Source organism: Rhodovulum sp. PH10 (assembly GCF_000293785.1).
Lineage (GTDB): Bacteria > Pseudomonadota > Alphaproteobacteria > Rhizobiales > Xanthobacteraceae > Rhodoplanes.
The window spans coordinates 1-54544 of sequence record NZ_AKZI01000050.1; the positions used below are offsets into that span (position 1 = coordinate 1).

54 protein-coding genes and 1 tRNA gene (1 of these 55 cut by a window edge) are annotated in these 54544 nt (G+C 70.3%); 26 read left to right on the plus strand and 29 right to left on the minus strand.

The genetic code is table 11. From position 1 onward, the window contains the following. Positions 1–104 precede the first annotated feature (104 nt). Both A33M_RS09580 and A33M_RS09585 read right to left on the minus strand, forming a co-directional pair. On the minus strand, positions 105–1025 hold the full coding sequence (locus A33M_RS09580) for a 2-dehydropantoate 2-reductase (RefSeq protein WP_008386327.1): 921 nt from the start codon (positions 1023–1025) through the stop codon (positions 105–107). Further along, positions 1022–2341, minus strand: a complete 1320-nt coding sequence (locus A33M_RS09585; RefSeq protein WP_192814101.1) for an adenosylmethionine--8-amino-7-oxononanoate transaminase — start codon at positions 2339–2341, stop codon at positions 1022–1024. The genes A33M_RS09580 and A33M_RS09585 overlap by 4 nt, the downstream gene beginning before the upstream one ends. Positions 2342–2510: 169 nt before the next feature. Here A33M_RS09585 and A33M_RS09590 point away from each other — a divergent pair, with 169 nt between their 5' ends. Together A33M_RS09590 and bioD are read left to right on the plus strand one after the other, a co-directional pair. Next, positions 2511–3671: an aminotransferase class I/II-fold pyridoxal phosphate-dependent enzyme gene (locus A33M_RS09590; RefSeq protein WP_008386333.1), complete on the plus strand. Its 1161-nt coding sequence runs from the start codon at positions 2511–2513 to the stop codon at positions 3669–3671. Then, positions 3668–4348, plus strand: a complete 681-nt coding sequence (gene bioD, locus A33M_RS09595; RefSeq protein ID WP_008386334.1) for a dethiobiotin synthase — start codon at positions 3668–3670, stop codon at positions 4346–4348. Before A33M_RS09590 ends, bioD begins: the two co-directional genes overlap by 4 nt. 87 nt (positions 4349–4435) lie before the next feature. Here bioD and A33M_RS09600 read toward each other — a convergent pair whose 3' ends face one another. The 4 genes from A33M_RS09600 to A33M_RS09615 form a co-directional block, all read right to left on the minus strand. After that, the gene (locus A33M_RS09600; RefSeq protein WP_008386335.1) at positions 4436–5134 is read right to left on the minus strand and encodes a CPBP family intramembrane glutamic endopeptidase; all 699 of its coding nucleotides are present in this window, start codon (positions 5132–5134) and stop codon (positions 4436–4438) included. Between the two features lie 30 nt (positions 5135–5164). Continuing rightward, positions 5165–6142: a quinone oxidoreductase family protein gene (locus A33M_RS09605; RefSeq protein ID WP_008386336.1), complete on the minus strand. Its 978-nt coding sequence runs from the start codon at positions 6140–6142 to the stop codon at positions 5165–5167. Positions 6143–6319: 177 nt separating this feature from the next. Continuing rightward, complete coding sequence (locus A33M_RS09610) at positions 6320–7081, minus strand: TerC family protein (RefSeq protein WP_008386337.1); 762 nt, start codon at positions 7079–7081, stop codon at positions 6320–6322. Positions 7082–7184: 103 nt separating this feature from the next. Then, positions 7185–8117 (minus strand): DUF2182 domain-containing protein, encoded by a 933-nt coding sequence (locus A33M_RS09615; RefSeq protein ID WP_052026988.1) that lies wholly within the window; start codon positions 8115–8117, stop codon positions 7185–7187. Positions 8118–8277: 160 nt separating this feature from the next. Here A33M_RS09615 and A33M_RS09620 point away from each other — a divergent pair, with 160 nt between their 5' ends. After that, a complete protein-coding gene (locus A33M_RS09620) occupies positions 8278–9504 on the plus strand; it encodes a UbiH/UbiF family hydroxylase (protein ID WP_052026989.1) in 1227 nt (408 codons plus the stop codon). Between the two features lie 11 nt (positions 9505–9515). Here the strand turns inward: A33M_RS09620 and A33M_RS09625 are convergent, their stop codons facing one another. Next, complete coding sequence (locus tag A33M_RS09625; RefSeq protein ID WP_008386340.1) at positions 9516–10472, minus strand: AEC family transporter; 957 nt, start codon at positions 10470–10472, stop codon at positions 9516–9518. A gap of 231 nt (positions 10473–10703) precedes the next feature. Between A33M_RS09625 and A33M_RS09630 the strand changes: the two genes are divergently transcribed. Together A33M_RS09630 and hspQ are read left to right on the plus strand one after the other, a co-directional pair. Next, positions 10704–11747: an HpcH/HpaI aldolase/citrate lyase family protein gene (locus tag A33M_RS09630; RefSeq protein WP_008386341.1), complete on the plus strand. Its 1044-nt coding sequence runs from the start codon at positions 10704–10706 to the stop codon at positions 11745–11747. 204 nt (positions 11748–11951) lie between these two features. Next, positions 11952–12287 (plus strand): heat shock protein HspQ, encoded by a 336-nt coding sequence (hspQ, locus tag A33M_RS09635; protein WP_040619960.1) that lies wholly within the window; start codon positions 11952–11954, stop codon positions 12285–12287. Positions 12288–12405: 118 nt separating this feature from the next. Here the strand turns inward: hspQ and A33M_RS09640 are convergent, their stop codons facing one another. Together A33M_RS09640 and A33M_RS09645 are read right to left on the minus strand one after the other, a co-directional pair. Further along, on the minus strand, positions 12406–12978 hold the full coding sequence (locus A33M_RS09640) for a YbhB/YbcL family Raf kinase inhibitor-like protein (protein ID WP_008386344.1): 573 nt from the start codon (positions 12976–12978) through the stop codon (positions 12406–12408). A gap of 234 nt (positions 12979–13212) precedes the next feature. Then, positions 13213–13953 (minus strand): invasion associated locus B family protein, encoded by a 741-nt coding sequence (locus A33M_RS09645; RefSeq protein ID WP_083850395.1) that lies wholly within the window; start codon positions 13951–13953, stop codon positions 13213–13215. Positions 13954–14199: 246 nt separating this feature from the next. On the opposite strand from A33M_RS09645, the gene A33M_RS09650 reads away from it, so the two are divergent. From A33M_RS09650 to A33M_RS09670, 5 genes are all read left to right on the plus strand, one after another. After that, positions 14200–16041 carry an extracellular solute-binding protein gene (locus tag A33M_RS09650; protein WP_008386355.1) on the plus strand — a complete coding sequence of 614 codons (1842 nt, stop codon included), beginning with the start codon at positions 14200–14202 and terminating at the stop codon, positions 16039–16041. Positions 16042–16118: 77 nt separating this feature from the next. Beyond that, a complete protein-coding gene (locus tag A33M_RS09655) occupies positions 16119–17711 on the plus strand; it encodes an AMP-binding protein (RefSeq protein ID WP_008386357.1) in 1593 nt (530 codons plus the stop codon). Positions 17712–17723: 12 nt separating this feature from the next. Continuing rightward, positions 17724–18461: an MBL fold metallo-hydrolase gene (locus tag A33M_RS09660; protein WP_008386360.1), complete on the plus strand. Its 738-nt coding sequence runs from the start codon at positions 17724–17726 to the stop codon at positions 18459–18461. Between the two features lie 283 nt (positions 18462–18744). After that, positions 18745–20025, plus strand: a complete 1281-nt coding sequence (locus A33M_RS09665; RefSeq protein ID WP_008386362.1) for a GGDEF domain-containing protein — start codon at positions 18745–18747, stop codon at positions 20023–20025. A 101-nt stretch (positions 20026–20126) separates the two neighbouring features. Beyond that, complete coding sequence (locus A33M_RS09670; protein WP_008386363.1) at positions 20127–20882, plus strand: DsbA family oxidoreductase; 756 nt, start codon at positions 20127–20129, stop codon at positions 20880–20882. Between the two features lie 7 nt (positions 20883–20889). Here A33M_RS09670 and A33M_RS09675 read toward each other — a convergent pair whose 3' ends face one another. The 4 genes from A33M_RS09675 to A33M_RS22300 all read right to left on the minus strand — a co-directional run bounded on the left by A33M_RS09675 (position 20890) and on the right by A33M_RS22300 (position 23804). After that, on the minus strand, positions 20890–21723 hold the full coding sequence (locus A33M_RS09675) for a phytoene/squalene synthase family protein (RefSeq protein WP_040619963.1): 834 nt from the start codon (positions 21721–21723) through the stop codon (positions 20890–20892). Between the two features lie 290 nt (positions 21724–22013). After that, positions 22014–22451, minus strand: a complete 438-nt coding sequence (locus A33M_RS09680; RefSeq protein ID WP_157223405.1) for a hypothetical protein — start codon at positions 22449–22451, stop codon at positions 22014–22016. 199 nt (positions 22452–22650) lie between these two features. Continuing rightward, positions 22651–23124, minus strand: a complete 474-nt coding sequence (locus A33M_RS09685; RefSeq protein WP_008386368.1) for a MaoC family dehydratase — start codon at positions 23122–23124, stop codon at positions 22651–22653. Between the two features lie 188 nt (positions 23125–23312). Continuing rightward, on the minus strand, positions 23313–23804 hold the full coding sequence (locus A33M_RS22300) for a hypothetical protein (protein WP_008386370.1): 492 nt from the start codon (positions 23802–23804) through the stop codon (positions 23313–23315). Between the two features lie 377 nt (positions 23805–24181). Here A33M_RS22300 and trmFO point away from each other — a divergent pair, with 377 nt between their 5' ends. Further along, a complete protein-coding gene (gene trmFO / locus A33M_RS09700) occupies positions 24182–25639 on the plus strand; it encodes a methylenetetrahydrofolate--tRNA-(uracil(54)-C(5))-methyltransferase (FADH(2)-oxidizing) TrmFO (RefSeq protein ID WP_202801841.1) in 1458 nt (485 codons plus the stop codon). Positions 25640–25652: 13 nt separating this feature from the next. Here trmFO and A33M_RS09705 read toward each other — a convergent pair whose 3' ends face one another. The 3 genes from A33M_RS09705 to A33M_RS09715 form a co-directional block, all read right to left on the minus strand. Beyond that, positions 25653–26135: a YbaK/EbsC family protein gene (locus A33M_RS09705; protein ID WP_008386376.1), complete on the minus strand. Its 483-nt coding sequence runs from the start codon at positions 26133–26135 to the stop codon at positions 25653–25655. A gap of 67 nt (positions 26136–26202) precedes the next feature. After that, positions 26203–29739, minus strand: coding sequence for a transcription-repair coupling factor (gene mfd, locus A33M_RS09710; protein WP_040619967.1), 3537 nt, complete (start codon positions 29737–29739; stop codon positions 26203–26205). Between the two features lie 105 nt (positions 29740–29844). Continuing rightward, a complete protein-coding gene (locus A33M_RS09715) occupies positions 29845–30135 on the minus strand; it encodes an FAD assembly factor SdhE (RefSeq protein WP_008386379.1) in 291 nt (96 codons plus the stop codon). Positions 30136–30302: 167 nt separating this feature from the next. Between A33M_RS09715 and A33M_RS09720 the strand changes: the two genes are divergently transcribed. After that, positions 30303–30527: a hypothetical protein gene (locus tag A33M_RS09720; RefSeq protein ID WP_008386380.1), complete on the plus strand. Its 225-nt coding sequence runs from the start codon at positions 30303–30305 to the stop codon at positions 30525–30527. 156 nt (positions 30528–30683) lie between these two features. Here the strand turns inward: A33M_RS09720 and A33M_RS09725 are convergent, their stop codons facing one another. Beyond that, positions 30684–31247 carry a DUF2087 domain-containing protein gene (locus A33M_RS09725; RefSeq protein ID WP_040619968.1) on the minus strand — a complete coding sequence of 188 codons (564 nt, stop codon included), beginning with the start codon at positions 31245–31247 and terminating at the stop codon, positions 30684–30686. Positions 31248–31539: 292 nt separating this feature from the next. Here A33M_RS09725 and A33M_RS09730 point away from each other — a divergent pair, with 292 nt between their 5' ends. The 5 genes from A33M_RS09730 to A33M_RS09750 all read left to right on the plus strand — a co-directional run bounded on the left by A33M_RS09730 (position 31540) and on the right by A33M_RS09750 (position 35795). After that, positions 31540–32130 (plus strand): TetR/AcrR family transcriptional regulator, encoded by a 591-nt coding sequence (locus A33M_RS09730; protein WP_008386383.1) that lies wholly within the window; start codon positions 31540–31542, stop codon positions 32128–32130. Then, positions 32127–32987, plus strand: a complete 861-nt coding sequence (locus tag A33M_RS09735; RefSeq protein WP_008386384.1) for an SDR family NAD(P)-dependent oxidoreductase — start codon at positions 32127–32129, stop codon at positions 32985–32987. The genes A33M_RS09730 and A33M_RS09735 overlap by 4 nt, the downstream gene beginning before the upstream one ends. A 98-nt stretch (positions 32988–33085) precedes the next feature. After that, positions 33086–35188: an ATP-dependent DNA helicase RecG gene (gene recG / locus A33M_RS09740; RefSeq protein WP_008386386.1), complete on the plus strand. Its 2103-nt coding sequence runs from the start codon at positions 33086–33088 to the stop codon at positions 35186–35188. 68 nt (positions 35189–35256) lie between these two features. Further along, positions 35257–35568: a type II toxin-antitoxin system HigB family toxin gene (locus A33M_RS09745; protein ID WP_008386388.1), complete on the plus strand. Its 312-nt coding sequence runs from the start codon at positions 35257–35259 to the stop codon at positions 35566–35568. Continuing rightward, a complete protein-coding gene (locus A33M_RS09750) occupies positions 35553–35795 on the plus strand; it encodes a hypothetical protein (RefSeq protein WP_008386390.1) in 243 nt (80 codons plus the stop codon). Before A33M_RS09745 ends, A33M_RS09750 begins: the two co-directional genes overlap by 16 nt. A gap of 46 nt (positions 35796–35841) precedes the next feature. Here the strand turns inward: A33M_RS09750 and A33M_RS22305 are convergent, their stop codons facing one another. From A33M_RS22305 to glmU, 4 genes are all read right to left on the minus strand, one after another. Next, complete coding sequence (locus A33M_RS22305; protein WP_008386392.1) at positions 35842–36522, minus strand: hypothetical protein; 681 nt, start codon at positions 36520–36522, stop codon at positions 35842–35844. Between the two features lie 60 nt (positions 36523–36582). Next, on the minus strand, positions 36583–37509 hold the full coding sequence (locus tag A33M_RS09760) for a DUF502 domain-containing protein (protein WP_083850396.1): 927 nt from the start codon (positions 37507–37509) through the stop codon (positions 36583–36585). 157 nt (positions 37510–37666) lie between these two features. Beyond that, positions 37667–39490 carry a glutamine--fructose-6-phosphate transaminase (isomerizing) gene (glmS, locus tag A33M_RS09765; protein WP_040619971.1) on the minus strand — a complete coding sequence of 608 codons (1824 nt, stop codon included), beginning with the start codon at positions 39488–39490 and terminating at the stop codon, positions 37667–37669. 150 nt (positions 39491–39640) lie between these two features. Next, positions 39641–40993 (minus strand): bifunctional UDP-N-acetylglucosamine diphosphorylase/glucosamine-1-phosphate N-acetyltransferase GlmU, encoded by a 1353-nt coding sequence (gene glmU / locus A33M_RS09770; RefSeq protein ID WP_040619973.1) that lies wholly within the window; start codon positions 40991–40993, stop codon positions 39641–39643. Between the two features lie 168 nt (positions 40994–41161). Here glmU and A33M_RS09775 point away from each other — a divergent pair, with 168 nt between their 5' ends. Beyond that, on the plus strand, positions 41162–42202 hold the full coding sequence (locus A33M_RS09775) for an SPOR domain-containing protein (protein ID WP_008386411.1): 1041 nt from the start codon (positions 41162–41164) through the stop codon (positions 42200–42202). Positions 42203–42447: 245 nt separating this feature from the next. Further along, positions 42448–42825, plus strand: a complete 378-nt coding sequence (locus A33M_RS09780) for a hypothetical protein (RefSeq protein ID WP_008386413.1) — start codon at positions 42448–42450, stop codon at positions 42823–42825. Here A33M_RS09780 and A33M_RS09785 read toward each other — a convergent pair. Continuing rightward, positions 42791–44401, minus strand: a complete 1611-nt coding sequence (locus A33M_RS09785) for a glycoside hydrolase family 17 protein (RefSeq protein WP_008386414.1) — start codon at positions 44399–44401, stop codon at positions 42791–42793. The two genes, A33M_RS09780 and A33M_RS09785, sit on opposite strands and share 35 nt — an antisense overlap. 374 nt (positions 44402–44775) lie before the next feature. On the opposite strand from A33M_RS09785, the gene A33M_RS09790 reads away from it, so the two are divergent. Further along, entirely contained in the window at positions 44776–45324 is a 549-nt protein-coding gene (locus A33M_RS09790) for a hypothetical protein (RefSeq protein WP_052026992.1), read from the plus strand. Positions 45325–45627: 303 nt separating this feature from the next. Further along, a complete protein-coding gene (locus A33M_RS09795) occupies positions 45628–48195 on the plus strand; it encodes a glycosyltransferase family 2 protein (protein WP_202801842.1) in 2568 nt (855 codons plus the stop codon). A gap of 120 nt (positions 48196–48315) precedes the next feature. Here the strand turns inward: A33M_RS09795 and A33M_RS09800 are convergent, their stop codons facing one another. Beyond that, complete coding sequence (locus tag A33M_RS09800; RefSeq protein WP_040619976.1) at positions 48316–49509, minus strand: M20 aminoacylase family protein; 1194 nt, start codon at positions 49507–49509, stop codon at positions 48316–48318. A gap of 228 nt (positions 49510–49737) precedes the next feature. On the opposite strand from A33M_RS09800, the gene A33M_RS09805 reads away from it, so the two are divergent. Together A33M_RS09805 and A33M_RS09810 are read left to right on the plus strand one after the other, a co-directional pair. After that, positions 49738–49813: transfer RNA gene (locus tag A33M_RS09805), tRNA-Lys, on the plus strand. 124 nt (positions 49814–49937) lie between these two features. After that, positions 49938–50207 (plus strand): hypothetical protein, encoded by a 270-nt coding sequence (locus A33M_RS09810; protein ID WP_052026993.1) that lies wholly within the window; start codon positions 49938–49940, stop codon positions 50205–50207. Positions 50208–50215: 8 nt separating this feature from the next. Here the strand turns inward: A33M_RS09810 and A33M_RS09815 are convergent, their stop codons facing one another. From A33M_RS09815 to A33M_RS09830, 5 genes are all read right to left on the minus strand, one after another. Beyond that, positions 50216–50662: a PEGA domain-containing protein gene (locus tag A33M_RS09815; protein WP_040619977.1), complete on the minus strand. Its 447-nt coding sequence runs from the start codon at positions 50660–50662 to the stop codon at positions 50216–50218. A gap of 121 nt (positions 50663–50783) precedes the next feature. Beyond that, positions 50784–51008 (minus strand): hypothetical protein, encoded by a 225-nt coding sequence (locus A33M_RS09820; protein ID WP_008386419.1) that lies wholly within the window; start codon positions 51006–51008, stop codon positions 50784–50786. A gap of 23 nt (positions 51009–51031) precedes the next feature. Next, positions 51032–51157: a hypothetical protein gene (locus A33M_RS25235; RefSeq protein ID WP_008386420.1), complete on the minus strand. Its 126-nt coding sequence runs from the start codon at positions 51155–51157 to the stop codon at positions 51032–51034. Further along, positions 51150–51812, minus strand: coding sequence for a hypothetical protein (locus tag A33M_RS09825; protein WP_008386421.1), 663 nt, complete (start codon positions 51810–51812; stop codon positions 51150–51152). The genes A33M_RS25235 and A33M_RS09825 overlap by 8 nt, the downstream gene beginning before the upstream one ends. A gap of 110 nt (positions 51813–51922) precedes the next feature. Further along, complete coding sequence (locus tag A33M_RS09830) at positions 51923–52330, minus strand: hypothetical protein (RefSeq protein WP_008386422.1); 408 nt, start codon at positions 52328–52330, stop codon at positions 51923–51925. An 81-nt stretch (positions 52331–52411) separates the two neighbouring features. Between A33M_RS09830 and A33M_RS09835 the strand changes: the two genes are divergently transcribed. After that, positions 52412–52669: a hypothetical protein gene (locus A33M_RS09835; protein WP_008386423.1), complete on the plus strand. Its 258-nt coding sequence runs from the start codon at positions 52412–52414 to the stop codon at positions 52667–52669. Positions 52670–52783: 114 nt separating this feature from the next. Beyond that, positions 52784–53137, plus strand: coding sequence for a hypothetical protein (locus A33M_RS09840; RefSeq protein ID WP_008386424.1), 354 nt, complete (start codon positions 52784–52786; stop codon positions 53135–53137). Between the two features lie 557 nt (positions 53138–53694). Here A33M_RS09840 and A33M_RS09845 read toward each other — a convergent pair. Next, a complete protein-coding gene (locus A33M_RS09845; protein ID WP_008386425.1) occupies positions 53695–54066 on the minus strand; it encodes a hypothetical protein in 372 nt (123 codons plus the stop codon). 162 nt (positions 54067–54228) lie between these two features. On the opposite strand from A33M_RS09845, the gene A33M_RS09850 reads away from it, so the two are divergent. Beyond that, a protein-coding gene (locus A33M_RS09850; RefSeq protein WP_157223406.1) for a hypothetical protein crosses the window boundary here: on the plus strand, positions 54229–54544 show its 5' portion. It continues 86 nt past the right edge of the window; only the first 316 of its 402 coding nucleotides appear in the window; it begins with the start codon at positions 54229–54231; the stop codon falls past the right edge of the window.

Sequence of the window (54544 nt, forward strand, 5' to 3'; positions counted from 1 at the left end):
GAAGGATGAGGCCCGCACCGTGGCCTCGCCCTTCGAGACGCACTCCTGCAGAGTGCTCCTCAGGACGAGGTCGATCTCTGTCGCCGTTGGTATGAGCGGCGCCCCTACCGCTCGATCGTCCCGTCGCGGATGCCGTTGTCGACCGCGCGCAGAAGCGCGAGAAACGCCCGGTTGAGCGGCACCGCGATGTCGTGCTTTTCCGCCAGCCGGACGATCGTGCCGGTGATGTACTCGTGCTCCAGCCGGCGGCCGGCGAGCCGGTCGTACAGCATCGAGGTGCCGGTCTCGGGATTGTAGGAGAGATGCAGCGCGAGCGTCTTGTCGGCGTCGCTCTCGCCGATCTGCGCGCCTTCCGCCTGCCCGACCGCGACCGCCTCCATCATCAGCGCCTTGGCGAGCGCAAACGCGTCCGGCTCGCGAAACACGCCGACCCGCCGGCCGGTGAGGCAGGTCACCGGGTTGGCCGCGGTGTTGGTCAACACCTTGCGCCAGACCGCGGTGAGAAAGTCCGGATCGGGCGCGACCTCGATGCCGCTGCCCTGCATCAGCGCCGCGAATGTCTCCGCCGAGGCACCCGCCGGCACGGTGATGCGACCGGCGGTGTGCAGCCGGATGCGGCCGGGCGACACCCGCTCGACGCCTGAATAGATCAGCGCCGGCAGCACCGGCGCGCCACCGACGAACGGCGCGACCCGCTCCTCGTGGCCGACGCCGTTCTGCACCACCACCACCGTGGTGCCCGCCCCGACCAGTTTTTCCAGCCACGGCGCGGCGGAGGCGGTGTCCTGCGCTTTGGTCGTCACCAGCACCCACGGCACCGGCGAAAGGCCCTCCGGGCTCGCCAGCACCGCCGCATCGACCGTGTCGGTGCGCCCGTCCCGCTCGACCACCAGCCGGTCGAACGGCGTGCGCACGCAGATGGTCACGGTGTGCCCGGCCTCGGCGAGATGCGCGGCCACGAGGCCGCCGATCCCCCCGGCTCCGATCACGGCGACGCGGGTCGGGCTCGTGTTCTTCTCGGTCATCGCTGTCCCAAAACCTCGACGATCGCGCCGGTGAGGCGGGCGAGATCGTCCATGCCGATCGTGAAGGCCGGCGTCAGATAGACGATACGGCCGAACGGCCGGACATAGACACCCGCTTTCACGAACTGGTCCTTCAGGTCCGCGAGGTCGTCGATGCGGTCGAGCTCGACCACGCCGATCGCCCCCATCGTCCGCACGTCGACGACGCCCGGCAGCGCACGGCACGGCGCGAGCTGGTCCTTCAGCGCCGCCTCGATCGCTGCGACCTGCTCGAGCCGCGGCTCGCTCTCGAACAGATCGAGCGAGGCGTTCGCGGCGGCACAGGCGAGCGGATTGCCCATGAAGGTCGGCCCGTGCATCATCGCGTGCAGCGGATCGTCCGACCAGAACCGGCCATAGACCCGATCGGTCGCGACCACCGCGGCGAGCGTCATGGTGCCGCCGGTCAAGCCCTTGCCGAGCGTGACGATGTCCGGCACCACGCCGGCCGCTTCGCACGCGAACATCGTTCCGGTGCGGCCGAAGCCGGTGAAAATCTCGTCGAAGATCAGCAGCGCGTCGTGCCGGTCCGCGAGCTTTCTCAGGATGCGCAAAACCTCCGGGTCGTGCATCAGCATGCCGCCGGCGCCCTGCACCAACGGCTCGACGATGATGCCGGCGATCTCGTCGGCGCGCTCGGCGAGCAGACGGTCGAGCGCCTCGGCCTTCGCCTCGTCGGTCGGCAGGTCGGTGATGATCTGCTCGGGCAGAAGGCCCGCGAACATGCGGTGCATGCCCTCGTCCGGGTCGCACACCGCCATCGCGCCCGTCGTGTCGCCGTGATAGGCGCCGCGGAAGGCGACGAATTTTTTGCGCCCGCGGACCCCGCCATTGAGCTGGTACTGGACGGCCATCTTCAGCGCGATCTCGACCGCGATCGAGCCGGAGTCGGCGAGGAAGACGTGATCGAGATCGCCCGGCAGCATCGCCGCGAGCCGCGCCGACAGCCGCGCCGCCGGCTCGTGCAGGAGGCCGCCGAGCATCACGTGCGGCATCGTCTCGAGCTGGGCGGCAACCGCGGCACGGATGTGGGGATGATTGTAGCCGTGGCAGGCGGTCCACCACGAAGCGATACCATCGACCAATACCGTTCCGTCGGCGAGCACGATACGACTGCCGAAAGTCCGCGCCACCGGAAGCGGTGCCGGGGCCGTTTTCATCTGGGCGTAGGGAAGCCACACGTGAGGCCGCCCTTCGCGGTACCATGATGGAGCGGTCACCTCTCCGCCGGGATTAGCCTCGGGCCGAAAAAGTCGATCCTCATGCGGGCCATGCATGGCGTTTCCCCCACTATCGCCGGTTGCTCTCGGACGCGAGGGCGGTCACCCTGATGCGGTTGCGTCGGATCGAGAGACCGGACGGCGCAAGGCTGCAATATCCGATTGCCGGGGGAGGCGAAACCCTTTGGACGATCTGCGTTACCACCTTCCCGCAAGCTGAACCTCGATGCATTCCCTCGACGCCTACGCCTCCGCCAAGCTCGACACCCTCGCGCGTGCGAGGCTCAAGCGCGATCTGATCGACACGGCCCGCGCCCCCGGAGTGCTGGTCGAGCGGAACGGCCGCTCCTATCTCTCGTTCTCCTGCAACGACTATCTGAACTTTTCTCACCATCCGGCGGTGATCGCGGCGGCGCATGCGGCGCTCGACCGCTACGGCCTCGGCGCCGGCGCCTCGCGGCTGGTCACCGGAAACCATCCGCTGTACGGCGAGCTCGAAACGCGGCTCGCCCGCCTCAAGGGTGCCGAGGCGTGCTGCGTGTTCGGCTCCGGCTATCTCACCAACACCGGGGTGATCCCGGCGCTGGTCGGACCCGACGATCTGATCGTGATCGACGAGCTGGCGCACGCCTGCATTTTTGCCGGATCGCGGATGTCACGCGCGACCGTCGCGCCGTTCCGCCACAACGACGTCGATCACGCCCGTACGCTGCTCGCGGAGCACCGCGCCGCGCATCCGCACGCGCTCCTGCTCACCGACGGCGTTTTTTCCATGGACGGCGACCTCGCGCCGCTGCCGGCGCTCGGTCGGCTCGCCGAAGAGTTCGATGCTTGGCTGATGGCCGACGATGCGCACGGCATCGGCGTCCTCGGCCACGGCCGCGGCTCCACCCACGCGCATGCCGAGCCGGCGGCGGTGCCGCTGCAGATGGGCACGCTGTCGAAGGCGATCGGCGGCTATGGCGGCTATCTGTGCGCCTCGCGGCCGGTGGTCGAGCTGATGAAGAGCCGCGCCCGCACGCTGGTCTATTCCACCGGGCTGCCGCCGCCGGTGGTCGCCGCCGCGATCGCCGCGCTCGACCTGATCGAGGCCGAGCCGGACTACGCGGCGACGCCGGTGAAGAAGGCGCAACTGTTCACACGGCTGGTCGGCCTGCCGGACGCGCAGAGCCCGATCGTGCCGGTGGTGGTCGGCGAGACCGAGGCGACGCTCGCCGCCTCGCGCATGCTCGCCGAGGAAGGATTCCTGGTGGTGCCGATCCGGCCCCCGACAGTGCCGCCCGGCACCGCCCGGCTGCGCCTGTCGTTCACGCCGGCCCACCCGGATTCCGAGATCGAACGGTTGGCGGCGCTCGTCCGCCACCGTGTACTGGGGAAAGTGCCATGACTGTCGTATTCGTCACCGCCACCGGCACCGAAGTCGGCAAGACCTTCGTGTCGCGGGGCCTGATCCGGGCCCTGAAGGCGAAGGGCCGCACGGTCGAGCCGCTCAAGCCGGTACAGAGCGGGTACGATCCGCGCGAGATGGAGGGCAGCGACGCCGGCCTCCTGATCGCCGCGGCGGGCCAGGAGGTGGACGACCAGACGATCGCCAAGGTCGCGCCGTTCCGTTACGAGGCGCCGCTCGCGCCGCATCTCGCCGCCCGCCGCGAAGGCCGCCACATCGACGCCGAGGCGGTGATCGAGCTGTGCAAGAAGCGGATCGCCGAGACCGAGGACATCCTGGTGATCGAGGGCGTCGGCGGCATCATGGCCCCGCTCGACGAGACCCGCACGCTGCTCGACCTGATGGAGGCGGTGGGGGCGCCGCTGGTGCTGGTCACCGGCAGCTATCTCGGCACCATCAGCCACACCTTGACGGCGCTCGAGGTGTTGAAGCAGCGCGGGCTGACGATCGCCGCGGTGGTGATCAGCGCCACCCCCGGCAGCACCATCCCGCTCGGCGAGACCGCCGACACGCTGCGCGCCTTCGCGCCCGGCATCGACATCCACGTGCTGCCGCGCGTACCGCCGGACCAGGGCACCGACCATACGGTCTTCCAGGAGATCGCCGACAAGCTGTGAGGGCGGAACGCGGCCGGCGCCGCCGGTCGCCTCCGCCACCGACGGAGCGCGCTCCGGGCCGCTCGCCCGGCGCTCCGGGTGAAACGCTCACCAGGCGGTGAAGAGCGTCTCGGTCACCCCGGCGAGATTGAGCACCACGTGCAGGAGGATGGCGAGGGTCGTCGATCCGCTGATCCAGCGCATCCAGCCGAACAGGAGCCCGGCGAGCAGCACCAGCGCCATGCCGAACCAGTCGTACTGGACGTGCAGCGCCGCGAAGGCGATCGCCGCGGCGACGATGGTGATGCGGGCACCGATCTCCGAGCGGGCGCAGCCGCGAAAGAGGAAGCCGCGAAACAACAGCTCCTCGCCGACCGGCGCCACCAGCACCAGCGCCACGAGGAGCAGCGGCAGCACGCCCTCGGCCTGGGCGCTGCGCACCATCACGAGCTGCACCGGCGGCACGAGATCGCGCCCCGTGAGCCAGGTCGCGCCGTCGGCCAGCACGATCAGCGAGACGACGCAGGCGAGCCCGAACAGCACCATCCGCAGCGGCGGCCGGTCGAGGCCGAGATAGGCGGCGGCCGGGCCGCACACCCGCGCCGCCAGCACCAGCGTCACCACCACGACGGCATTGGCGACGACCGTCACCAGCGTGACGGCCGCCCCGGCATTGAGCCCCTGCCCCAGCGCCGACGGCCCCATGAGGAGCGACAGGCTCGCCGCCGCCGCCCCCTGCCCGAGCCCGAAGGCGAGCACGGCGATCGCGATCGTCGCGAAGACGCCCCAGGTTTTTTCGACCGCCACGGCGAGACCGAACTTTCCGTTCGCGGACGCTCAGGGCACCAAGATCGAGGCGCCGGTGGTCGCCCGCGATTCGAGGTCCTCGTGGGCCTTGCGGGCGTCCTTCAGGGCATAGGTCTGCTGGATCGGGATCGTCACCTGCCCGGCCTTCACCACCTCGAACAGCTCGCCCGCCAGCGCTTCGTAGTCGGCACGGCTCGCGGCATAGTGGTTGAGGGTCGGCCGGGTCGCGAACAGCGAGCCCTTGAACTGCAGGATGTTGATGTTGAAGGCGTCGATCTGGCCCGACGACGAGCCGAACGAGACGAACGTGCCGAGCGGGCGGATGCAGTCGAGCGACGCCGGGAAGGTCGTCTTGCCGACCCCGTCGTACACCACGTCGCACAGCTTGCCGTCGGTGATCTCCTTGACGCGGGTGACGAAATCCTCCTCGCGATAGAGGATCACGTGGTCGCAGCCATTGGCTTTCGCGAGCTCGCCCTTCTCGGCCGAGCCGACCGTGCCGATCACCGTCGCGCCGAGATGGCGCGCCCACTGGCAGGCGATCAGGCCGATGCCGCCCGCCGCCGCATGGATCAGGATGGTGTGCTCCGGCCCGACCTTGAAGGTCCGCCGCAGCAGGTAGCAGACCGTCATGCCCTTCAGCATCATGCCGCCCGCCTGTTTCGGGTCGATGCCGTCCGGGACCTTCAGCGCGCGCCCGACGGGCAGGATGCGCTCGGCCGCATAGCCGCCGAGGCCGGTCACATAGGCCACCGTGTCGCCGACCGCGACATCGGTCACGTCGGGGCCGACCGCCGTCACGGTGCCGGCGCCCTCGTTGCCGGCGACGAACGGCAGGCCGACCGGCGAGGGATAGGCGCCGGTGCGGAAATAGGTGTCGATGAAATTGATGCCGGCGGCCGCCTGCGCGATGCGGATCTCGCCCGGCCCCGGCGCCGGCACGTCGACCTCCTCGTAGGTCAGGACCTCGGGTCCGCCGACCCGGTGCACACGTACGGCCGCCACCATGGCACTCTCCTCGGGAGTTTTTTCCGCAGAGCGCGGACGCGCCTGCCGGGCATGCGGGAGATTTTTGGGACGAGCCCCCGCAAGGCCGAGGATTTTAGGAGGTATGCCGGGCGGCGCAAGCGGGCCGCGGCGCCAAATCCGGCAGAGAGAGCCCCGGCAGCCGGTGCCGCCGGGCGCTCAGTGCGGCTCGGGCGTTTGCGTCCCGGGCATCCGGCGCCGGCGGCGTTTCTTGCGCAGCGCCAGAATGTTGAAGGCCTCGACCGCGCCCGCGAAGGCCATCGCGAAATAGACGTAGCCGCGCGGGATGTGGACCTCGAAGCCGTCGGCGACCAGCGCGACGCCGATCAGCACCAGGAAGGCGAGCGCCAGCATCTTGGTGGTCGGGTGCGCCGCGACGAAGGCCGCGACCGGCCCGGAGGCCGCATACATCACCGCCACCGCGATGATCACCGCCGCGACCATGATGCGGATGTCCTGCGCCATGCCGATCGCGGTGACGATCGAGTCGATCGAGAAGACGAGGTCGATCACCACGATCTGGGCGATGATCAGCGCGAACGACGCCTTCACCGCCTCCCCGACGCCCGCCTCGGCGTCGTCGGTCGCCTCGATCTCGGCGTGCATCTCGTGGGTCGCCTTGGCGATCAGGAAGAGGCCGCCCGAAATCAGGATCACGTCGTGCCAGGAAAAGCCGTGGCCGAAGGCGGAAAACACCGGCTCGCGCAAACCCATCAGCCAGGTGAGCGTGAACAGGAGGGCGATGCGGAAGACCAGCGCGAGGGCGAGCCCGAGCTGGCGCGAGCGCTCCGCGACCTTGGGATCGAGCCTGGACACCAGGATCGAGATGAACACGACATTGTCGATGCCGAGCACGATCTCGAGCGCGCTCAGGGTCACCAGCGCGGCCCAGGCGTTGGGGTCGGTCAGAAGGTCGAGCATGGCGGGAGGCCCAATCGGGGAAATTACGGATGCCTAGTGATATCGGCCGCTCTCGCCGAGGCAAGCGGCACCGGCTGCGGCGCTTTCGCGCGGGCGTGGGCGGTCAGACCACTCGGCCCGGCCAGTGGGCGGCGACCGCGGTGCCGATCAGCACGGCGCCGATCGCCAGGAAGACGACGCCGATCGCCTTCGAGAAGCGGGTGGTGACGGCGATCTTCTCGAGCCCCATGATCAGGCCGAGCGCCGCCATCCAGACGACGTTCATCACGCCGACCGCGAACATCACCAGCATCATCGCCCAGCAGCAGCCGAGGCAGAAGAGCCCCTGGCGCAGGCCGAGCCGAAACACGCCGGCCGCGCGGGTCGTCCATTCGACCAGGAAGAACGGAAACGGCCGCTGGCAGCGGGTGACACAGGCGAATTTGAGGTCCGAGAACTGGTAGGCCCCGGCCCCGAGAAAGATCGCGCCGGAAAACAGCGGGCTCGCCGAGGCCATCGCCGGATCGATCAGCGCCGCGCGGGAAAGCCCCGCCTGCAGGAGCGCGCCGACGACCGCGAAGCCGAGCCAGACGCCGCCATAGCCGGCGATCAGCACGAGCGGCGAGACGGCCGCCTCCCCCCGCCTGCGGGCGCGCTCGGCCATCTCGGCATAGGTCACGATCATCGGGCCGGCGGTCGGCAGCATCATCGCCGCGGCCATCGCCACCCACATGGCGACCAGCAACGCGACCTCCCCGACCCCGGCCGCCGCGTCGTGGCCAAAGCTCGGGGAGCAGATGGCGGCGACCAGGGCCTTGGCAAATCCGTCCGGCAGCGCACCGCCGCCGAGGAGGTCGAAAACGGCCATGCCGGGGCCGAGCGCCGCCCCCTGCCCGCCGGCAGCCATCCCCGCCACCATCAGGCCGAGATAGACCCAGCCGAGCATCACCATCACGCCGAGGGCGGCGAGCGCCACCACGGTCGGGCGCGACAGCGCGCGGCTCGCACGCACGAGCGGCCCGCGGCGGAGGTCCGGATGCGACGAGGCGTCGGTCATGCGTTTCGGCGTCTCCATGCGTTACGGGGGGTGACCCGCACGAGCGAGACGGACCCGTGCGGCGTACCGGCCGAATTCCCGCGCCGCCCGGTTTGGGGTTTTCGCGCGAGTCTTGGCATAGTCGGCGGCGGAACATCCCATGCTTTGCCGGGGAACGGAAATGGAATCGGACGGGACGAGCGGCGCGGTGACGGGCGAGGTGTTGGTGGTCGGCGGCGGGCCGGCGGGCCTGACGGCGGCGGTGGCGCTCGCCTCCGGCGGGGTTCCGACCGTGCTCGTCGAAGGGTCGGCGCCCACCCGCGACAACCGCACGACGGCGCTGCTCGCCGGCTCGGTCGACGCGCTGACTGCGCTCGGCGTGTGGGAATCCTGCGAGGCGGACGCCGCGCCGCTGAAAAAGCTCCGGATCGTCGACGACACCGGCCGGCTGTGGCGTGCGCCCGAGGTGCGGTTCTCGGCGGACGAGATCGGGCTCGACGCGTTCGGCTGGAACATTGCCAATCGGACCTTGGTCGCCGCCCTCGAGGCGCGCGCCGATGCGCTGCCGGCCCTGCAGCGGATCGCCGAGGACGCGGTCGGGGTGGAGATCGCCGAGGACGGCGTGGCGGTGCGGCTGTCCAGCGGGCGGACGGTCTCGGCACGGCTCGCGGTCGCCGCCGACGGACGGCGCTCGCTGGTGCGCGAGGCGGCGGGGATCGGCACGACGCACCGCGCCTACCCCCAGACGGCGCTCACCTTCAACTTCAGCTGCTCACGGCAGCACCATGACACTTCGACGGAATTCCACTCCGCCGAGGGGCCGTTCACGATCGTGCCCCTGCCTGGCCGAAGGATGAGCGTGGTGTGCGTCGTGCTGCCCGACGAGGCCGAGCGGCTGCAGTCGCTCGCCCCCGAGGCGCTGAACCGCGAGGTCGAGGGCCGCACCCATTCGATCGTCGGGACGGTGGCGGTCGAGCCCGGCCGCGGCGTCTTCCCGCTCGCCGCCGAGACCGCCAAAAGCTTCGCCTCGGAGCGCGTGGTGCTGATCGGCGAGGCCGCCCACGTGATCCCGCCGATCGGCGCGCAGGGCCTCAATCTCGGCCTGCGCGATGCCGCGACCGTCGCCGAGCTCACGGTCGACGCGCTGCGCGCCGGCGACGATCCCGGCAAAGCGTCGGTCACCTGCCGCTACGACGCCGCCCGCCGGGCGGACGTGACGACCCGGACGCTCGCGGTCGACCTCCTCAACCGCAGCCTGTTGAGCGATTATCTGCCGATCCAGGCGACCCGCGGCGCCGGCCTGTGGATGCTGCAGAAGGTCGGTCCGCTGCGCCGCGCGGTGATGCGCGAGGGCGTCGCCCCGATGGTGGCGGCGCCTCGCCTGATGCGCGGCGAGCCGCTGGGGTGAAGACCGCCCCCTCAGAACAGCGCGAGCGGAAGCACCCGGCTCTTCACCAGCCACAGGAGCGTCGTCACGGTGACGACCGAGCAGGCGGTGCCGAACAGGATCGTGGTCGAGGCCTCGGCCACCCGCACGTCGTACTGGCGGGCGAGGATGAACACGATCACCGCGGGCGGCATGCCGGCGAGCAAAATCGCGGTGTAGACCCAGGTCTCGGAGAACGGCCCGAGCAGCGACAGCCACACCAGCACGATCACCGGGTGGAGCACGAGCTTCACCACCACCGCGACCGGCAGCGCGACGGTGGCGGCCTCCACCGGGCGGGCGGCGATGGTGACGCCGAGCGCGAACAGAGCGCTCGGGGCGGCGGCGCCCTGCAGCATCTCGAGCAGCCGGTCGATACCGGACGGCGGCTGCAGCCCGCTCACCGCCGAGCCGACGCCGAGCATGCTGGCGACGATGAAGGGATGCAGAAACACCCGCCGCAGCACCAGCCGGGCGGTGGCAAAAACCCCGCCGCCCTTGCCGGCGAGCGCCATCAGGATCGGCACGATCACGAAGATCAGCACCGCGTCGAAGCAGAACACCAGCGCGAGCGGCGCCGCCGCCCCCATGCCGAGCGCAGGGATCGCCAAGCCCGGCCCCATGAAGCCGACATTCCCACAGCCGCCCGCAACGCCGATGATGGTCGATTCGCGAAGCCGCCCCCGCTCGACCACCAGCGCCACCGCAAACGCCAGCAGAAACGCCGAGAAGGTCGCGAGCGTGGTGGCGGCGATGAACGACACCTGGGTCAGCTCGTGCGCCGGGGTCTTGGCCAGCATCCGGTAGAACAGCGCCGGCTGCGCCAGATAGATGACGAACACGTCCATCCAGGCGAGGCCGGTTTCCGGGATGCGCACGAACTTCCCGGCGGCGAGGCCGAGAAAGATCAGGGCGAACGGGGGGATCGCGAGATTGAGAACGTCGAGCATGAAAGGCGGGGGACGCGCCGTTCCGTCGCCGGGTTCCCGGGCACGGGCCGGCTTGGCGGACGGCGAACCTTCCTCTAGGCTGAAGGGACGACCGAGCGCTCTTTCTTAGATCATTTCCGGGCCGTGCGGACATCGGTTCACGAGCCGCGCAGCCATGCCGTCCGGTGGTGTGCCTCGACCTTCCGGTCCCGCCCGCCCCCGGCACAAATCCAGTCAGCGGAACCAGGGTCGATGAAGCTTCCTCGCAACTTCTTCAAGCCGCTCGCGATCGGGGCGCCCGCGCCGTGCCGCGAGCTTCCCGTCCGGCTCGAGCGGATGATCCACTTCGTGCCGCCCCACATCGAGAAGGTCCGGGCCAAGGTGCCCGAGCTGATCGGCCGGGTCGACGTCCTGCTCGGCAATCTCGAGGACGCGATTCCTGCCGACGAGAAGGAGGAGGCCCGCCGCGGCTTTATCGAGATGGCGCGCGCCAACGACTTCAGCACCACCAGCCTGTGGGTGCGGGTCAATGCGCTGAACTCGCCCTGGATGCTCGACGACGTGCTGCAGATCGTCGAGGCGGTCGGCTACAAGCTCGACGTGATGATGCTGCCGAAGGTCGAGGGGCCGTGGGACATCCACTATCTCGACCAGCTGCTCGCCCAGCTCGAGGCCCGCTACGGGCTGCGCAAGCCGATCCTGATCCATGCGATCCTGGAGACGCCCGAGGGCGTCAACAATATCGAGGCGATCGCCGCCGCCTCGCCGCGCATGCACGGCTTCAGCCTCGGCCCGGCCGACCTCGCCGCCTCGCGGGCGATGAAGACGACGCGGGTCGGCGGCGGCCATCCCGATTACCGGGTGCTCGCCGATCCGGTCGCCGAGGGGGAGGCGCGCCCCGCCTATCAGCAGGATCTGTGGCACTACACCATCGCGCGGATGGTCGATGCCTGCGCCGCCACCGGCCTGAAGGCGTTCTACGGTCCGTTCGGCGATTTTTCCGATCCGGCCGCCTGCGAGGCGCAGTTCCGCAACGCCTTCCTGCTCGGCTGCGCCGGCGCCTGGACGCTGCATCCGACCCAGATCGAGATCGCCAAAAAAGTGTTCTCGCCCGATCCGGCCGAGGTGAAGATGGCGCACAAGATCATCCAGGCGATGCCGGACGGCTCGGGCGCCGCGATGGTCGACGGCAAGATGCAGGACGACGCCACCTGGAAGCAGGCCAAGGTCTTGGTCGACCTCGCCCGGCTGGTTTCCGCCAAGGATCCCGAGCTGGCCGCCCGCTACGGGCTGTGACCGCTGGCCGGCTCCGGCGCCAGCCTCGGATCGCCGGTCCCCTCGCCCAGGTTCCCGCTCTGGTTCCCGCTCTGGTTCCGCCGCCCGGCCTCGCGCCGGCCGGCGGGCCGGGGATTACGCTCTGGCTGTCGGTCGGCGCACCGGCCGGTCCGGTGACGCACGCGCGGCTGTTCCCCGTCGCGAACCTGCGGTATTTTGTCCTTCATGAAAAAGCCGCGGCTCGGGAAGTACACCATCGGCCAAGTGGTTCGGCACCGGATTTATCCGTTCCGGGGCGTGATCTTCGACGTCGATCCGGTGTTCGCCAATACCGACGAGTGGTACGAGGCGATCCCCGAAGAGTCGCGGCCGAACAAGGACCAGCCGTTCTACCACCTGTTCGCCGAGAACGCGGAGACCGAGTACATCGCCTACGTGTCCGAGCAGAACCTCTTGCCGGACGAATCGGGCGAGCCGCTGCGCCACCCGCAGGTCTCGGAGGTGTTCGAGCGCGACGAGGAGGACGGCTCCTACCGCCCCCGCCACTCGGTGCTGAACTGACCGCCGGGACGGTGGTCGTTCTCGAAGCCCATCGGTCGGGGCGACTCGACCGATCCCCTCGCCGTCCGCTTCCTCGCCGTCCGCTCCCTCGTCGTCCCCGCCGGCTGTTCGCCGCGCCTCACGGCCGTTCGTAGGTACCGATCAGCATCCCCTTGGCGAGCACGTGGCCGCGCATCGCCTCCACCACCTCGGTGCGGCCGGGCACCCCGTCGAGCGCGAGCGCCCGGTCCAGCGCGAACAGCTGGAAGACGTAGCGGTGCGGCCCGTGGCCTTTGGGCGGGTCGGGCGGCAGGTACTGCGCCTTCAGGAAGGAGTTGCGGCCGAGCCGGTGGTGCAGCCCGGAGCCGGCCGGGCTCGCCAGCTCGCCGAGGCCGAGCCCCTCGTCGCGGCCCGGCAGGTCGAGAACGATGCAGTGGACGAACGGCTCGGGCGCCGGGGTGTCGGGATCCTCGGCGATCAGCACCAGCCGGCTGCCCGGCGGCACGCCGTGCCAAGTGAGCGGCGGCGACGCCCCCTCGCCGTCGGCGGTGAACCGGGCCGGAATCGCGGCACCGTCGGAAAAGGCCGGACTGTGGAGCGTGATGGTCTCCGGCACCTCGGCCATCGCCGCCGCGCGGTACACGATCTCGTCGAGCCCGGCACGAAGACCGGACATCGCCTTGCCGATCGGCCGCGGCACGTTCTCGAGCATGGTCGTACCCTCGCCTGTCTCCACCATAACGTTCATTGTCGCCGGTGGTTCGGCACCGTCGCGAATTTTTTGCGAACGTTCGTGGAACGAAAGGGGAAGGAGACCTCCGACCGCGCATCCGGCCGAGCCATCGTTCGCCAAAACGAAAAAAGCGCGCCGCGAAGGGCGCGCTTCTCGTCTCGATCGTGGCCGGGCGAATGTGGCCGGCAAACCGAAGCCCGTGCGGAAAAACCGTCAGCGGCTCGGCGCGGCGTTCTGGCTCTCCAGCTTCTTGCGCGCCTCCTCGGCCCGCTTCTGGAGCTCCTCCTGCAGCTTCTTCTGCTGCGCCTCGAACACCTTCGGGTCGGTCGGCGCGCCCTCGTTCGCCTTCTTGAAGTCGGCGAGCGGCACTGGGAAGCTGATCGCCGCACCCGCCAGGTTGATCGCCTGGACGGTCAGCACCTGCCCCTTCTTCAGCTTGTCGATCATGTCCGCCGTCGCCTCGTAGTCGGCCATGCAGCCGTTGGCGAAGCAGGTGAAGAACGGCGCCGTCATCGGCTGCTGCTGATCGACGATCAGCCGGGTGCCGTACTGGAGCTGCAGCGGCGACGGCAAGGTGATGCGGAAGAGCTTCTTGGTCTCGCCCTCCGGCTCGATCAGGGCGGCGGCGATCACCGGCTGGCCGGCCTCGGTGCGGGCGTCCTTGCCGGTGAAGCAGACCTGCTTGGCGTTGGCGTCCTTGCCCTTGCCGCAGAACTTCGCCCACGGCGAGTAGATCAGCTGCACCTGCTGCTGGGGCTGCTGCTGCGCCTGCCCCTGCGGCGCGGCGCCCTGGGCGGGTTTTGCCGGGACGGGCTTGGCGGGAGCGGACTGCTGGGCATACGCCACCGAGGCGCAGGCCAGCGTCGCCGCGGTCACCGAAACGACCGCTGCCGTCGCCTTCGACAGGGAGCGTCGCGCCGGGCGGCCCGGTGCGGTTTGGCTCGGACGAGTCATCGGATTCCTCTTCAGGTGCCGTGCCGCGGCGATCCCCGCCATGCGACGCGCATTGCTCTGGCCCGGCTGTAACACCTTTAAAATGGGGCAGTAAAGTGACATCCGGACGGACCGCGCGGGGTTGTTTCGCGGCTTTGCGGCCGGCGGGTTCCAAAGGGTTCCGCGCGGCCGGCGCGACGACCGGAACGAGCGTGATAGCATCTCCGCATCCCCGACCGAATCGGCGATTTTGTGGCTGCCGTGCCCGTGATTCCCACCGCTTCCGGACCTCTCGTCCTCTCCCGCCGCCGCCTGCTCGCCGCGGCGGGCGCCGCCGTGCTCGCGCCGGGCCCCCTCTCGCGCGCGCTGGCGGACGCCGAAAGGCCGCGTCACGCGATCGCCATGCACGGCGCCCCGGCGATGCCGGAAGGCTTTGCGGCCTTCCCCTATGTGAACCCGGACGCGCCGAAAGGCGGCCGGCTGACGCAAGGGCTGCTCGGCACCTTCGACAGCCTGAACCCGTTCGTCGTGCGCGGCGTGCCGGTGCAGGCGGTGCGCGGCTATGTGGTCGAGAGCTTGATGGCGCGCGGCTACGACGAGCCGTTCACCCTTTACGGGCTGCTCGCCCGCACGGTCGAGACCGACGACGCCCGCTCCTTCGTCGCCTTCGGCATCGACCCCGATGCGCGCTTTGCCGACGGCCAGCCGGTGACGGCGGACGACGTCGTCTTCTCCTGGGACCTGCTGCGCGAGCACGGCCGGCCGAACTACCGCACCTACTACGCCAAGGTCGTGAAGGCCGAGGCGATCGACCCGCGCACCGTGCGGTTCGACCTTTCGGGCGCCGAGGACCGCGAGCTGCCGCTGATTCTCGGGCTGATGCCGATCTTGCCGCGCCACGCGGTGGACCCGGACACGTTCGAGCAGGCGACGCTGACGCCGCTCATGGGGAGCGGGCCGTACGTGGTCGAGAGCGTCGATGCCGGCCGCAGCGTCGTCTTCGCCCGCAATCCGGACTACTGGGGCCGGGACCGGGCCGTGAACCGCGGTTTCTGGAACTTCGACACGGTGCGGCTCGACTTCTACCGCGACGTCAACGCCTATTTCGAGGCGTTCCGCAAAGGCCTGTTCGACCTCCATGCCGAGACCGATCCGGGCCGCTGGACGACCGGCTACGACTTCCCCGCCGTCCGCGACGGGCGGGTGGTCAAGGAGGCTTTTTCGACCGGCCTGCCGCGCGGCATGCTCGCCTTCGTCTTCAACACCCGCCGAAACATCTTCGCCGACATCCGGGTGCGCGAGGCGCTGATCCGCCTGTTCGACTTCGAATGGATCGACCGCGCCTTCTTCTACGGCCTCTATGCCCGCACCGGCAGCTATTTCGCCGGCAGCGAGCTGGCGTTCACCGGGCGTCCGGCGGACGCGACCGAGCGGGCGCTGCTCGCCCCCTTCCCCGACGCGGTGCTCCCCGCCGTGATGGACGGCAGCTGGCAACCGCCGAAATCGGACGGCTCCGGCCGCGACCGCGACACCCTCAAGGCCGCGCTCGCGCTGCTCGCCGCCGCCGGCTGGGAGATCGAGAACCAGGTGCTGACGAGCAAGGCGACCGGCGCGCCCTTCTCGTTCGAGATCCTGGTGACCACCAAGGATCAGGAGCGCCTCGCCCTCACCTACGCGCAAAACCTCCGCCGGGCCGGCATCGTGCCGGAGGTGCGCGTGGTCGACGCCGTGCAGTACGAGCAGCGAAAGATCGGCTTCGACTTCGACATGATCCAGAACCGCTGGGACGCGTCGCTGTCGCCCGGCAACGAGCAGGCGTTCTATTGGGGTTCGGCGGCGGCCGGGCAGCCGGGCAGCCGCAACTACATGGGCGTGCGCTCGGAAGCGGTCGATGCGACGATCGCCGCCCTGTTGGCCGCCCGTACGCGAAAGGACTTCGTGTCGGCGGTGCGGGCGCTCGACCGCGTGCTGATCTCCGGCCAGTACGTGGTGCCGCTCTACCATCTGCCCGACCAGTGGGTCGCCCGCTGGCGCGACGTCATGCATCCGCAGAAGACCTCGCTGTCCGGCTATCTGCCGGAAACGTGGTGGCGCGACTCGACACCTTGATTCATCCTGCGCGCGGGTGATTCCGCAGCCTGCCGGAGCCCGCCCCCGTTGCGCCCGTGCCCGGAGAGACGGCCCCGATGATCCTCGGCGACACCTTTCCCGACGAGATCGCCTTCGCCCAGAACGCCGGGCGGACGACCCTCGACGACATGTTTGCGCGGGTTCGCGCCCGCACCCCCGATGCGGTGGCGCTGGCCGATTCGCCCCACCGCGAAACACTCGGCGCCGGCGAGCCGCTCACGCTCTCCTATGCGGAAGCCGACCGCATCGTCGGCGCGATCGCCGTCCGCCTGCGCTCGCTCGGGCTCACCGCCGACGCGGTGGTGGCGCTGCACATGCCGACCTCGGTCGAGGCGGTGCTGACCTTTCTCGGCGTGCTGCGCGCCGGGCTGATCGCGATGCCGCTGCCGCTCCTGTGGCGGCGGGGCGACGTCGCGGCGGCGCTCGCGCGGGTCGGCGCCAAGGGGATCGTCGCCGGCGGCTCGGCAGGCGACGCCGACCTCGCCCAGATCGCGCTCGAGGCTGCGGCCGACACCTTCTCGGTGCGCGCGGTGTGCGGCTTCGGCACGCTCGGTGTCGCGCTGCCGGACGGGCTGGTGCCGCTCGACCCCTTGCTCGCCGGCACCCACGAGCCGGACGGCGCGCTCTGCCCCGCGGTCGAGCGCCCGGTGAACCCGGCGGCACACGTCGCGGCCGTCACCTTCGAGACCTCCGAGATCGGGCCGATCGCGGTCGGCCGCAGCCATGTCGAGCTGCTCGCCGCCGGCCTCACGGTGGCGCTCGAGGCCCGCCTCGAGCCCGACCAGACGCTCGTCACGACGATGCATCCGGGCTCGCTCGCCGGCCTCGCCTGCGCGATCGTGCCGTGGCTGATGCGCGGCGGCACGCTCGGCCTGCACATGCCGTTCGACGCCGACGCGCTCGGCGACCAGATCGCCGCGCTCGATGCCCGCGCGGTGGCGGTGCCCGGCCCGCTCGCCGAGCGGTTTCGCGATGCCGGCATTTTTGCGCGAGCCGACAATCTGGCGGCCGTGCTGGCGGTGTGGCGCGCCCCCGAGCGGCTCGCCGGCAGCGCCGACTGGTCGGCCGACGACCCGCGAACGCGCGCCCGGCTGGTCGATCTCTCGGTGTTCGGCGAGACCGGGCTGCTCGCCGCCCGGCGCGGCGCCGACGGTCGCCCCGCCCCGATCGGCGCCGGCCCGGTCACCGCGCCCCGCGCGACCCGCGGCGCGGCGCTGGTCGCCGAGATCACCCGCACCGATCACGGCACGCTGGCGATGCGCGGCGCGATGGTGCCGCGCTTCCCCTTCCCGCCCGGCGCCGAGCGCGGCAGCGCGCCGTGCCTCGCAGTCGAGCAGGACCAGTATGTCGACACCCGCCACTTCTGCCGGGTCGACAAGGAGACCCGCGCGATGGTGGTGACCGCGCCACCGGCGGGGCTGGTCGGCATCGGCGGCACCCGGCTCGCGCTGGCGGCGGCCGAGCGGACGCTGGAGTCGATCGACCGCACGGCCTTCCTCCTCGCGCTGCCCGACGTGCTGATGGGCCAGCGGCTGTTCGGCCACGCCGCCGACGGCGCGGCGGTGCGCGCGGCGCTCGCCGAGCGCGGCGCCGGCGCGCTGGTGGTCGGCGCCTTCCGCGATCGCCCGGCCGCCCGCTCCGCCGCCTGAGACGAGGGTGCCATGGAGTTCCGCGTCGTCGGCTGCGGTGACGCCTTCGGCTCCGGCGGCCGGCTGAACACCTGCTTTCACGTCACCGGGCAAAGCACGCGCTTTCTGCTCGATTGCGGCGCGACCTCCATGGTCGGCCTGCACCGCGAAAACATCGACCGGCCGGCGATCGACCTCGTGCTGATCACCCATCTGCATGCCGACCATGCGGGCGGCCTGCCGTTCCTCGTGCTCGACGCGCAGTTCTTTGCCAAGCGCACCCGTCCGCTCACCGTTGCCGGCCCGCCGGGCCTCGCGTCTTGGTATCCGCAGGCGATGGAGCTGGCCTTTCCCGGCTCCTCGCGGACGCGCCAACAATTCCCGCTGACGCTGGTCGAGCTCGTCGCCGACGAGACCTGGCGCTTCGCCGACCTCACGGTGCGGCCGAGCCCCGTCGCGCACGGCGAGGCGATCGCCCCCGCCTATGGCTACCGGATCGAGCTCGACGGCCGCGTGCTGGCCTATACCGGCGACACCGAATGGACCGAGACGCTGGTGCCGCTCGGCCGCGACGCCGACCTGCTCGTCGCCGAATGCTATTGGTTCGCGAAGGACGTGCCCTGGCATCTGAGCTGGGCGACGCTGGCGAGGCATCTGCCGAGAATTGCACCACGCCAGACGCTGCTCACCCATATGAGCACCGACATGCTGGCGCACCTCGCCGACGTCTCCTGCGAGACCGCCCATGACGGGCTCTTGCTGGAGATTTGACGCGAATGCCGTTGCCGAGCCGAGGCCCCCTCGCCCGCTCGCTTCACTCGCGACCTCGCCCGGTTCACGGGGAGAGGCTCGCCCCGTTCACGGGGAGAGGTCGGAGACCGAGCGGAAGCGAGGGCTCCGGCCGAGGGGGCGGCTGCGGAAAGCCGCGACCTTCCGGCGACCGAGACGAGGCTTTTCACGACTCGGGCCGATACCGCCAGATCCCCATGACCGTTTGACGGGCCGTTAATGACGTTCCGCTAGGCTCTTCCTCGGGTTTTTCGAGGGAGCGCCGATGTCGCTGCAGGGTCCGGTCGTGGTGGTCGCCGAGGAGGTCGATCCGATCCTCGTGCATGCGCTCGAACGAGCCGGCGGTGCGCCGGTGATCGACACCGCCTGGGCGCGCGCGGCGAACGCCGTCGCCGAGGCTGCGCCGGCCGGCATCGTGGTGCCGCAGGCCGCCGACATGCCCGACACCTCCCTCCTCGACGCGGTGGCCGCGGCGGTGGCGGGCTTCCCCGTATGGACGCCGGTGCTCGCCGCCCCGGTCGAGGGTTTTCGCGCCCGCCTGCCCGACGCCCTGCCGATCGCCGCCGACGCCGCCTGCGAGCGGATCGTCGCCCGCCTCGCTTCGGCACAGCGGGTCCGCACGCTGCATGCGACCGTCCTGCGCCGCGAGGAGATCGTCGCCGGCGACGAGGCCGACGCCGCCACCGACCTGCCCGCCTGGCCGGAGCGCGACCCGCTGGAGGACGCCACCGTGCTGGTGACCGGCCGCGGCCGCACCTATCCCGGGCTCGGCACCGCGGTCGGCGAGCGGCTCGGCCTGATCGGCGCGCTCGGCATCGAGACCGCCGCCCGCTATCTCAACGCCCGCGACGTCGACGGCATCGTCATCGGCGACGGGTTTGGGCCGCGCACGCTGGAGGCCTTCCTCACCGCCCTCGCCGAAGACCCGCGCTTCCGCGACCTGCCGATCGCGCTGCTGCCCGGCGTGCCGCCCGGCCTCGATCCGGCCAAGCTGCCCAATCTGGAAAACCTGTTCGGCCCGCCGGCCGAGGTGGTGACGACGCTGCTGCCGCTGGTGCGGATGCACGCCTTCGAGGCGCGGCTCAGGCGCCGGCTCGCCTCACTCGACGCCCAGGGGCTGATCGACACCCATACCGGCCTGTTCACCGTCACCGGCTTCCTGCGCGACCTCGACCGGGCGGTCGCCGAGACCAAGACGAACCGCGCCGCGCTGTCGCTCGCCCGCTTCTCGTTTCCGCCCACCGTCGGCCGCCGGGCGAGCCTGGATGCCGCCCGGCTGGTCAGCCGGCTGGTGCGCAGCGTCGACTTCGCCTGCCGGGCGAGCGACGGCTCGATCCTGGTGGCGTTCCAGGCGACCGCGCTCGACAAGGCGCACGCCGTCGCCCGCCGCATCGCCAGCGTGCTGCGCCACACCATGCTGGCGCCGGCCGGCGACCCCAACGGCCGGATCGACCCCGCGGTGACGCTCGCAATGCTGAAACCCACCGACACGGTGGAGAGCTTGCTCGCCCGCGTCTCCGAGCCGACCCCGGTCGCCGCCGAGTAGCGGGACGCGCGGGCGGTCGGCCGCCGAAAGGCATGCCTTGCGCCGGCGCGGGTTTCGCGATGCCGGCGAAGCGCCTAAGTGTCCTCGCAACGGAGGACCGCATGACCGACAGCCCCACCCCGCCGGGCGCGCCCGATGCCCCCGCCGCCACCACGCCGGTGCCGACGAAAATGCCGATCGATGTCGTGTCCGACGTCGTCTGCCCGTGGTGCTTCATCGGAAAGCGCAGGCTCGAGAAGGCGATCGCCGCGACGGCCGAGATTCCGGTGGAGGTGCGCTGGCGCACCTTCTTCCTCAATCCGTGGGTGCCGCGCGAGGGCATCGCCCGCCGCCAGTATCTCGAGACGAAATTCGGCTCGGTCGAGCGCTACATGGCGAACGCGCCCCGCATGGTCGAGGCCGCCGAGGCCGAGGGCTTGGTCTATGCGATCGACAAGCTGGTCCGCCAGCCCAACACGATCGACTGCCACCGGCTGATCCGCTGGGCGAACGACGCGTTCGGCCGCGCCGGGCAGGCCCGCATGAAGCAGCGGCTGATGGACCTCTATTTCACCGAAGGCGCCGACCTCTCCCAGCGCAACGTGCTGGTCGGCGCGGCGCCCGATATCGGGCTCGATCCGGCCCGCGTCGCCGCCCGGCTCGCCACCGACGAGGACGAGGCGGCGGTGACCGAGGAGGCCGAGGCCGCCCAGCGGGCCGGCGTCGACGGCGTGCCGTGCTTCGTGTTCGGCGGCGTTTTGGCGGTGTCCGGCGCCCAGTCGGTCGACTATCTCGCCCAGGCGATCCGCCGGGCGCACGAGGCCTTTTCCCGCCGCCTCCAGGCGGGCGAGATCGACCCCGACCGCCGGCCGTACTGACCGAGGATCATCGCGCCCGGCGGGCGGCGCGCCAAAGCGTCCACTGGCGCCGCCATTGCGGCACCTCGACCGGCGTGAACGGGGTGTTTTCGCTCGCCTCCAGGCGGGCGAGCAGCGGTCCGGCGAGCGCCACCGGCAGAAAGGCGGGGGCCGCCGCCTTCGGCCGCAGCGGCGCCGCCCGCTCGGCTTCGGCGAGCTCCAGTCTTGCCCGCGCCCGCAAATCCGCGAGCACGGCTCGAAGGCCGTCGCTCGGCCGGCCGGCCAAAATGTCGGTGGGCGCGACGCCGTGCCGGGCGAGCAGGTCGGCGGGAAGAAAGATCTGGCCGCGCGAGGCGTGGGCGGGAAACGCCTGCAAGAGCCGGGCGAGCCCGGAGCCGATCCCGGCGGGACCCGCCAGCGTGCCGATCAGCGGGTCGTCGCCGGCGAGGATTTTTCCTGCCGCGGCAACGAGGTTGGACGAGGTTTTTCGGACATAGCCGTAAAGCGCGTCGAGATGCGGAACGGGGTCGTCGTAGAGGTCGAAGCTGCGCGCCTCGATCAGATCGAGCAACGGCGCGGGTGACAGCCGGCCCGCCTCGAGGGTGTTCAGCAGCGCCGCCGCCACCGGGTTCGCCCGCACCTCGCCATGGCCCTCGCCTGCCAGCGCGTCGCGCCACCATTGCAGGCGGATCTCGCCCGCCATCGGCGTTCTCGCGACCTCGCGCACCCGCGCGATCTCGATATTGAAGGCATAGAGGGCGAAGAGATGCAGCCGCGCCTCGGCCGGCGCGAACAGCGTCGCGAGGAAGCGGTCCTTGTCCGCCTCCCGCACCAAAGCCTCGCAATGACGGTACGCATCCATGCCGAGCCGTCTAGCACGGCCCGCCGGTCACGGCACCGCCCGAGACCTTATCCGGCGCGACCTATCAGGCCCCGGCCCGTCCGGCTCGAACCCCATTCGGCCCGAACCTCAGTTGGCCTGAACCTCACTTGGCCCGACCCCGTGCCCCCGGCGCCCTGCGACCCGAGGCCCAACCGCGCAGAGCCTTCGACGCGAAGCCCGTCCGGCCCAAACCGCCCTCGGCCGCGGCAGCCTCCCGCTCGCGGCCGCCCCGCCGCTCCACCCCACCGACCGACCGCCGCTCGCGGCGGTCAGCCGTCGCAGGCGATCGGCTCGTCCGGCCCGCACCCCTGCAGCGCGCTAAGGATGCTCAGCGTCGTCGCATTGGGGCAGTAGTTGCGCCAGTCCTGCCAGCCGGGATCGGCGAACTCGTCGCCGAGGTCCTGCGCGCAGCGCCCCGGACAGTCGCAATTGCCGCACAGCCGCTGCATCGCCGAGAAAGCGCGCGGATCGCTGCAATAGAGCTCGTCCGGATCGAGATGCAGCGCCCGCATCCGCCGGCACAGCAGGAGGTCGTCGTCCGCATCGGCCCGCCCGCCGCGGGCGGCCGGCTTGTGTTGCGCCCGCGACAGCGCGGCCAAAAACTCGGCCGAACCGCCGAGCACGTGCTGATCGTCGAACGGCTCCGCCCCGGTCCGGAGGCGCAGATAAGTGGCCAGTTCGGTCCAAGCGTCCATTGGAGGGGGCATGATGCCCTCCTGGGTTGGCGTGAACGTCCCCTCGTTCCCCGTGTCGTGAAAAGTATACACGGATCGCACGAGCGCGCTAATCGTTTCGCTGTATGAGCCGTCGACGTTCGTTATGGCCACCAAGGGTTTGGCCTGCACGTGAACGCCGTCCGCCGGTAGCAGGATGCGGGCGGCGCGACGCGCTCACGAGCCGAATCGATCAGGCGGATTTCGGCGCCGCCTCGGGCGACGGCAGGCGCGACGGCACCTTCACCCAGGCGTCGCCGTCGAGCACCAGCTCGTCGCCCACCATGCAGGTGCAGGCGAGCCGGGCGCGGAATTTTTCCGGCTTCAGCTCGGCCACCTCGAGCGTCACCGCCACCTGGTCGCCGATCTTCACCGGCGCGCGGAAATTGAGCGTTTGCGAGAAATAGATCACCCCCGGCCCCGGCAACCGCATGCCGAGCAGCGCGGAGACGAGCCCGGCGGTGAAGATGCCGTGGGCGATCCGGGTGCCGAACAGGGTGCCGGCGGCGAACTCCTCCGACAGGTGGATCGGGTTCTTGTCGCCGCTCACCTCGGCGAAGGTGCGCACCGCCTCGTCGGTGACGGTGCGGTACATGGTCTCACGCATGCCGATGCTCAAATCCTCGAAAAAGAGGCTGCGCATCTCCAGGACGGTGTCGGCCGGCATCGATCTCCCCCCGATTGTGCGGTTGCAGAAAGTGCATCACGCGCGGCGCGCACGCGCAACCCGACAAAGGACGCAGGCCGGTGACGCAGGCCGGCGACACGACGAGAAAGGGCGGGCCGCACGGGCCCGCCCTCGCCGTCTCGTCGTCTCGTCGGTGCGGGTCGGCCGAGCGACCCACGAGGAGAAAATCACCAGCGGCGGTCGGCCGGCCGCGGGCCGGGTCCGGGGCCAGGGCGCGGAGCCGGACCGGGACGGGAGACCGGGCGCGGTCCGGGCGGCGGGCCACCATGGAAACGCGGGCCGGGCGGCGGGCCGCGGAAGCGCGGAGGTCCCGGAGGCGGGCCACGAAAATGCGGCGGCGGCGGTCCCGGCCGGCGATAGCCGTAGGGCGGCGGCGGCGGATAGCCGCGGCGCCAGCCGCGCCAGCCGATCGGGCCGCCCCAGCCATAGCCGCGCCGCATGGCGAAGCCGCAGCGGTACCAGCCCGGGCCTCGCCAGCCGAAATCGTACCAGCAATATTCGTAGCCGCCCCAGAAGAACTGGACGTTCTCGACGATGCCGAGCGAATCGGCCGTCCCGCCGGCGCCGCCGCCCGTCGCGCCCAGCGGGGTGGCGTTCGCCGTCCCGCCGAGCAGCAGCGCCGCCGCGGCGGACGCCACGACCATCACGTATCGCTTCATCCAAATCCTCCGGATGTTTCATCGACGGCCGACCGCATGCCGGCGATCCACCGCATGCACGGCCCAAGATACGGCCCAAGATACGGCCCAAGACACGGCCCGAGAGCCGAGACAGGAAAGCTCATGGCAGAAGCGTGCGTCCGAGAAGGAACTCTGCCGTCCGACGCACGAAGGCGGCCGAGACCGGCGAGTGTGGTCCGCGCCCGTGGCGAAGATTTGATCACGCGCTGAAGTCGCATTCGTCGTGTCCCCGCCACGTGGTCGCGCCGACCGGTCCGCGGGTTCGATCGCACGAGCGGTTTTCTTTTCCGTTTCCGCGCCCCTATATGCCGGCCGGAGCCGGCCGCGCGACCGTGCGGCCGCAACGGAGTGACCCCATGCAACCTGTCCATGTCGTCGGCGGCGGCCTCGCCGGCTCGGAAGCCGCCTGGCAGATCGCCACGCGGGGGGTGCCGGTGGTGCTCCACGAGATGCGCCCGGTGCGCTCGACCGCCGCCCACCGCACGCAAAGCCTGGCGGAGCTGGTGTGCTCCAACTCGTTCCGCTCCGACGATGCCGCCGCCAATGCGGTCGGCCTCCTGCACGCCGAGATGCGCCGGCTCGGCTCGCTGGTGATGCGCTGTGCCGACGCCCATCAGGTGCCGGCGGGCGGCGCGCTGGCCGTCGACCGCGACGGCTTCGCGGCCGCGGTGACCGAGGCGCTCGCCTCGCATCCGCTGATCACGATTCTCCGCGAGGAGGTCGAAAGCCTGCCGCCGGAAGATTGGGGCAGCACCATCGTCGCGACCGGCCCGCTGACCTCGGCCGCGCTCGCCGAGGCGGTGCGGGCGGCGACCGGCGCCGACGCCCTCGCCTTCTTCGACGCCATCGCCCCGATCGTCCATCGTGACTCGGTGGACATGGAGGTCGCCTGGTTCCAGTCGCGCTACGACAAGGCGGGGCCCGGCGGCTCGGGGGCCGACTATCTCAACTGCCCGATGAACCGCGACCAGTACGAGGCGTTCGTCGACGCGCTGCTCGCCGGCGAGACGGTGGCGTTCCACGAGTGGGAGACCAAGACGCCCTATTTCGACGGCTGCCTGCCGATCGAGGTGATGGCTGCACGCGGCCGCGACACGCTGCGCTGGGGGCCGATGAAGCCGATCGGCCTGACCGATCCGCACCACCCGGAGAAGAAGCCGTACGCCGTCGTCCAGCTCCGCCAGGACAACCGGCTCGGCACGCTCTACAACATGGTGGGCTTCCAAACCAAGTTGAAGCACGCCGAGCAAGTGCGTGTGTTCCGGACGATTCCGGGGCTCGAGCGGGCCGAGTTCGCGCGCCTCGGCGGGCTCCACCGCAACACCTATCTCGACTCGCCGAAGCTGCTCGACCCGACGCTGCGGCTGAAGGCCTTGCCGCGGCTGCGCTTCGCGGGGCAGATCACCGGCTGCGAGGGATACGTGGAATCGGCCGCGATGGGGCTCCTGGCCGGCCGGTTCGCGGCGGCAGAAAGCCGCGGCGAAGAGCCGGTGCCGCCGCCGCCCACCACCGCGCACGGGGCCTTGCTCGGCCACATCACCGGCGGCCATCTCGGCGACGCCTTTGCAACGATCGACGCCGGGCCGCGCTCGTTCCAGCCGATGAACGTGAATTTCGGTCTATTCCCGCCGCTCGCCGTCGCGCCGACCAAGCACCCCGACGGCTCGCGCCTGCGAGGCCCGGCCAAAACGGTCGCTCGCAAGCACGCGCTGTCCGCCCGCGCGCTCGCCGACCTCGATGCTTGGCGGGGCGCCGTCGCCGACACGGCACCGGCACCGGCTCCGGAGGACGCTCCGGCCGACGCGCAGGCCTGAGCGAACGCGGCGATCAGCCGGCCGGCTCGCTCTCCGGGAGGCGGCAGACATCGACCCATTCGGCGCCGGTGAGGGCGGCCATCCGCTCGGGCGCGATGCGCACCGCGGCATGGGTGGAGCCGGCGGCCGGCAACACCTCGTCGAACGCCTTCAGCGACACGTCGCAATAGATCGGCAGCGGGGTCGCGAGGCCGAACGGGCACACCCCGCCGACCGGATGGCCGGTGATCGCCAACACCTCGTCCGGACCGAGCATGGCGGCCTTGCCGCCGAAGGTCGCCTTGGCCTTGCGGTTGTCGAGCCGGGCGTCGCCGCGCACGACCACCAGAAACACCCGCTCCTTCACCCTCAGCGACAGCGTCTTGGCGATCCGCGCCGGCGCGACGCCGTGGGCGTCGGCTGCCAGCTCCACCGTCGCGGTCGATCGGGCGAGCTCGATCACGGTGATGTCGGGGGCCTTTTCGGCGAAGAAGGTGCGGACGGACTCGAGGCTCATGGCAGATGGCTTCGGCTGGTGACGACGGTGCCCGTGGCGCCGGCGGCCCCGGCGGCGGGTCGGCGGCTCACGCCGCCTTGGCCTTGGCGGCGATGGCGGCGAGCTGGCGGACGATGGCGGTCGTGCCCTTCAGGCGGTCGGCCGGCTCCTCCCAGTCGTCGAAGAACACCACCTTCATGTCCGGCCGCACCTTTGCGCACACCCCCTGCTTGCGGATGAAGTGAACGAGGCCCTCGGGGTTCGCGAAGCGGTCCTCGTGGAACGACAGCACCGCCCCCTTCGGCCCGGCATCGACTTTTCCGACATTGGCGCGCCGGCACAGCGCCTTCAGGAGCACGGTCTGCAAGAGGTAATGCACCTCGGTCGGCATCTCGCCGAAGCGGTCGACCAGCTCGGCGGCAAACGAGTCGATCTCGCGCTCCTCGTCGAGGTCGGCGAGCCGGCGATAGAGCGCGAGCCGCACCGAGAGGTCGGGCACGTAATCCTCGGGGATCAGCACCGGCATGCCGAGGGTGAGCTGCGGCGACCAGCGATCCTCGACCGGCGCGGCGGTGCCCGACTTCAGGCTCTCCACCGCCTCCTCCAGCATCTGCTGATAGAGCTCGAAGCCGACCTCCTTGATGTGGCCGGACTGCTCGTCGCCCAACAGGTTGCCGGCGCCACGGATGTCGAGATCGTGCGAGGCGAGCTGGAAGCCGGCGCCGAGCGTGTCGAGCGACTGCAGCACCTTCAGCCGCCGCTCGGCGGTCGGCGTGATCTTCCGCTCGGCGGGGATCGTGAACAGGGCGTAGGCGCGGGTCTTCGAGCGGCCGACCCGGCCGCGGAGCTGATAGAGCTGAGCGAGGCCGAACATGTCGGCGCGGTGGACGATCAGCGTGTTGGCGGTCGGGATGTCGAGGCCGGACTCGACGATCGTGGTCGAGAGCAGCACGTCGTACTTGCCGTCGTAGAAGGCCGACATCACGTCCTCGAGCACGCCCGGCGACATCTGGCCGTGCGCCGTCACCACCCGCACCTCCGGCACCGACTGGTCGAGGAACGCCTTCGCCTCGGCCAAGTCCTCGATACGCGGGCAGACATAGAAGGCCTGGCCGCCGCGGTAGCGCTCGCGCAAAAGCGCCTCGCGGACGATCAGCGGATCGAACGGGGTGACGAAGGTGCGCACCGCCAGGCGATCGACCGGCGGGGTGGCGATGATCGACAATTCCCGCACCCCGGTGAGGGCGAGCTGGAGCGTGCGCGGGATCGGCGTCGCGGTGAGGGTGAGGACGTGCACCTCGGCGCGCAGCTTCTTCAGGCGCTCCTTGTGGGAGACCCCGAAATGCTGCTCCTCGTCGACGATGACGAGGCCCAGATCCTTGAACTTGATGGTCTTTCCGAGCAGCGCGTGGGTGCCGACGACGATGTCGATCTGCCCCTCGGCGAGCCCCTTGCGGGTCTTTGCCATCTCCTGCGTGCTGGCGAGCCGGGAGAGCTGGCCGACATTGACGGGGAAGCTGCGGAACCGCTCGGAGAAGGTGCGGAAATGCTGGCGGGCGAGCAGCGTGGTCGGCACCACGACGGCGATCTGCTTGCCGTTCATCACGGTCGCGAAGGCGGCGCGCAGCGCCACCTCGGTCTTGCCGAAGCCGACGTCGCCGCACACGAGGCGATCCATCGGCCGGCCGGCCGCGAGGTCGTCGAGCACCGAGTCGATCGCCGCGCGCTGGTCGTCGGTCTCGTCGTAGGGGAAGCCGGCGCAGAACTCGTCGTACGCCCCCTGCCCGACCGACAGCCGCTCGGCCGCGCGCAGCTGCCGCTCGGCGGCGATGCGGATCAGCTCGCCGGCGATCTCGCGGATGCGCTGCTTCATCCGCGCCTTGCGGGTCTGCCAGCCGGCGCCGCCGAGCCGGTCGAGCTCGACCATCGTGTCCTCGGCGCCGTAGCGCGACAGAAGCTCGATGTTCTCGACCGGGAGATACAGCTTGTCGTCGCCGGCGTAGTGCAGCTCGAGGCAGTCGTGCGGTGCGCCGGCGGCCTCGATCGTCTTCAGCCCGATGAAACGGCCGATGCCGTGGTCGACATGCACCACGATGTCGCCGGCCGACAGGCTGGTGATCTCGGCGATGAAGTTTTCCGCGCGTTTCGCCGTGCGCTTCTGGCGGACCAGGCGGTCGCCCAAAATGTCCTGCTCGCCGATCACGGCGAGGTCGTCGGTGGAAAAGCCCGCCTCGAGGCCGAGCACCGCGAGCGAGATCTCGACCGCCGGGCGATTGCGCGCCTCCGGCCAGCTCGACACGTTGGTGAGGTTGACGAGCTTGTGGTCGGCCAGAACGTGGCCCATGCGGTCGCGCGCGCCCTCCGACCACAGGGCGATCACCACCCGCTTGCCATCGGTCTGCAGACTCTCGACGTGGCCTTTGAGCGCCTCGAACACGTTGGCGTCGGCGGCGCGCTCGGCGGCGAAGTTGCGCCCGGCTCTTGTCGCGGCGTCGATCACCGGGCCGCAAGTTTCAGCGCTCGCGCCTTCGGGCGTCGCGAACGGCGTGAGGCGGACCAGCGCCGCGGTTTCGAGGCGCTCCTTCCATTCCGAATCGGTCACGTACAGCCGATCGGGCGGCAGCGGCTTGTAGGGCGGGCCGCCGCCCGCCATCGTCACCGCCTGCTTGCGGGCGTCGTAATAGTCGGCGATTTGGGCGAGCCGCTCGTGCACCGCCTCCTCGGCGAGATGCTCGAGCACCACCGGCGTGTCCGGCACATAGTCGAGCAGCGTGTCCATCCGGTCGTGAAACAGCGGCAGCCAGTGCTCCATGCCGGGATAGCGCCGGCCCTCGCTCACTGCCTCGTAGAGCGGATCGCCCGAGGTCGCCGCGCCAAAGGTCGAGACGTAGGCCTGGCGGAATTTCCGGATGGTCTCGGTGACCAGCTGGAACTCGGAGACCGGGACGAGATCGAGCGCGCGGAGCTGGTCCTGGGTGCGTTGGGTCTCGGGATCGAAGGTGCGGATCGATTCGAGCGTGTCGCCGAAGAAGTCGAGCCGCACCGGCTCCGGCGCACCCGGCGGATAGAGGTCGATGATGCCGCCGCGCACGGCGTACTCGCCCGCCTCGCGCACCGTCGCGGTGCGCAGAAAGCCGTTCAGCTCGAGCCAGTGGGTGATGCCGTCCATCGCCAAGCGGTTGCCGGGCGCGGCCGAGAACGCCTGCCCCGCCAAGGTCTTGCGGGCCGGCACGCGCTGCACCACGGCGTTGACGGTGGTCAGCAGCACGGTCGGGGCTTCGCTTCCCTTCAGCCGGGCGAGGCGGGCGAGCGTCGTCATCCGCTCGGCGACCACGCCCGGATGCGGCGAGACGCGGTCGTAGGGCTGGCAGTCCCAGGCCGGCAGCTGGAGCCGCACGAGGTTCGGCGCGAAGAAGCTCAGCGCACGGGCGAGCTGCGCCATCCGGGCGCCGTCACGGCAGACGACCACGAGGCCGACCGCCGGCGGGTTTTTGCGGGCCACGACCGCGCGGGCGAGATCGGCGAGCACCAAGCCTTCGGCACCGTCGGCGACGCTCGCCAGCGTCAGCGGGCGGCCGGGCGAGAGCTGCGCGGCGGGGGATTTGGCGGGGGATTTTTGGGCCATGGTCGTCCAGCAGAGAGAATCGTGATCGGGACGCGCGGGCGACGACGGGTTGGGGTCGCGGGCATCACCCGCGACCACCCCTCGCCTGCCGGAAAGGGCGAAGCGTCACTCCGCGTCCTTGGCGTGATTGAACGCGGCGATGCGCCGGTAGAGCGGCGTGTCGTATTCCGGCGGCACCGGGGTCGATCCGGTCAGCCAGCCATAGAGGTCGAGGTCGGCGCGCTCGCACAGCGTCTCGAACGCGTCGAGCTCGTCCTCGGAAAGCGTGTCGATGGTCGCATCGGCGAACCGGCCGGTGATCAAGTCGAGCTCGCGGGTGCCGCGCCGCCATGCCCGGAACAACAGCCGCCGCCGGCGCGGTGACAGCCCTTCGCTCGATCGTGTGGTGCCGGTCATCTGCTCTCCCCGGAAACGCCGAAAGCCCGGACGGTGCCGGGCGCCGCTGTCATATAGCCGCGGGGCGCCGCGCCGCCAATGGACAGAAGGCTGCCGGTTGCGGTATCGACGAACCACACGCGGCCTTGCCGGCTCCGGCGACGGCCGAGCGAAACCCTCGATCGCCCATGACCCTGATCCACAACGAGCAGACCAAGCTGACGGCGGCGGCGATCGACCGCCTTTCGACCGCCTGCATCGCGCTCGGGGTGATCGCGCCCGTCGTCTCGTTCGGAATGGGCGGAACCGGCTACTCGCTGATCACCGTGACGGCGTTCGGCGTCGTCTGGTTTTCGATCGGAGCGTGCCTACATTTCCTGGGACGCGCGATCCTCCGGAGGCTTCGCCCATGACCGCCGTGGAAATTTACGCGTTCTACATCGCTCCGCTGATCGTGCTCGGCGTCGGGCTCCTGATGTATTGGGTGGCGAGCCGCGACACGCCGGAGAAGCATCGATAGACGCCGCTCCGGCGGTTCGTCCGCGGCAAAAGACCCGCAGCCCCCGGCGTCACGCGGGCGTGCGGGCCGTGCGCAGCGCGAGTGCCCGGATCAGCGCCTTGGCGTCGGGCGGCGGCGCCTGCTCGATGCGGCGGTACTCTCGCCCATCCGGCGTGCGCGCCATCATGCCGAGATCGACCATCTCACGCCGCAGCAACGCGTGGTCGCCGAACAGGTGCGCCTCCTGGAGCGCGCGGTTGATCTCCGGCTCCGAAAGCACCACCCGCGGGGCGATCCGCGACCACAGCACCCACAGGCACGCCACCCGCTCGCTCTGCTTGCCGGGCCAGCGCTTGAGCCGCCCCGCCTCGTCCAAATACCGCAGAAGCCGCTCGACCTTGCGGAAGTCGACCGGCGGCGCGGGTGTCTTCGGTGCAGGGTTCTCCAAACGCCCGCGCGCCTCCTGCTGGGCGCGAAGGTGCTGGAAATTGCGGTAGCCGGTGGCGCGCGCCAGCATGTTCAGCATCACGACGTGGCCGACCGGCCCACTGCCGGCGCGGGCGAGCTCGCCCTCGAGGGCGCGCGCAAGTGCGGACAGATCGTCCGTCTCGAAGGGAATCAGTTCGCGGGACATCACCCGAATCCTCCACGTGCCGAGATCCGCAAGGACGGGTCCTGACGGAGCGTCGTGGTCGCCGGCTTCGACGTGGCACGGGACGGGGTGTCGACCGTGACGAGGATTTTTCTCTGGCAGGTTCAGCTCCCCGTCTCCGGGGCGGCGACGCCTGGGTGAACTGCCGACCGACCAGCCGTATAGGCCACCGTTTTTGCGCGTGCAAGTCGATCGGGGGCGATCCGTCGCAGCGCGGACAAACACCATACCGACCGGTATAGACAGGCCATACCGATCGGTATAACGTCGCCACATGAACCCGCCGGCCGATTCGCGCTCCACCCTCCTCGCCTGCGCCCTGCATTTGTTCGCGAGGCACGGCTACGACGCCGTCGGGGTCCAGCAGATCGTTGCGGCGGCCGGGCTCACAAAACCCTCGCTCTACCATCACTTCGGCAGCAAGCTCGGCCTTCTGGAGACGCTGCTCGACGACCGGCTGGCGCCGTTCCATGCCCGTCTCGCGTCGGCGGCGGACGTGCACGCCGACCTCTGCGGCAATCTCGGTGCGACGCTCGCCGCGATCGCCCGCACCTCCTTCGAGGTCGTCGCGGCCGAGCCCGACGTCTACCGCCTCTATCTCTCGCTGTGGTTCGCGCCGCCGGAGAGCGAGGCCTACCGCGCCGCCCTGCCCTGGCACGAGCGGCATTTCGCGGCGATCGAGGCCGTCTTTCTGGCGGCCGCCGAGCACCACGGCAACATGGCCGGGCGGCACCGCGCCTACGCGGCGACCTTTCTCGGCACGTTCAACACCTACGCCTCGTTCGGCCTGAACGGGGTCGCGACCCTCGACGAGGCGCTCCTGGACCGAGCGATCCACCAGTTCATGCACGGAATTTTCTCATGAAGACATTGACCGACAAGGCCATCGTGATCACCGGCGCCGCCTCCGGGATCGGCCGGGCGCTCGCCGTCCGGCTGGCCGCCGAGCGCACCCGCCTCGCTCTGCTCGACCGCGATGCCGACGGGCTTCGCGACACCGTCGCACGTTGCCGGGAGGCCGGTGCGGCCGCGGTCGAAGGCCGAACCCTCGACGTCGCCCGGCGCGAGGCGGTGGAGGCCGCGGCGCGCGCGGTGGTCGCGCGCTTCGGCGAGGTGGACGTCGTCGTCAACAATGCCGGCGTGTCGTCCACCGGTGCGATCGGCGAACTGACCGACGCCACGCTGCACTGGACCATGGAGATCAATTTCTGGGGCGTCGTCCACGGCACCATGGCCTTTCTGCCGCATCTGGTCGCGCGGCCCGAGGCGAGCCTCGTCAACGTGTCGAGCGTTTACGGGCTGATCGGCGTTCCGGGCCAGGCCGCCTATTGCGCCAGCAAGTTCGCGGTGCGCGGCTTCACCGAGGCGATCCGGCAGGATTTGCGCGATACCGGGGTCGCCGTCTCGGTGGTGTTTCCGGGCGGGGTGCGGACCAACATCGTCGCCGGCTCGCGCTACGACGGCGCGCTGTCGGCGGCGGAGCGGCAAAAACTCGCCACCGCCTTCGCGGCGAGCCTGCGGACCGAGCCCGAGGTCGCGGCCGAGACGATCGTGCGCGGCATCCGCCGCAAGGCGCCCCGCATCCTGATCGGCAGCGACGCCACCGCGATCGACCTCCTCGCCCGCCTGCGGCCGGCCACCTACGATTCGGTGGTCGCGCGGAAGACCGCGGCGTTCCGGGAACGGCTCGCCCGTGCGGCCCTCCTCCCCGAGCCCCGTTGACCGGCCATTCGCGGGGGGCGGGCCGGTCCGTTCCCCGAACGGGTTGAACCGCGGCCGCATCGGATGGACAGTCGGCGCCCCACACCGCCGGTCCACCGATGCGAAGACCCGACAGCCTCAATCCCCTGTTCGCCGCCATCACCACCCTGCCCGGCGTCGGGCCGAAGATGGAGCGCCTCTATGCCCGCCTGCTCGGGCGCGAGGCGCCGCGGGTGCTCGACCTCGTCTTCCATCTGCCGACCGGCTTCATCGACCGGCGCGCCCGCCCGAAGCTCGCCGAGGTGAAGCCCGGCAGCGTGGCGACGGTGTGCGTGAAGGTGGAGCGGCATCGCCCGCCGCCGCCCGGCCGCTCGCGCGCGCCGCATCTCGTCTTTGCGAGCGACGCCACCGGCGACCTCGTGATCACCTATTTCAGGGCGCGGCCGGAGCATCTGCAAAAGCTCTTCCCGGTCGGCGAGGAGCGCTGGGTGTCGGGCACCACGGCGCTCTATGACGGCATGCTGCAGATGGTGCATCCCGACCGGGTGATGACCGAGGCGGAGCTGGAAAAACTCGCGCCGATCGAGCCGGTCTATCCGCTGACCGAGGGTCTTTCGGCCTATGCGGTGCGGCGGGCGGTGGAGGCGGCGCTGTCGCCGCTGCCGAGCCTGCCCGAGTGGCAGGACGCGGCCTTTCTCGCCGCCGAAAAATTTCCGAGCTTTGCCGAAGCCCTGCGCACGGTGCATCGGCCGGGCGAGCCGGAGGACGTTTCGGCCGAGAAAAGCCCGGCGTGGCGGCGGCTCGCCTTCGACGAGCTCTTGGCCGGTCAGCTCGCCTTGGCGATGGTTCGCGCGCGGGTGAAGAAGGCCGCCGGCCGCGCCACGGTCGGCGACGGGCGGTTGCGCGAGAAGCTCGCCGCCGCGCTGCCCTGGAGCCTCACGCCCTCGCAGGACAAAGCGGTCGCCGACATCGTCGCCGATCTCGAGAAGCCCGAGCGAATGCTGCGGCTGGTGCAGGGCGACGTCGGCTCGGGCAAGACGGTGGTCGCGCTGTTCGCCTGCGCCACCGCGGTCGAGGCCGGCAGCCAAGCCGCCCTGATGGCGCCGACCGAAATTCTCGCCCGCCAGCACCTCAAGACCATCGCGCCGCTCGCAAATGCCGCGGGCCTGCGCATCGCCATCCTCACCGGACGCGAGCGCGGCCGGGAGCGCACCGCCACCTTGGCCGCGCTCGAGGCCGGCGAGATCGACCTTCTGGTCGGCACCCACGCGATCTTTCAGGACGACGTCGTCTTTCACGACCTCGCGCTCGCGGTGATCGACGAGCAGCACCGTTTCGGCGTCCACCAGCGCTATGCGCTCGCCAAGAAGGGCCACGCGGTGGACCTTCTGGTGATGACCGCAACGCCGATCCCGCGAACGCTCGTGCTGACCTATTTCGGCGACATGGACGTCTCGGAGCTGCGGGAGAAGCCGGCCGGGCGAAAGCCGATCGACACCCGTACCGTCGCGCTCGACCGGCTCGACGACGTGGTGGCGGCGGTCGGCCGCGCGCTTCACGAGGGCCGGCGGGTCTACTGGGTCTGCCCGTTGGTGGAGGAGTCGGAAACGAGCGACCTCGCCGCCGCACAGGACCGCTTCGGCGATCTCGAGAAGATTTTTGGCGCCACCGTCGGGCTGGTGCACGGAAAGATGCGCGGGAGCGAGAAGGACGCCGCGATGGCCGCCTTCGCCGCCGGCGAGACGACGCTTTTGGTCGCCACCACGGTGATCGAGGTCGGCGTCGACGTGCCGGAAGCGAGCGTGATGGTGATCGAGCACGCCGAGCGCTTCGGCCTCGCCCAGCTCCACCAGCTGCGCGGCCGGATCGGCCGCGGCGAGGCCGCCTCGACCTGCCTGCTCCTGTACAAGACGCCGGTCGGCGAGACGGCAAAGGCACGGCTCGCCACCATGCGCGACACCGAGGACGGCTTTCGCATCGCCGAGGAGGATCTTCGGCTGCGCGGCGAGGGCGACGTGCTGGGCACCCGGCAGAGCGGAATGCCGGGTTTTCGCGTCGCCCGCATCGAGTCCCACGCCGAATTGCTGGAAGCCGCCCGCGACGACGCCCGCCTGATCCTCGCCCGCGACCCCGAGCTAAAGTCCGAGCGCGGCGAGGCGTTGCGCACGCTCCTCTACCTCTTCGAGCGCGACGAGGCGGTCAGGCTCTTGCGGGCGGGGTGAAAGGCGGCCCTGGACGGACGCGATCTGCCCCTACTACCCTCGGCTGCTTTCTTTACCCGAGCTTTTTCATGCAAGTCATTGCCCGCCGAACGCTTGAGCTGTTCTGGTGCCGCCACCCGGCCGCCGAAGGACCAGTTCGGGTCTGGTACGCCGAAGTCTCGCGCGCGCTCTGGCGCGGGCCGTCCGACGTCAAGGCGCAGTTCGGGACGACGGTGGATTTTCTGCACGACAATCGATTGATTTTCGATCTCGGCGGAAACAAATATCGGTTGGTGGCCCACGTTTCCTATACTTACGGCCGGGTGCTGGTGAAGTTCATCGGAACCCATGCCGAGTACGATCGTATCGATCCGGATACCGTATCATGGCGCCAGAGATAGAGCGGATCCGCAACGAGGCCGACTACGAGCAGGCACTCGACGAGATCGAGGGCTTCTTTGCCTGCGAGCCGGTCCCGGGCACGCCAGAAGCGGCGCGGTTCGACGCGCTCGCGCGGGTGATCGCGGCATACGAAGCGGAGAACTGGCCGATCGAGCCGGAACAGGCTCACGGCGGCCGGAGCGACCAGACCGAAAGCCGGCCGGCCACGAAGACGGCCCGCCGCTGACGGCGGCTCGCCCGCCGCCACGTCGAACGCCGGCGGCTCGCCGAGGTCAGGCCACCACCACCGCGCCGATCTTCTCCTGAACCAGCGACAGCGGCGTGCCGTCCGGGCGGTGCAGCAGCGCCCGCACCTCGATCACCGGCACACCGAGTAGCAAGTCGCTCGGCTCCCCGCCCATCCGGTCCGCCGCCGCCGTGCCCGCCTGCCGCCGTTCCCGAAATTCCGTCACCGCGGACACGATCGCCGCCGGCGATGCCGGGCGCACCCAAAGGGTCCGGCGGATCGGCTGCAACGCCTCGATCGCCTCGCCGAACGGGCAGTCGGTGGTGATGCGGGCGCGCATCTCCGCTGTCAGCCGGGCGGGGAAATACCAGTTGGTCGCCTCGGCGACCCGCAGGCCACACAGGCGCAGCTCGACCTTGCGAAACACCAAGCCGGCGGCGGAGGGGTTTTCGCCCGCCCCCTCGCCCGCGGGACCGTCCAGGCCGAGTGCGCGAAAACCCTCGAAGTCCAAGTTTTCGGGATCGGCATCGGCCACCAGGCGGACGAGAACGTTGCCGTCGGCAATCCCGCGCTCGCGGCACCAGGCGGCCAGCACGGTGGTCGCGAGGCGCGCATTTTCCAGCCGCGACGCGAGCGACCGCACGTCCCCCACACGACGGTCGAGATCGTCACGATCGCGATCCTCGGCGGGCGTCTTTCCGGCCGCGGCCGGCATTCCACGCATCATGATGTCGGGTACTCCACCGCGACGCCGCTCCGTTTCCGCGGCTCGCGAAACGCCTCGTCGTCAGCCGGCCGCCGTCACCGGCTTGCCGGCCGACTCGTCGGCGGACTTGTCCGACGGCTTAGCGGCCGACCTCTCGCCGGATTGGTCCCCCAGTTCGCCCGCGCCCGCATCCGTCGCCGGCCCCGCCGCAACCGGCTCCGCACCGGCGTCCTGCCCGGCGGAAGAATCCTCGGCGGCCGCCGTCTTGCCGGCCTCCTCGGCCGACTGCACCGTCTGCGCCGCGGCGGCAAAGCCGGCGAGCCGCTTCTGATGGTCGGCCGCCCCGCCCGGCTGGATCATGCCGGCCGACATGATCAGCTTGGCGGCGTCCTCGACCGACATCTCGAGCTCGATCAGCCGCGCGCGCGGCACGAAGAAGAAGAAGCCGGTGGTCGGGTTGGGCGTGCACGGCATGAAGCACGACACGTGCTCCTCCGGCGGCAGCCGCTCGGCCACCTGCTGGCCCGGCGCGGTGGAGAGAAACACCAGCGACCACATGCCGGGCGAAGGAAACTCGATCAGCGCCACCGTGCGGAAGCTCGAGCCGGTCTCCGAGAACAGCGTCTCGAACACCTGCTTGAGCCCCTTGTAGAGCGAGCGCACCAGCGGCATGCGGTCCAACAGCCGCTCGCCGAACTCCACCAGCGTGCGCCCGACCAGATTGGCGGCGAAGAAGCCGAGCGTGGTGAGCGCGACGAAGGCGATGATCAGGCCGGTGCCGGGGATCGCCCACGGCAGATAGGTCTCGGGGCGGTACTGCACCGGGATGAAGGGCTGCACCAGCGCGTCGACCCAGGTGACGAAGGTCCAGGTCAGCCACAGCGTGATCGCCACCGGACCGGCCACCACGAGGCCGGTCAGAAAATAGTTGCGAAGCCGGGCGCCCGGTCCGGCATGAGCCTTGTCGGGTCCCGGCGCAGGGGGAGACGGCGGTCTGGTGGCGCTCATGGCCCTCTATGTTGCCTCGATTCGAGCGCGGCGCAACGGCACGGCGACAATCCGCCCCGGCTTGCCGTCCGGCTTGCCATCTCTGCCCGCAGCGCGGGATGCCGCAGGGCGGCACACCCGCGCCTGTTGCGCTGCGTCCAGATATCGCCTGCCCGTGTCACTCGACGGTGACGGACTTGGCGAGATTGCGCGGCTGGTCGACGTCGGTGCCCATGATCACCGCGGCATGATAGGCGAGCATCTGCACCGGCAGGGCATAGACCATCGGCGTCACCGTCGCCGGCATGTGCGGCAGCGTGAGGGTGGCGAGCGAATCGACCGTCGCCTCGGCCGCCCCCTGCGGGTCGGTCACCAGGATGATGCGGCCGCCGCGCGCCGCCACCTCCTGCATGTTGGAGACCGTCTTCTCGAACACCCGGTCGTGCGGCGCGATGACGATCACCGGCATGGTCTCGTCGATCAGCGCGATCGGCCCGTGCTTCAGCTCGCCCGCCGCATAGCCTTCGGCGTGGATGTAGGAGATCTCCTTCAGCTTCAGCGCGCCCTCGAGCGCCAGCGGATAGCTGGTGCCGCGGCCGAGATAGAGCACGTCGCGGTTCTTCGCGATGTCGCGGGCGAGTTTCTCGACGGCCGGCTCCAGCGCGAGCGCCGCCGTCATGTGGCGCGGCACCTCGATCAGCGCCCGCACCAGCCGCTGCTCGTCCTCCTCGGTGAGGTTTCCACGTGCCCGGCCCGCGGCGATCGCCAAGCAGGCGAGCACGACCAGCTGGCAGGTGAACGCCTTGGTCGAGGCGACGCCGATCTCGGGCCCCGCGAGCGTCGGCATCACCGCGTCGGCCTCGCGCGCGATGGTCGAGGTCGTCACGTTGACGATCGCCACCGTGTGCTGGCCGTGCGCCTTCGCGTGGCGCAGCGTCGCCAGCGTGTCGGCCGTCTCGCCCGACTGCGAGACGAACAGCGCGAGATTGCCCGGCGCGAACGGCGCGTCGCCGTAGCGCAGCTCCGAGGCGATCTCCACCTCGACCGGCAGCTTTGCCAGCCGCTCGAACCAGTATTTGCCGACCAGCCCTGCGTAATACGCAGTGCCGCAGGCCGAGATGGTGACCCGCTCGAGGTCGCGGAAATCGAACGGCAGGTCGGGCAGCGCGATCCGCTCGGCGGCGAACGACACGTAATGGCCGAGCGTGTGGCCGACCACCTCCGGCTGCTCGTGGATCTCCTTCGCCATGAAGTGGCGGTAGTTGCCCTTGTCGACCAGGAACGCCGAGGCGCTCGACTGCATCACCGGCCGCGCCACCGGCGCGCCCGTCTCGTCGAACACTTTTGCGCCGGCGCGCGTCAGCACCACCATGTCGCCGTCCTCGAGATAGGAGATCGAGGAGGTGAAGGGCGCGAGCGCGATGGCGTCGGAGCCGAGATACATCTCGCCCTCGCCGTGACCGATCGCCAGCGGCGAGCCCCTGCGCGCACCGATCAAGAGGTCTTCCTCGCCTTCGAACAGAAATCCGAGCGCAAAGGCGCCGCGCAGCCGCGGCAGCGCCGCCTTCACCGCGTCGACCGGGCCGAGCCCGGTCGCCATCAGCGCGCACACCAGCTGGGCGACCACCTCGGTGTCGGTCTCGGTCGAGAAGTGCGCGCCCGCGCCTTCCAGCTCGGTGCGCAGCTCGTTGAAGTTCTCGATGATGCCGTTGTGCACCACCGCGACCGGGCCGGCGGCGTGCGGGTGGGCGTTCACCTCGTTCGGCCGGCCGTGGGTCGCCCAGCGGGTGTGGCCGATGCCGACGCGGCCGCGCAGCGGCGAGGCGGCGACCTTCTGCTCGAGGTTCTTCAGTTTGCCCTCGGCCCGGCAGCGGGTGAGATGCCCGCCCTCGAGCGTGGCGACGCCCGCCGAATCGTAGCCGCGATACTCGAGCCGCTTGAGCGCGTCGACCATCTGCGGCGCGACCGGCTCACGCCCCAAGATTCCGATGATGCCACACATGATCACGCCCCCTCGTGCGTCGCCGTGCCTGGGTCCCGGACGGTCCGGCACGTCGCGCGATGTTCGTCCATGCAAGTCCCCGGCCGGAGCAAGACCCCGGCGGACGCGAGAGTCCCGGCCGCGGCCCCCGCGGTCGGGAATCCGCCCTGGTCAGGGCTTTTTCTTGACGGCCGTCGCAGTCTCGCGCCAGCGCGCCGCCCAGCCGTCCTTGACGACCTGCCGGCCACGGCCGACCGCGAGCCCGTCCGGCGGGACGTCTTCGGTGATCACCGAGCCCGAGCCGACATAGGCGCCGTCGCCGATCGTCACCGGCGCCACCAGCGACGAGTTCGAGCCGATGAAGGCGTTCGCGCCGATGTCGGTGTGATACTTCTTCACGCCGTCGTAGTTGCAGGTGATGGTGCCGGCGCCGACATTGGTGCGCGAGCCGACGCGGGCATTGCCGATATAAGTGAGGTGGTTGACCTTGGCGCCGGCCTCCACCGTCGAGGCCTTCACCTCGACGAAGTTGCCGACATGCACCGCCTCGCCGAGCTCGGCCCCCGGCCGCAGCCGAGCAAAAGGCCCGACCGTCGCGTTCGGCCCGACATGCGCTCCTTCGAGGTGCGAGAAGGCGCGGATCACCGCGCCCGCCTCGACCGTCACGCCGGGCGCGAACACCACATAGGGCTCGACGGTCGCCCCCGGCGCGATTGTCGTGTCGGCAGAGAAGAACACCGTGCCGGGCGCCGTCATGGTCACCCCGGCGTCGAGCGCGGCGGCGCGCAGGCGTCCCTGCAGCACCGCCTCCGCCTCGGCGAGCTGCGCCTGCGTGTTGACCCCCAGGACCTCGGTGTGATCCTCGGCCTCGATCACTGCGGCGCTGGCGCCCGCGACGCGGGCGAGCGTCACCACGTCGGTGAGATAAAACTCGCCCTTGGCGTTGTCGCAGCCGATTTTTTCCAACAGCGCCAGCGCACGGGCGCCCGACATCCCCATCAGGCCGGCATTGCACAGGCCGATCGCCTTCTCGGCCGGGCTCGCGTCCTTCTCCTCGCGGATCGCCACCAGCGTGTCGCCCTCGGTCACCAGCCGGCCGTAGCCGGTCGGGTCGGCCGGGCGGAAGCCGAGCACCGACACGGCGGCGCCTTCGGCGAGCGGCGCCCGCAGCCGGGCGAGCGTCTCGGGGCGGATCAGCGGCGTGTCGGCGAACGCCACCAGGATGTCGTCGGCGCCCTGCTCCAGCGCCGCACGCGCCGCGAGCACGGCGTGGGCGGTGCCGCGCCGCTCGGCCTGCACGAAAATCTCGGCGTCGGGCGCGACGGCGCGCGCCGCCGCGGCGACCGGCTCGGCGTTCGGCCCGACCACCACTGCGATGCGGCTGCCGGTTTTTTGCACCGCGTCGAGCACGTGGGCCAGAAGCGTTCGGCCGGCGATGGCGTGCAGAACCTTCGGGCGGGACGAGCGCATGCGCGTGCCCTCCCCGGCGGCGAGCACGACGGTCAGGCAGGTTCGCGCCGTCATCGGTATTCTCTTGGTATTCGCTGGTGTCCGGATGGCGCCGGATGACGCCCGCCGCCCTCATAGCCTGCCTTTGCGCCTGCGAAAAGCCGCACCCGCACTGTCACGGACGCGCCGGGCGCTCGCGACTCTGGTAAGTTGGCTGCAAATTGATTCGGCAGATTCAAGGACATGGCGGACCGCCTCGCGAACCGACCGACGAACCGGCCCCAGGCGCGGCAAACGAAGGACGACCGGCGGATCGAGGTCGGGCCGCTGTTTCGTCTCGCCGGATGGGGCCTCGCCGCCGTCGCGGCGGTCGGGCTCGCGGTGCTGGCCGGTCGCTCGGAGGTCGGCGAGCGCCGGCTCGCGATGGCGAGCGGTCCGCTCGCCGCTCGGGCGGATGCGATGAAGATCGCCACCGCCCAGGCGATGACCCAGGCGATCGAGACCGAGCGCGAGACCCGCCGGCTCGCCGAGTCCTTGAAATCGCTCGAAGGCGACCGCGACACCCTGGCCGGCCGGCTCGCCGCCGTCGAGGCGAGCCTCGCCGATCTCACGGGCTCGATCGCCCTCACCCGGCCGCTCGCGCATCCGCCCGCCGGCACCGACCGGCTGCTCGATCCGGGCATCACCTCGCCCGTGCCGACCCCGCCGGACGGGCTCGGCACGCCGGCGACCTCGCGGCCGACCGCCGAGAGCGAGAACCCGGCGGCGCCGATCGAGCTGCACGAGCCGGCCCGACTCGCCACCGCCGGCAGCACCGCGGCGCTCGGCCTCGCCGCGCAGGAGACGAGCACCGTGCCGCTGCCGCGTCCGAAGCCGGTCGCGGTCGCCGCCCGTACGCCCGCCCCCTCGTCCGCCCAGCCGGCTCCGCCGGCGGCTCCCGCAGCCGCGACGCCGGTGGCGGCGACCAGCGCCGCAGCGGTGCCGCCGCCCGCCCGCAACGCCTTGCCGAAGCGCTATGGCATCCAGATCGGCGGTACCGGAAGCCTGGAGAACCTGCGGACGATGTGGGGCCAGGTGAAGGCTGCGCATCCGGCGGTGGTCGCCGGGCTCGAGCCGGCGGTCGCGCTGCACCAGACGAGCAAGCCGGGGGTGATCGAGACGCGGCTGGTCGCCGGGCCGGTGTCGAGCACGATCGCCGCCACCCGGCTGTGCGCCACCCTCGCCGCCTCCGGGGTCGCCTGCCGGGCGACGCTGCTCGACGGACGGACGCTCGCGCTGCCGTGAGCCTCCGCCGGCGGCGACGATCCGCCGCGGCCGACTTGCCGCCGCCACTTCTCCGTCGCCACTTCTTGTCCCTCCCCACTTCTCGGCCGGCGCCTCTCGGCCGGGTTGCCGCCGCAGCTTCCAAAAAGCTCTTCGGGAAACGCCGGGAAGCCGTTAAGCTCGTGCCGTTTCCGACCCGTCCCGTCTGCTCGCCTGCACGCGACGGCGGCGCCGGGCCGGCATCCACTTCGCGAGGTTTTTTCTCCATGCGCCCCCGCTTCCTGCCCTCGGCCCGCACCACCAACTGGCTTCTGGTCGTCGGCTTCGTCGCGCTCGGGACGGCGTTGTGGATGCGCTATCTGGTGATCCAGAACACCCAAGTGGGGCTCGCCTGCGACGCCGGCCGGGACAGCACGCTGTGCCTCGCGCGGCTGATCGCCTCGCGGCTGTTCGGCGCCGGCGTGTTCGGCTGGGTCGCGGTCGGGGCGGCGGCGGTGAATCTTCTACGGCCGACGGTCGTCACCTTCGCGATCGCGCTCGCGGCGACCGCGATCGGCGTGGTGCTCTACAATGCCGGGCTCGCCGGGTTCGGCGGCGCACTTCTGCTGCTCAGTCTCGCACGACCCGCACCCGCAGAAGCGTGACAGCGAGCGCGGCGAAGGCGAGCGCGAGCCACACGGCCTGCCAGTTCGCGACCGTCTCGTTCAGCACGACGAAGCCGGCCGACAAAAGAAGCGTCGCGGCGATGCCGTTCTCGGCCGCACCCCGCACGCCCTCGCCCCGCACCCGCCAGGCGATCGAGAGGAACGGCAGCGTCGCGGCGGTGAGCGAGGCGAACGGGAAGTCGCGGTAGCGCGGATCGAACACCAGGCCGAGCGCGGTCTGCACCGCGAGCACGGCGGTCAGCACGAGGAGCCAGCCGGCGGCCGCGGTGACGGGAGAGGTCGGCCGCTCGCCGGCCGCCCCCAAAATCTCGGAAAAACCCGGCAAGCGCTCGCCGCGGGCGAGCAGCGCCGCCCCGGCGACGGGTGCCGCCACCGTCACCACGCCGAGCAGCACGCCACGGAAAAGCCCGCCCCAGCCGAGGCTTTCGACCAAAATCTTCTCCAGCGCCCAGCCGGCGAGCAGGCCGCCGGCCGCCGCCGTGAGCGCGACCGCGGTCCAGGCGCCCGGCGAAATCTTCTCTCGCCCCGGCCCGGCCGCGGCAGCAAAGGCGGCGGCAAAGACCGCGAGCGCCAGCGCGGCGCCGAGCCCGGCATTGCGCAGCCAGTCGGGATGGTCCGACACCGGCTCGCCGACCAAGAATTTCGGCTCCCGCCCGGCATCGGTGAGGATGCCCCAATGGCCGCCGACGGTGCCCTCGAGTGCCCGCTTCCAGGGCTGGTCGAACGCCTCGATCACATTGACCCGAAAGCCGCCGCGCTGCGCTCGATCGAGCACGTCCTGCACCACCAGCGCCTCGTTGGAAAGCGACGGCAGCGCCCCTTCCCGCATCCGGCCCGCGCTCGGCCAGCCGACCTCGCCGACCAGAATGTCCCGGCCCGGAAACGCCAGCTTCACCCGGTGGACGATCGATTCGACGTGCGCGCCGGCCTGGTCGGCCGGGATCGGATCGTCCTCCCAATAGGGCAGGATATGGACGGTGATGAAGTCGGCCGCCTCGGCGAGCGCGGGGTTGCGCAGCCAGAATTCCCAGACGTCGGCGTAGGTGACCGGCACCGGCACCGCCGCCTTCACCTCGCGAAGGATCGCGCCGAGGTCGCCCGCCGACAACTCGCCACGCAGGAGCACCTCGTTGCCGACCACGACGCCGATCACCGTTTTCGGATGCGCCTTCACCAGCGCGATGGTGCGGTCGATCTCGGTGCGGTTCTGGTCGCGCCGGCTCGACAGCCACAGGCCCTGAAGGACCTTCAGGCCGTGCCGGGCGGCGATCTCGAGGATGGCGTCGAGGCCGTGCTGGATCGAGTAGGTGCGGATGCAGGAGGTGACCGCCGACAGGCGCGAAAGATCCTCCTCGATCTGCCACGGCTCGGCGCGAACCGACGGGTCGAGCGGGCTCTGGGCGCCGCGGAACGGCGAATAGGACACGCAGGCGAGTTTTCCGCCGGGTGCGAGGCCGGTCTCGATCGGCACCGGGCGGCCGAGCCACCACCAGCCGGCCGTCACGGCACACAGGACGATCAACAGAAGAAAGAGCGGCAGGCGGGTCGGACGCATGGAGAATTTCCGCGGGCGCCGCCCCGAGCGGACGGCCGTCTCCCGACTAGCGTGCCGCCGCCGTCCCGCCAAGCTTCATCCCGTCGCATCACCCTGCCGCGAGGCCCTGTCGACCCTCCCGCCGAGGCGATTCTCGGGGCCGAACCGGCCGTTCGCGGTGGCTTCTCCGCATCGCTCGGACGCGGGGCGCGGTGGGCCGAGGTGCGGTGACCCCGTGCCACAGCCGCATTCGCGCCCCCGACCTTCGGATTGGTGGACAAGTATGTTGATCCGTCGCAAGATTGCCACGGTCCCCGTGCCGTAATGCGGCTCCGCTCGGGCGGCACGACGCCGCCCCGACGTTTCCGACCCACACCCGCCAGCACAGTACAGACATGCCTCTCAACGGTTCGCGCGTCGCCCTGGTCTGCTGTTCCGCGGCTCTCGCGCTCGCGCTCTCGACGCCGGTCTCGGCGCAAGCCCCCGAGCAGAAGCCTCCCGAGCAGGCCGCTCCCTCCGAGCAGGCGCCGCCGCCTCAGCCGCAGGCCCAGCCGCAGCCGGAGCAGCAGGCTCCGCAGAGCGGCGCCGCCGACGCGGCCAAGGCCGAGCGCAAGACGCGCGCCGACCAGACGGTCGAGGCCGGCAAGGCTCTGCAGGGGCCGGCCGCCAATGCCGAATGCGTCTGGCTCGGCGAGCGGGTGGTCGGCCTGATGTGGCGCGACGACCTCGACACGGCGTTTCGCCATCTCGATCTGTACGACCGATTCGGCTGTCCCGGCGGTCACGTTCAGAATGCGTTCAGGTGCGTCGTGCGACTTGGTCCGCTGGATCAGAAGTCCGGCGACATCAACGCCCGTGTCCACGGGTGCTGGCTGGACCCCGATCTCGTCGCCCAGGCTGCGCCCACCCCCGCACCGCCGCAGCAGGGAACGAACCCTCGATAGCGTCGTTGTCGCGACGTTGGCCGTTTCGGACATGCGGTACGGAACAACCGCTACGCCCTGAATTCGCCATGTGTGACGTGTACTGGAACCCTGCCGCGCGAGATACCGGCCGTACGATACCGGCACTGTCTCTCGCGGTTTTCCCCCGGTCCCGGTCGAGCCTAGGGGACAGGCTCGAGACCGTTTACCTCCGCCCCATTCGGTAAACAGACCATGCGATCCGTCGCTGCCGTGGTCGCGCTCGTGGCATGTCTTCATGCGGGCGCGTGGGCCATTTGGCAAACCCAGTCCTCCGCTCCGAGCGTGACCGGTCCGCTCGCCAGCGTGTCGTATTCGCCCTTCGAGGGCCATCCCGAGGAAGGCAACCGGCCGACCACGGCGCAAATCCGCAGCGATCTCGAGACGCTCGCCCCCTACACCCGCGCGATCCGAACCTATTCGGCGACGGGCGGGGCCGAGCTGGTGCCGCCGATCGCCGCCGAGGTGGGCCTGAAGGTCGCCGCCGGCGCCTGGCTCGACAAGAACGCCGACCGCAACGAGCGGGAGATCCGCTCGGTCGTCGAGCTCTCCCGCAAGAACCGCAACATCAACGCGATCGTCGTCGGCAACGAGACGATCTACCGCGACGACCTGAAGATCGATCGGCTGATCGACTACATCAAGCAGGTCAAGCGCGAGACCGGCGGCACCGTGCCGGTGACCACCGGTGAAATCTACTCGGTGTGGCTCGAGCATCCCGAGCTGGTCTCGGCGGTCGACTTCATCGCCGTCCACATCCTGCCCTACTGGGAAGGCTTTTCCGCCGACCAGACGGTCGAGCTGGCGATCAACAATTTCTTCAAGCTGCGCCAGGCCTATCCCGGCAAGCGCATCGTCATCGCCGAGTTCGGCTGGCCGAGCGCCGGTTACAACCGCCGCGCCGCCGAGCCGGGCCGGGTGATCCAGGCCTCGCTGCTGCGCGACTTCGTCTCGCACGCCGAGCAGCTCGGCATCGACTACAACATCATCGAGGCGTTCGATCAGCCCTGGAAGACCTTCGAAGGCTCGGTCGGTGCCTATTGGGGCCTGTTCGACGCCGACCGGAAGGCCAAGTTCGCCTGGAGCGGGCCGATCTTCGATCCGGCCTTCGTCAAGGTGGCGATGGTCGCGGTGGCGGTCGGGCTCGTGGTGTCGCTGCCGATCCTCCTGATGGGCGCGACCACCCTGCAGGCGCTGGTGCTGGCGTTCTTCGCCAATGCGGTCGGGGCCTGGGCCGGCGTGGTGTTCGACTACTGGCAGGGCCACTATTTCGTGGTCGGCTCGGCGATCGCGCTCGGCATCGGCGTGCTCCTGATGATCCCGCTGGTGGTCATCGCCATGTGGAAGATCGACGAGATCGCCGCCGTGCTGTTCGGCCGCGGCCCGCGTCGGCTGCTGCCGCACGGCCTGAAGGCGCCGGAGGGTTTTGCGCCCAAGGTGTCGATCCACATCCCGGCCTATTACGAGCCGCCGGAGATGCTGAAGGCCACCCTCGACGCCCTCGCCCGGCTCGACTACCCGAACTTCGAGTGCGTCGTCGCGATCAACAACACCACCGATCCGGCCTTCACCGACCCGATCGCGGAGCACTGCAAGCTGCTCGGCGACCGCTTCAAGTTCCTCAACCTGCAGGACGTGAAGGGCTTCAAGGCGGGCGCGCTGCGGATCGCCCTCGAGCACACCGCTCCCGACGCCGAGATCATCGGCATCATCGACGCCGACTACACGGTGACGCCCGACTGGCTGAAGGACCTCGTCCCGGCCTTCGCCGACCCGCAGGTCGGCCTCGTCCAGGCGCCGCAGGACCACCGCGACGGCCACAAGAGCCCGCTGCACGACGTGATGAACGCCGAATATGCCGGCTTCTTCGACATCGGCATGGTGCAGCGCAACGAGACCGACGCGATCGTCACCCACGGCACCATGTGCCTGATCCGCCGGGCCGCCATGGAGGACGCCGGCGGCTGGTCGAGCGACACCATCTGCGAGGACACCGACCTCGGCCTGACGATCTACGAGCGCGGCTGGACCGCCTGCTACACCAATCGCCGCTACGGCTACGGCCTGCTGCCGGACACCTTCGAGGCGTTCAAGAAGCAGCGTCACCGCTGGGCCTATGGCGGCTTCCAGATCGTCAAGAAGCACTGGCGCCGCTTCCTTCCCGGCAGCAGCGCGCTGACCGGCGAGCAGCGGCGCGAGTTCACGCTCGGCTGGCTCAACTGGCTGGGCGCCGAGAGCCTCGGCGTGGTGGTGGCGATCCTCAACCTCCTGTGGGTGCCGGTCGTCGCCTTCGTCGGCATCGCCATCCCCGACAAGGTGCTGACCCTGCCGATTCTCGCCGCCTCGGTGGTCTCGATCCTCCACTTCGCGACGCTCTACCGCTCGCGGGTGCGGGTCGGCACGGTGCAGGCGCTCGGCGCCATGCTCGCCGCCATGGCGATGCAGTGGACCGTGGCGCGGGCCGTGGCGTTCGGGCTGATCAAGGACCACCTGCCCTTCGTGCGCACCGCCAAGGGCGGCGGCCGCGGCAAGCGGGTGAACTTCCCGGCCTTCGACGAGGCGGTGATGGGGGCGCTCCTGCTGATCGGCGCGACCATCGTCTACGCCACCAATTACGAGAGCGTGCGGGAGGTGAACCTGTTCGCGATCGTGCTGGTGGTGCAGAGCCTGCCGTTCCTCTCGGCCGTGGCGCTCGCCGCCTTCGAGACCTCGCGGCTCAACGACTTCGTGCTGTGGCGCGCCGTCCAGGCCCGCACCGCCGAGCTCTTCGGCCTCGAGGCCTTGCGCCGCGGCACGCTCTATGCCGAGACCGGCTCGGATGCCGCCGACCAGCGGATCGAGCCGAAGGTGTGAATTTTTGGAGTGGCGCTTCGGCGCCGCCTCCTCTCGTCGACACGGAAAAGCCCGGCCCTGCGGCCGGGCTTTTTTTGTCACCTCGTGCCGGTGAGCACCGGCGATGCCGGGTGAAAAGAATCAGGCCAACGCCGTCTCCACCAGCCGCACCCAGTAGGACGTGCCGAACGGAATCGCCCGGTCGTCGAAGTCGTAGCCCGGATTGTGCAGCCCGGCCGAATCGCCATTGCCGATGAACACGAAGGCGCCGGGCCGCGCCTCCAGCATGTAGGAGAAATCCTCGGCGCCCATGAAGGGCGGCATATCGGCATTCACCGCATCGGCTCCGGCGACCTCGGCGGCGACCGAAGCCGCGAACGCCGCCTCCCGGGCATGGTTCACCAGCACCGGATAGCCGCGCCGGTACTCGAACCTCACTTTTGCCCCGTGCGCCTCGGCGGTGGCGGTGACGATCTTGCCGATCCGCTCCTCGAGCCGATCGCGCACGTCGGGGGCGAGGCTCCGCGCCGTGCCGAGCAGCTTTGCCTCCTGCGGGATGACGTTGTCGACGTTGCCGGCCTGGAACATGCAGATCGACACCACCGCGGCCTTCAAGGGATCGATGTTGCGCGACACCACCGACTGCAGGGCGGTGACCATCTGGGCGCCGACAAAGATGCTGTCGACCGAGAGATGCGGCCGGGCCGCATGGCCGCCGACCCCCTCGATGTCGATGTGCAGCGTGTCCTGCGCCGCCATGATCGGTCCGGTGCGGGTGCCGAACCGGCCGACCGGCATGCCGGGCGAGTTGTGCATGCCGAAAACCTCGTCGATGGCGAAGCGCTCGAACAAACCGTCCTCGATCATCGCCCGCGCGCCGGCGCCGCCCTCCTCGGCGGGCTGGAAGATCACCACCGCCGTGCCGGCGAAATTCCGCGTTTCTGCGAGGTACTTCGCCGCGCCGAGCAGCATCGCGGTGTGGCCGTCGTGGCCGCAGGCATGCATCTTTCCCGGCACCTCGGACCTGTAGGGGACGCCGGTCGCCTCCTCGATCGGCAGGGCGTCCATGTCGGCGCGCAGCCCGATCACCTTTCCGCGCACATTGCCGGGGCCGCCCGCCCCGTTGCCCGCCCCCTTGCGGCCGCGGATGACGCCGACCACCCCGGTGCGGCCGATGCCGCGCAACACCTCGTCGCAGCCGAACGCCTCCAGCTTCGCGGCCACCGTGCCGGCGGTGCGGTCGAGGTCGTAGAGAAGCTCGGGATGCGCGTGCAGATCGCGCCGCCACGTGGTGATCTCAGCCGCGAGGGTCGCGACCCGCTCGACGATGGGCATTTCTTTCGGCCTCGCTGCGCGAATCCGAGACGATGCGGCCGCCGACGTGACGCCGCCGGCGGCGAACGGGCGCATCGCCCGGCTCGGTCTCGGCGCCGAGTATCGCCCCGCCCCGGCCGAATTGCCACCCGACGCCTCACGCGCCGTCCCTCCCCGCACCTCCCGGCGCATCTGCCGCTGCCGCCGGCCTTGCCACCGCGCCGATGCCCCGGTACACACCGCACCCACGAGCCCGTAGCTCAGTCGGTAGAGCACGTGACTTTTAATCATGGGGTCCCGGGTTCGAGTCCCGGCGGGCTCACCAAAACCCCAACATATTCAGGTCATTATACAAGGCCTCCGGCAGCCCCGCCGCTGCATCCGCTTCGGTGTCCGCACAGTGTCCGCGATTTGGTGCCGTGCCCGTGGGCCCGTGGGAGAATGGCGACGTGGATTTACGGCTCCGCCCCACCGAGATCCCGACCGGCAAAACCCTGCCCGACGACTACCGAGTCGTGCTCGGCACGCGGACGATCGGCCGAATCATGAAGGTGCAGCGGGCCGGCGGCGCCGTGGCGTGGTTCTGGACGTTCCTGATCTTCCCGAACAGCCCGGCCGACCGCGGCGACGCCGAAAGCCTGGACGCGGCCAAGGTGGCGTTCCGGGCGAGGGTCGAGACGGTCGGGGCGTTTGATCCGAAGACGATGCGGAAGGTGTGAAGCTCCGGTCAACTGCCCGGCGGCCGCTGCCGCCGTGGCGTCGGCTCCGGACCGGGCGGCTCGGCGCGTCGGATCGGGACAAGGTTTGCGATCACCGGATTCGGAACGTGCTCAAGCGCAGCACCGGTTGCAGCATCGGCAGCAATTCCGACCACCCCGCCAAGGATCAGGTTGCCGGCCACCCCGGCGGCGCCGGCGCCAGCGACCTCGGTTTTCACGGGGATGGTCTGGGGCTCAAATCCGGGCTTCTCAAAGGTAACGGAGAATTCCTCCTTACGGCCCATCTGCAGCGTGCAGGGCGTCATGCACATCATGCCGTTGGAAAGGCGCGCAGTCGCTCCTACCGGGTCGGAGGTGATCTGAATTTGATTGGTCGACCCTCGCGTGATCGTGGCGCATCCCCCGAGCGTTGCGACGAAAATTGCTGCGGCTAAAACCGTCCATTCCCGCCCCATGTCAACCCTCCGGTTGTGGAGGTTCCATCCTACCCCACAATCTAAACTCGCATGCCTTGATCCGAATCAACGAAAAGGGCCGCCCCGTCGGAGCGGCCCGAGGCCCGGCAAGCGGGCATGGTCAGTCGTCGGCCGGCTCGGCTGTTCCGGTGAGGCGCCCCCAGAGCGCCCGCGCGGCTTTAGCGTGGTCGAGGGCTTCGCCGATCACCCGCAGCGTTCCTAGCTCGATATCGATGTCCGTGTCCGTCTGCGGTCCGCGTCGCAGCGTTGCCGCCCGTTCATCCACGAGCGAATAGACGATCGTCATGTACTCGATTGTAGCGAGAAGGTCGTTCTCCATGTCCATCAAGGTCGGGGTCCGAGGCTCCGTCATGGCGTGGCCCTCCGCACCCCGAGATTCTGCGGTGACAAGGCGACTGCGCGCCCGACCGCAAAGCCGGCGACGGCCGAGACGAGCGCGGCGAACACCGCGACGGCGAGGAAGGGCTCAAGCATCGGCCGCCCCTTTCGCCCGCAGCATGGCCTCGGAATTTCCGGCCGCCAGCACGATCAGGCCCTCGACCTTGCCGGTGAGCAGCCAATCCAGGCTGATCCCGTGGTAGTCGGCCCAGTGGCGGACCGCCTGCTCGGCCGCGAAGGTGTCGGGCTCGCCTTCGTTGTAGTCGACCGTCAGCCGCGTGCACGCCGCGATGACCCGGTCGGCCGCCTCGCGGTCATAGCCCAGCTCGGCGCCGACGTTCCGGGTCCGGAGGATTCTGTCGACCATGCCCAACCGGAACAGGGCGCCACCCCAGAACGGCCCACCGTCATCCGGCTTCGGTTCCGGCCCAGCGTCCAACTTGGCCCGGCTCGGGTGCAGCGCGTGGAACAGCGCCTCGCGCCCCTCCTTCACGGTCTGGACCGTCTCGGCGATGTCACGCGAGATCCGGAACAAGGCGCCGTTCTGCTCCCGCGGGAGGTCGTGCGACATCATCGCGAGCACCTCGGCGTAGTCGCCGAGCGCCGACACGGATTCCTCGAGGTCGCACGCGATGCCGTAGGGCGTGCGGTCCTCGGCTTCGCGCTCGGCCTCGGCCGCCAGCACGCCGGCGTCGTTCGCGGTCAGGCGTGCGTCATCGCTCGCGCCAGCGGCGCGTTCGTCAGTCGTCATCGGGTGTTCTCCTGGTGGTGTCCGGCGTGCTGCCGTCAGGGCCGCCCGCAGCGGCCCGGAGAGCGTCACGCGGGAGGCCGCGGGGCATTCCCGCCCCGCACCCGGGAGGGTCAGGCCACGAGCGCCCGGAGCGCGGCCCCGACGTCGCCCGCGATCAGGGCATCGGCCAGCCGGTCCAGGTTCGGCGCCGGGTGGCGGGGCGGGACCGCCGGGGCGTCCGCCTCGTGCCCGAGCCGGCTGTACCGGGCGGCGCATTCGAGCCCACGGTCCCACGCCTGCGCCGCGACCTGACCGCGGCCATCGGTCCGGCCGTCGTACGGGTTACGGTACTCGCCGCGCTGGTGGGCCACGAAGCCCTCTCCGAACGCCTCGTGCGTGTCGTAGGGCGCGTACTCGGCCGCGAGCGCCGCGAGCGCGTCGGCGGGGCTTTGGTTCACCGGGGGCCGGCGGCGGACGGCGCCGGCCGAGGTGAAGCTGATCCGGGGCGGGGTGGCGGGCTGGGCTTGGGTGGTGGGCATCTGCGGTGTCTCCCCTTGCTCTAAAATCAACGTAGCGCTACTATTAGCGTGACGTTGATTATGGTCAAGGGAAAAAATGACGTGACGTTGATCGCCGATGCGCTAAAAGGCGGCATGGAAGGCAAGCCTTGGCAAACCCGAGCCAAATCCGTTGGGCTCACGCAAAAGCTGCTCGCAAGGCTGCTCGGCCACGCCGAGAACACGGTCTCGCGTCAGCTCCGCGGCCATTGGGACAGCGGAATCCCGAAGCACGTCCGGACGATGATTCTCGGCTGGGAATTGATGACACCGGAGCAGCGGGAACAGTGGGTGCGGCTCGCGGACGAAGACGGCGAGTAACCGGCGGCGGTCCGGGCGTGCGGCTGCGGAAGAGGCAGGCACCGCAACAAGACGACGTCTGAATCCGAGTGTACACTCCCGCGGCACAACCGAGGCCGGACGGGAGGCACACCGATGGGCGAGCGCAAAACCGTTATCGTGGTCGACTTTTCCGGCGAGTTGCCGGACGACGTCGACATTATCGACGGCTCGATCGACCTCCTGGACGACGAGGACCGCGCCGACACCCTGCGAATGCTCGCCGAGATGAAAGCGCGCGGCGAGAAGGTCGAGCGATGGACGCTCGGCGGACCGCCGAAGCCTCGGGACGACGGCCAGCCGGCTGACGACGACAAGATGAATTGGACGACTGCGGACGGCCTGACGATCGACGACAGCGAGGGCGAGGGCGAGCCGTTCGACTTCTCGGTCGACGAGGACGACGAGGTGCCAGAGGACCAGCCGGGCACCGAGCCGCCGAAGCGGTAGCTCTCGCACCCTTCCGCCGCCTCGCGAATCCGCCTTCGTGGCGCCGCAGCGGCGGCCCGTGGTGCGGGTTCCGGGCCGACCGCTCGCGACATGCCGGAATCCCGATGGCGCACCAGCGGGGGGGGCGGGCAGGCTCCTGCGAGGCCGGCGACGCCGGGCTCGTTGGAAGTGTCATCGTTGGTGCAAATTTGCACCGACGAGCCGACGCCTGCGAGGCCGGCGACGCCGGGGCGGGCCGACACCAACCCCTTCCGTTTTGGAAGGGGTTTTCCGTGGACGACCACCCTGCGGGGACGGCGGCGCCGGGGCGGGCCTACTCGTGTCGGGTCGTCGGTATCAATTGATACCGACGAGGCCCTGCGAGGCCGGCGACGCCGGGCTCGTTGGAAGTGGACCGTACCCATATCCATCGCGGCGCACGACTGCACCCCGGCCGAACCATGTGTGTCGCGCACATAGTTGCCGCGGCCACCCTGCAGGGCCGGGAGCGCCGGGGCGAGAACTGACCAGTTGCCTGTGAGACACAGGCGGCTTGCACCTTCGTCTTACAGGCACAGTTACGTACCGGCCCGCTTCCGTCGCCGCTTCGGCTCGGGCTCGGGCGGCGGCTTCGGAAGACTCGCGATGTATTCCGTGGCGTAGCGCTCTACGATCTCGAGCGCGGCCTTCTGCCCGGCCTTCTGCATCGCCTCGACCATGTCGAGCACGGTCGGCGGCTTGGCCAGAAACTCAGCGAGCAATTCTTCGTGCCATGGTTCCGCGCCGAGGCTGTGCTTGTGAAGTATGAGGTCGCGCCCCGCGGCGATGTACTGTCCGGCTAACAACTCGTGCAGCTCGTCGGATGCATTGTCCTCCGAAGACACCGCCGCAAGCCGCTCCTTCATCCGCGCCCGATGCCGGGCCTGCCGTTCGGCGTTCGTGAGAGCCATGATGCCTCCGTTACGTAACGACGTGCTTATGGAGCCGTTACGTAACGAACGCAAGGGGGAAAGCAGAGACTTGCTCAATCGTCCCTTGTCGCTTTCAGGTTGCGGCGCTACGGTTCTACCGCGGCACCAGGGAGGCGGCGGGAGGCGGACGTGTGGCGGTGCTTGGTGGTCGTGGTTGCGGCGGTCGGACTCGTCGGATGCGCGACCGCGGCCCGGAAGAAGATGGACGAAGGCGCGATGTGGCGCCGTGTCGACTGCAGAGAAGAAGGCACCGCCGAGACATCGCAGGAGAGCAATCTTGCGCTGACGATCTGCAAGACGCGCGCGGAAGCCGCAGGCGAGGCGGCTGCAGCGTCGGTCCCGTCCGGACGCGGCACCGCCGACGCCATCGCGGCCGGAATTCAGATGGGCCAGACGCGCGTCAAGGTCGGCGACAACATCATGATCTCGTGCATGGCCGAGCGCGGTTATCTGCTCC

Bases quoted from the DNA above. Each gene is read 5' to 3' on its own strand.
- A33M_RS09580 (WP_008386327.1), bottom strand. From the start codon at position 1,025: ATGACCGAGAAGAACACGAGCCCGACCCGCGTCGCCGTGATCGGAGCC.
- A33M_RS09585 (WP_192814101.1), bottom strand. From the start codon at position 2,341: ATGCATGGCCCGCATGAGGATCGACTTTTTCGGCCCGAGGCTAATCCC.
- A33M_RS09590 (WP_008386333.1), top strand. From the start codon at position 2,511: ATGCATTCCCTCGACGCCTACGCCTCCGCCAAGCTCGACACCCTCGCG.
- bioD (WP_008386334.1), top strand. From the start codon at position 3,668: ATGACTGTCGTATTCGTCACCGCCACCGGCACCGAAGTCGGCAAGACC.
- A33M_RS09605 (WP_008386336.1), bottom strand. From the start codon at position 6,142: ATGGTGGCGGCCGTACGTGTGCACCGGGTCGGCGGACCCGAGGTCCTG.
- A33M_RS09610 (WP_008386337.1), bottom strand. From the start codon at position 7,081: ATGCTCGACCTTCTGACCGACCCCAACGCCTGGGCCGCGCTGGTGACC.
- A33M_RS09615 (WP_052026988.1), bottom strand. From the start codon at position 8,117: ATGACCGACGCCTCGTCGCATCCGGACCTCCGCCGCGGGCCGCTCGTG.
- A33M_RS09620 (WP_052026989.1), top strand. From the start codon at position 8,278: ATGGAATCGGACGGGACGAGCGGCGCGGTGACGGGCGAGGTGTTGGTG.
- A33M_RS09625 (WP_008386340.1), bottom strand. From the start codon at position 10,472: ATGCTCGACGTTCTCAATCTCGCGATCCCCCCGTTCGCCCTGATCTTT.
- A33M_RS09630 (WP_008386341.1), top strand. From the start codon at position 10,704: ATGAAGCTTCCTCGCAACTTCTTCAAGCCGCTCGCGATCGGGGCGCCC.
- hspQ (WP_040619960.1), top strand. From the start codon at position 11,952: ATGAAAAAGCCGCGGCTCGGGAAGTACACCATCGGCCAAGTGGTTCGG.
- A33M_RS09640 (WP_008386344.1), bottom strand. From the start codon at position 12,978: ATGCTCGAGAACGTGCCGCGGCCGATCGGCAAGGCGATGTCCGGTCTT.
- A33M_RS09645 (WP_083850395.1), bottom strand. From the start codon at position 13,953: ATGACTCGTCCGAGCCAAACCGCACCGGGCCGCCCGGCGCGACGCTCC.
- A33M_RS09655 (WP_008386357.1), top strand. From the start codon at position 16,119: ATGATCCTCGGCGACACCTTTCCCGACGAGATCGCCTTCGCCCAGAAC.
- A33M_RS09660 (WP_008386360.1), top strand. From the start codon at position 17,724: ATGGAGTTCCGCGTCGTCGGCTGCGGTGACGCCTTCGGCTCCGGCGGC.
- A33M_RS09665 (WP_008386362.1), top strand. From the start codon at position 18,745: ATGTCGCTGCAGGGTCCGGTCGTGGTGGTCGCCGAGGAGGTCGATCCG.
- A33M_RS09670 (WP_008386363.1), top strand. From the start codon at position 20,127: ATGACCGACAGCCCCACCCCGCCGGGCGCGCCCGATGCCCCCGCCGCC.
- A33M_RS09675 (WP_040619963.1), bottom strand. From the start codon at position 21,723: ATGGATGCGTACCGTCATTGCGAGGCTTTGGTGCGGGAGGCGGACAAG.
- A33M_RS09680 (WP_157223405.1), bottom strand. From the start codon at position 22,451: ATGCCCCCTCCAATGGACGCTTGGACCGAACTGGCCACTTATCTGCGC.
- A33M_RS09685 (WP_008386368.1), bottom strand. From the start codon at position 23,124: ATGCCGGCCGACACCGTCCTGGAGATGCGCAGCCTCTTTTTCGAGGAT.
- A33M_RS22300 (WP_008386370.1), bottom strand. From the start codon at position 23,804: ATGAAGCGATACGTGATGGTCGTGGCGTCCGCCGCGGCGGCGCTGCTG.
- trmFO (WP_202801841.1), top strand. From the start codon at position 24,182: ATGCAACCTGTCCATGTCGTCGGCGGCGGCCTCGCCGGCTCGGAAGCC.
- A33M_RS09705 (WP_008386376.1), bottom strand. From the start codon at position 26,135: ATGAGCCTCGAGTCCGTCCGCACCTTCTTCGCCGAAAAGGCCCCCGAC.
- mfd (WP_040619967.1), bottom strand. From the start codon at position 29,739: ATGGCCCAAAAATCCCCCGCCAAATCCCCCGCCGCGCAGCTCTCGCCC.
- A33M_RS09715 (WP_008386379.1), bottom strand. From the start codon at position 30,135: ATGACCGGCACCACACGATCGAGCGAAGGGCTGTCACCGCGCCGGCGG.
- A33M_RS09720 (WP_008386380.1), top strand. From the start codon at position 30,303: ATGACCCTGATCCACAACGAGCAGACCAAGCTGACGGCGGCGGCGATC.
- A33M_RS09725 (WP_040619968.1), bottom strand. From the start codon at position 31,247: ATGTCCCGCGAACTGATTCCCTTCGAGACGGACGATCTGTCCGCACTT.
- A33M_RS09730 (WP_008386383.1), top strand. From the start codon at position 31,540: ATGAACCCGCCGGCCGATTCGCGCTCCACCCTCCTCGCCTGCGCCCTG.
- A33M_RS09735 (WP_008386384.1), top strand. From the start codon at position 32,127: ATGAAGACATTGACCGACAAGGCCATCGTGATCACCGGCGCCGCCTCC.
- recG (WP_008386386.1), top strand. From the start codon at position 33,086: ATGCGAAGACCCGACAGCCTCAATCCCCTGTTCGCCGCCATCACCACC.
- A33M_RS09745 (WP_008386388.1), top strand. From the start codon at position 35,257: ATGCAAGTCATTGCCCGCCGAACGCTTGAGCTGTTCTGGTGCCGCCAC.
- A33M_RS09750 (WP_008386390.1), top strand. From the start codon at position 35,553: ATGGCGCCAGAGATAGAGCGGATCCGCAACGAGGCCGACTACGAGCAG.
- A33M_RS22305 (WP_008386392.1), bottom strand. From the start codon at position 36,522: ATGATGCGTGGAATGCCGGCCGCGGCCGGAAAGACGCCCGCCGAGGAT.
- A33M_RS09760 (WP_083850396.1), bottom strand. From the start codon at position 37,509: ATGAGCGCCACCAGACCGCCGTCTCCCCCTGCGCCGGGACCCGACAAG.
- glmS (WP_040619971.1), bottom strand. From the start codon at position 39,490: ATGTGTGGCATCATCGGAATCTTGGGGCGTGAGCCGGTCGCGCCGCAG.
- glmU (WP_040619973.1), bottom strand. From the start codon at position 40,993: ATGACGGCGCGAACCTGCCTGACCGTCGTGCTCGCCGCCGGGGAGGGC.
- A33M_RS09775 (WP_008386411.1), top strand. From the start codon at position 41,162: ATGGCGGACCGCCTCGCGAACCGACCGACGAACCGGCCCCAGGCGCGG.
- A33M_RS09780 (WP_008386413.1), top strand. From the start codon at position 42,448: ATGCGCCCCCGCTTCCTGCCCTCGGCCCGCACCACCAACTGGCTTCTG.
- A33M_RS09785 (WP_008386414.1), bottom strand. From the start codon at position 44,401: ATGCGTCCGACCCGCCTGCCGCTCTTTCTTCTGTTGATCGTCCTGTGT.
- A33M_RS09790 (WP_052026992.1), top strand. From the start codon at position 44,776: ATGCCTCTCAACGGTTCGCGCGTCGCCCTGGTCTGCTGTTCCGCGGCT.
- A33M_RS09800 (WP_040619976.1), bottom strand. From the start codon at position 49,509: ATGCCCATCGTCGAGCGGGTCGCGACCCTCGCGGCTGAGATCACCACG.
- A33M_RS09815 (WP_040619977.1), bottom strand. From the start codon at position 50,662: ATGGGGCGGGAATGGACGGTTTTAGCCGCAGCAATTTTCGTCGCAACG.
- A33M_RS09820 (WP_008386419.1), bottom strand. From the start codon at position 51,008: ATGGACATGGAGAACGACCTTCTCGCTACAATCGAGTACATGACGATC.
- A33M_RS25235 (WP_008386420.1), bottom strand. From the start codon at position 51,157: ATGCTTGAGCCCTTCCTCGCCGTCGCGGTGTTCGCCGCGCTCGTCTCG.
- A33M_RS09825 (WP_008386421.1), bottom strand. From the start codon at position 51,812: ATGACGACTGACGAACGCGCCGCTGGCGCGAGCGATGACGCACGCCTG.
- A33M_RS09830 (WP_008386422.1), bottom strand. From the start codon at position 52,330: ATGCCCACCACCCAAGCCCAGCCCGCCACCCCGCCCCGGATCAGCTTC.
- A33M_RS09840 (WP_008386424.1), top strand. From the start codon at position 52,784: ATGGGCGAGCGCAAAACCGTTATCGTGGTCGACTTTTCCGGCGAGTTG.
- A33M_RS09845 (WP_008386425.1), bottom strand. From the start codon at position 54,066: ATGGCTCTCACGAACGCCGAACGGCAGGCCCGGCATCGGGCGCGGATG.